We start from the raw sequence: 57,671 nt of genomic DNA, 5'->3' as shown, positions 1-57,671 counted from the left end.
CTCCGGCGAAAAGCTCGACATCCTGCGCGAAGCCGACGCCATCGTCATCGAAGAAATACGCAAGGCTGGGTTATATCGCGACATCTGGCAGTCATTTGCCGTCCTCTTGCCGGTGAAAACCGTCGGCGTAATGGGCGATGCCCGCACCTACGAGTACACCGTCGCCCTGCGCGCGGTGAACTCACTCGACGGCATGACCGCCGACTGGGTGAAGCTCCCGTACGAGCTTCTGGGGAGCATATCCTCCCGAATCATCAACGAAGTGAAGGGTGTCAACCGCGTGGTTTACGACATCAGCCAGAAGCCCCCCGCAACCATCGAGTGGGAATAAACCGGGCCGGCCTCTTCCCTTGAGGTCCGCTTTTTGCACAAATACACCGCGGTGACCGCCGGCAAGGCCGGTCGCCGCGGTTCTTTCGTATCTGGAGAGTGAAAAATGGGTCCAATCCGGCTGCTCATCTTCGACCTGGACGGCACGCTCATCGACTCGCTGCCCGACCTGACCGACGCCACCAACCTGATCCGCGAGAAATACGGGCTCCCAAGGATCGGCATCAGCGACGTCCGCAAGATGGTCGGGCGCGGGGTGCGCAACCTCGTGGAGCGGGCCCTCCCCGGGGTGGGCGTGGAGGAACTGGACCGCGCCACCGAAGTCTTCATCGAATTCAACCTGGCGCACATAGCCGACAAGACCAGGCCGTATCCCGGTGTTCCCGAGACGCTCTCCGATCTCTCCGGTCTCGGCATCCCGATGGTGGTCCTCTCCAACAAGAACGTGGCCCTTTGCCGCGAGGTGCTCGGGAAGCTTGGCCTTGAGCGGCACTTCACCGACATCTTCGGCGCCGACTCCTTTCCGTACCGAAAACCTTCCCCCGAGCCCGTCCTGGCCGTCCTTAAGGGATTCGGGATCCCCGCCGCCGAGTGCGTCATGGTGGGGGACAGCATCAACGACATAGCCGCGGGAGGCGGAGCCGGTGTCTGGACCGTCGGGTGCAGCTACGGCTACGGCGAGATGAGCGAACTGGAAGGCGCGAGCTACCGGGTCGGTGACTTCCCCTCGCTGTTGCAGCTTCCCTTCATCGAAAAGAAAAAGTGATGCCGATTGAAAATTAGCTAAAGTTATTCGTCCGGGTGTCGAAACGAAAGTAGATCTACAACCAACCTACTGGGGGCGTAATCAGATGAAACTTGAAGAGCTCAATACCAACCCGGCCGCAACCCATCTTGCCGTCGTGCGCAACGACAAGCCCGAGACGGGCGACGCACACGCCGAGACCGCGGCCAGGAAGCAAACAGCCGCCGACAAAGTCGAGCTGTCGAGCTACATGCCCGTAGTCCCTACCTCCAAGCAGAGGAGGGAAGACATCCGGGTGGAGAAGGTAGAAGAGTTGCGTTCGCAGATCAAGAGCGGCACCTACGAGGTATCCAGCCAGGATCTCGCCCAGAAGATGCTTTCCAAGCTCGTCATGAAGTAAATCCATTCCCGGCGTCTTCCGCTGCCGGTGTCGTGCACCCTCTCCCTCCGGGAGAGGGCAGGGTGAGGGCTTCGGCCCCGAAAACGCACCCGCCTCTCGAGCACCTGGAAGAACAGCTGCCCTGTCGGAAGAACATCATCGCTTCGGGAAAATCATTGACAACGAGTTGCGGATAAGGTAAAAAGTTCATCTCACTTAGGCGGGAATAACTCAGTGGTAGAGTGTCAGCTTCCCAAGCTGAAGGTCGCGGGTTCGAATCCCGTTTCCCGCTCCATTAAAAACTGCCTACGCTTAAGTAGTTATCAGCCATCAGCCCGTGTGTCTCACTGTAAGTCTCACTGTGAAATGCACGGGCTGCCGCTTTTTCAGGAGCAAGGTAGTCCCACCCCAGATACTCGATGATGTCCCGGCGCTCTTCCACCAGACCATGACGATACCGGCCATACACCCCGAATATGATCTGCTTGTCCCTGTGCCCCATAATCTCTACCAACCGTACCGGCGTCATGCCCGCCACCAGTGACCACTGAACCAAACTGTGACGGGTGCTGTACGGCGTCTTGTTGGTCAGTCCCGCCGCTTTAAGCGCACGGTCCCATACGTTGCGATAGGTACTGAAGCTAACCCGCTTCCCGCTTGGCAAGGAGAACACATACTCATTTGGTGAAGCTGCCATTGCCGCATCAAGGCACCGTTTCATGGCGGCGGTCATGGGGATTTCCCGCTTGCGGTATTGGGTTTTGCCGCCCTTTTTCTCCACCCCGCGCGAAATGCTGCTGCGGACATAGAGGAACTTCTCGGTAACATCCGCTTTCCGCAACCCCAACAACTCTGAGGCAATCAGACCGGTGTGAATCTGAATCTCGGTCAAGGGAAGGTAGAACGGTTCCATGCAGCCAAGAAACGACTGCCACTCTCCGAACAGGAAAATCTCACGCTCCGCCTTCTCTTCCTGTTCCGCCTGCATCGAGATGGCTTCCTGGGCCATGGTGAACGGCTCAAGCAACTGAACCCACTGGTGCTCGCCGCGTGCATCCCGCCAAATCTTTTTCAGCGGGGAAAGGATATTCCGCTTCCGGTGCGCCGAAAGAGATTTGCCCTTGTTCTTCCCCTCCTTCTGCTTGAGGGAATTCACCACGTCCCGCAGATACGGCCCGGTAATCGTTGAGAACGGTACCCGGCTGAGCTTAGGAATCAGCCAGTAGGTCAGAATCTGCCGGTAGTCAATCTGCTTGCTGTTGGAATACTGGGGCAACACGGTTTTCATCCACTTCTGGGCATAATCGCCAAACAGGACATGCTGCGGGTCGGGGTGGAATTGCCGCTGTTCCTTTTCCGTAAAAAAGCGCCTTGTCTCAAAATCGGCATCAGGAAACGTGGTGGCAAAGCAAAAGGTGCGGTTGGCGATCTTTTCCCCGATTCTGTTCAGGAGCGTGGTCAACTGGTCCCGACTCTCAGGAGTATCGAGAAGGCCGGACGACATGCGTATCCGCCGCTCATGGTAATACATATCGATATACAAAAACTCCGACCGCTTCATTCGGACAATGGAGCCAAAGGTCGGCTTGGCCGCCACTGCCTGTAGGTTGAACTCTTTCTTTCTCATTTATGTTTTCCCCATAGGCGACCCCTCCTTTCTATCCGGCTACGGACAGGGGGGCAGTATATCATAAAATCGCTAACTGCAGGTGGATAAAGGCATTGCGGCGGGTGCAATGCCTTTATCCGGCTTAGCTATAGGTCGTAATTGATTCGTTTGCCGTACCTGTTCTTGCGCTTCTCCTTCGATACTTCGACAACTGTGCCTTGCTCTGCACAATCGTCGCTGTCATTCGGGCTGCAATCCTCATGGAGCCTTTCAATGAGCCGACGGCACCAGTGAAACCGAATAACCCGCTCGATCTGGATATAATGCCTGCCGGGCTGCAACCTGCCGGACCTGATCCATTTCCAGACCGTCGTTTCCCCTACCTGCATCCGCGCCGCGAACTGTTCCAACGTGATGACCTCAAGTGGCGCCGATTCAAGATGCACGGTGGAGCGGGTGAGAATCAGCCGTTCGTCACCGAGACCTTTAACAATCTCTTCAAGGGAGTGAGAGTTCATAGGCATCCCCTACCTGAGCCCGCCGACCGTAGCCCGGCGCTTCTCGAACAGGTAGCCGTGCCGGACAAGCTCGGGCGGCTCAATACCGCAACTGTCGATGGTTTCCCCCCGGAAGTTCTGGCGGAACTCCGGTGAGTGGTTCGGGTGGCAACCGGCGGCAACACTGATAACCGATAACTTAAACAAGACCCTTATCAGCTCCGATTTCTTGACCTGCAAATACCGGCTGACCAACCTTAGGCCGTTCTTGGTAATGCCAAGGGCGGGCACCAGACGGGTCTTGTACTTGTCGAGTTGCCACGAGCCGTCTTCCGCCAGCTTCCAGACCGGCAGCCACAACGTCACTACCCCAACCTCGTAAACCGGCGTTCGGCCAAAAATGGCAACTACCGTCAGGGCATGGGCAAAACGGGCTAGCAGGGTCAAGTCCTCCTTGGTTATGTCTTTCCTGTGCAAGGTTCCCATGACTAGCCCTCCTCGCGGTACGGCGAGAAGAACGCCTTGAACTGGGAAAGGTCGTATTTGCCGGGATCGTAGAAGAAGTTAAACTTGTGGCGAAATGCCATGCGGTACTGCTGCTTCTGGGCGAACTGATAGAGCACGTTCGTCTTCAACAGCTCTACACCCTCGACCTGGGGCAGTTTTTCGCCGGCCAGTTCCTGAAGATAGCGGCCAAACTCAACAGCCTGCTCGTAGCCAGTGCGGGCGTACTTCGTGCTTTCGGCAAACTTGCCCACCAACCGCCGCAAGGCGTTGAACTTTTCATCCGACCTGCGGAAGCTGTTAAGGACACGGCGGACCCGGAACCGCATTGTGGTAAGGTGCGGCTCGTCAATCATGATTTGCAAATGCCGGGGCTCCGGCCCCTCGTAGCAGTGCACAAGGTAGTTCCCGACCGGAATCCAGTTCTTGCGAATATCCTTGTAGCCCTTCCGGGGTGTACGGGAGAGCCGGTATACCCGGTTGCTGACCCGCAAATCCTCCTTCCGGTACTCACCAAAGAGCATGACCGGATCGAACAGGCAGGCGGAAAGCTTGCCTGTTACGGAGACGCGCGTGTAGTAGCTTCTCAGGTACAATTCCAGCTTGTCCATGAATGCTTCGTCACTGGCCCCCATGAGGCGCAGATTCTCCCTCATGCGGGTCTCGTCCGGTTCACGAGGGTACTCGTCCACCCTGACAAAGTAATTGCGGATATGCCCGGCGATATTCGCCCTAAACCAGGAAAGGGCGTGGCTGATGTCCTCGCAGATATGCAGGGAGCCGTGTTGCCGCTCCAAGACCGGGGCAAGTGCCAAACGGCACTGGTTCATTATCAGTGCGTCGCCGTAAATCTCCATATCCCGGCTCTTGTGAAAAAACGGGTCGGTGCATTCGGTGGCGACAACCTTTGTCTGCGGTCGGTCGGCAAACCAGATCAATTCACCGGTGCGGAAGGTACTGATTCGGGCCAGTTCCGCCTGCTTGTGCCGCACCTGCATATAGGCGGCATTAGCGGCAATACCGGCGCACTCAAGGGGTATCAGCGTTGCCATTAGTTCCCCCCCCTCTCGCCGGTCTTCTTCTCCAGCGCCTTTAACTCAGCATCAAGACCCTTCAGGTGCTGGCGGATGCTGTTCACAAGGTCGGCACTCAAGGAAACGGCAAACCCGAGTCGGGCGGCCCTTGTCTTGAGGCTGTCCAGTTTTGCGGCAACGTCGGACGGGATATCAACGGTGATGCGAATGCGCTTCTTCTCGCGCGGTTTCAGTTTCGACATGGGGTAGTCCTCCCAAGGGAATTAGTTCCCTGCAAGGGGCTTAGGTACTGCAATACAACCGATACCCTTGCGCCGCTTGATGCGGCTATCGGTGGACTAATAATCTGATGACAGGAAAACCAGCGGAAAGATGAATGGTGGGAATTGATCGCTACATGAACAAGATGGGATGGCGATAACGGGTATGAATGGCAAACTGATAGATACGGGCGGCTATAAAAACCAGCCCAAGGCAGGAGTTAATGTAATTGCTGGATTTGAAGGGTAATGGAATGGAAATGAAAAAGGTCAAGTCGGGCGACATGACCATGTTAGGAGTGTTCTGGGCGCACTTCGGCCCTTGATGCTTCACGATGTGTCCGCCGGAAGGAGCAGGTATCCTCCGATTGCGGACAGACGAATCTCTTAGAAAAACTGCAAAAGAATAACCGATTTGGTTCAGACTCGTCGAAAACGACGAGATGGAAATAAAGCCCCTTGCAGGGGTGTCGGGGAAAATCCGACGATAAATTATGTACAACAAAACAATGCCCAAGTCAAACAGAATAATCTTGTAAGTAGCTGTTTTTTCTATTTATACCACAAAGTGCACCGGATGGGGCTGTTTCTATGGAGAATCGGAACGAAGGGGTGTTACCTGCTTATGTGCTGGCGACTCCCAAAAAGTAACTTTGTACCTTGCTCCCTCATTCTACCAACTTCAAAAGTCCGTAATCGGCTAAAACCTAGTCGTGTCTCCCTGCCGGTGTCACGGCTGCAACGAAAGCGGCACCTTCCCGGTCGCCGAAAGGTCGCCGAAAGGTCGCCGATTAGGCGACGTTTCGGCATGAGCAATGGTGCCTAAACGGCGAAATTCATTTTAACAGAATACGGTGCTTCGGATTGCACGGGCACCTTAATGGTGCCCGTGCGGGCAACAATACGTCACCACGTTGGCACCGGTCACGGCACAGGTAGGGTGACAAACGGATACATCGTGGGTGCCCGGCTGGTTGCCCGATAAAGGATTTTTTCTTTGCGATGTTCGCATCATGCGTAAGCATGACCGGAGTGGGGTATAAGGCGAACATTGCGCTTCCGCATTCGCCAGAATGCGGATACCATCATCCGCATGAACACGCGATAGAATTTGGCCCCAGAGCCTACCCGCACAGAATTTGGGCACAGACCCAGAAAGGAGAAGGAAGACCAGAGTAGTTGCCGGGACGTTGACACCCTCCCTTATTGTCCGCCAGGACAATATGTATATGTCAATCGTCGGCATGCGGACACCAGCCGCGCAGCAGCAATCCGAAGCGTTCGTTTACCATGATTAGCCACCATGGGAACAGTGTTGCCAGCACTGTGTTAGTAAGCGAGCGATAAGGAGTGGGGGAAAGCCGGAGAAGCTATCGAAAGAGGCACGTCCGGTTTGGAGACCAGCACTTAAGAGCTACCCTATGCACCAAAGGAGGCCGCCAACCTCTGCATGGGATGTGATTATGTGTTGAGTCTACGACGGACTGGAGTGGTGCGCCTGGATAGGACCTGAACGTAACCCCATGACGGGGATAGGGGCTATGCCCAAACGCAAAATACCTATGCCGGTATATGCGGTGCTGAGAGGATTAGCAGTTGCAAGGGTGGCACCTTGCGAATCGGCTATCTGTGAAGCCTCACAGCATTAGAGCAGCACGAAAAAGCGGATAACCGCGACCGGCAGGCATGGTAGAGCAGTTAAACGGTGAGCGAAAGCGAAGCTTCATTTTAAAACTACGAAAAGATGATGAGTAAGGAGAGCCGTGACACTCCGTATCCCAAATTTGATGACCCCGGAATATTGGTTTCATCAGTGGCGCAAGCCACCATCTTCAGTAGCACAGAAGCCACCGTCACCATGCTATATTTAAGCGTTCGTTAAGGTAGAACTTATGCTCGGCGGGCTGGTCAGTACGACGGTGCCGGGAGGGTCCGAATCGGGGAAGTAACCTTTCGACTAAGGTCGGGAGGGCTCGGAGCCGTGGTAGTAACCCAATATATGCGATGTTTGCAGTATGCGACTCTTTCGACCTGAGTACACATGTGAAGAGCATGGGGCACTCGATCCGTACCCGCAAGGGATGGCATACGGAGAGGGGTAAGCGAAGTTTAGAGCGCGTGCACTGAAAAGGTGCCTGGGCGAAGCACGGTAGCCACACGCTGCTGTTCTGGTGATGTTGTTGTAGGGTGTTGTGCAGTCAGTATCGGCAGGTTTGAATTCTCCAACGGTTGGAGCAATCCACCGGCAGTAAATGTTGAAACGTGGGACCGGTCGCTTTAACGCTATAATGCAGGGCGAGAAACCGTTTTCCCACAAGGCAAAAAGGCGGCGGAGATGTGGGTTTTAGCATCTCCGCCGCTGCTTTCATTGTTTACATTTCTCATTAACCCAATGATTCGATATCCCGTCTTCTTTAAATGATGTCTCCAGGGCAGACATTGGATTTAGCCAGAAGACGGGAAGAGAGTTCAAGCAACAGCTAAAGTTATCGTTCCCGGGCGGAGCCCCCATTGGCTCCACAGCACCGACCGAACGATGGCGAATAGATTTTTCTTGATCCAGTGCGAGGTTTGAATTATAGGTGGCATTAATGCAGGGTTTCTCCCGGCCTTGAGAGACGGGCACTTCAGAAGTGGTTTTTGCCGCCACTGGTGTCTCATTACGTTAGCCCAAAGGAATAAATGAAATGAAATTGTCCCGAACCTGGGTTGCAGTTCTGCTGAATATAATTTTTGGCAATACGATACTTCTGGTAACGGTTACTTCAAACTGGTTCCTTTCGTCCCTCTTATTAAACGTTAGGCTCATCTTCCTTACCCTATTTACGATTGGTTCCCTCGCTTCAATTCCAGCTCTTGGCTACATGATGGGACGCATAAATAAGCAGATGTCCAAAATTATATGGGCACTGTTTTTTACCGCCCTTCCAGTTCAACTCACCTGTTGGATTGTTATCGGTTACGCCTTTCGAGGGGCTGATGATTTCTTACAAAAAATTCAGTTTGTATTTAAATTTGGTAGCCTCATAGCTTTAACAGCAGGTGCAATTTATTGGTTGCCGTTAGGTATTATAAATTTCTTCATACTTCGACGAGTTGCTGACAATACACCGAAACAAACACTAAGACCTTATGTGGAAATGTTTCCAATTTTTATAATTGCAATTGTGGCTTGCTTTGCTGTTGGTTCACTGACAAAAAACAAGGGAGTATCAACCCCAGAACCAGCTCCCCAGTTGCAGAAAAGCGCACTAGATAAAGCGAAAGCAGCCTTTTGTAAAAATGTTGTTGACTGCCATGGAGAAATTGAGCCAGGTATCAATGATACGTTATATGAAGAAGATAGATTTGCTGCGCTATTTCCACGATTAAATTTGTTTGGAAAGTCTCATAAGTTTAGCGGCGACTTAGCAGTCTACTTCACATCGAAGGACGATTTATTCAGAAATTATATTGAAATAACATATGGCGGTAAGACATCAGTTATTGATACCCATATTCATGCCGTAGAATCTTCTGGTGTCGTAATAGATAATATTCTTTATCTTGCATGGCTTCTAGGCCCTGAAAAGGGACATTTGCAACCAGAGCAAAACGGAAAAATTTACCTGATGGCTTTTGATTTGGCTGAGCGAAAAGAAATCTATAGAAGGGTTATTTATTCTGGCAGTAATGAACTTCGCTATTCAAGTCTCGGGTATTTCACTAAGACAAAAGAATTGGTTTTGGCTTTTGAACTGCTTAACAGTACACAGTTTGTTTGCATCGGGAAAATTCCAGTTTCCTCAATTAAGTCTGGATTAGATGTTGACTTCAATCCAAGTAAAATTGAACTATCAGGTTTTAACGTTCAACATGAGCTTCCAAGGTTTTTTATTTCAGCTAATCAGCTATATTACTTCTCAGGTATTGAAAATAAGGCTTTTATCTTACTTAAAATAGACGAAGAGCTAAAAGCCAAAGAAAAATACCTGTTAAATATTGATCGTGATTCAAGACTTGGACATAATCCAATTGTCATTTCTTGCGAAAAAGATGGGCATCTAAAAATCTACGAACATAAATTCAACGAACCACCTAGTCGATGTAGGAAGATAGCCATTGACAAAATTTTCAAACTTTGACTTCAGGAGGGCTAGGAAAAACAGTCGACGTTGACTGCCCTCGTCGACGCCGATAGCGGAACAAGAAAGAGTGTCTCACTAATGTTTCACCCAAAGTAAGAAGTTGAGCGACCTTAAACGACATTGGATAAACTTGGTAGCCGGATAGAAAATTGAGATAACCTGTTGTTTTGGTGGTAAAAAACCAGTCTTGACAAGCCGTTACGGATCTGCTAAAAACATTAGCGAGAAAAGGGTGATATGGCTTCGAATCCCGTTTCCCGCTCCAAAAAGAACTCAAGGGCTTAGCCGGTTACGGTTAAGTCCTTTTTGTTTCTGCGTCAACCCATTGCACGGGCGGGTTCCTTGGAACCCGCCTTTGCTTTTTTTCGGGAGTCTGCATGAAGGTAGTTTTCGGCATCGATTTCGGGACCACGAATTCCGCACTTTCCGTTTACCGGGACGGCAAGGTCGAAGTAGTAGACATCGACGAAACAAGCGCCAACCGCTCTCTGATGCGCTCGGTCCTCTACTTCAACGAGGACGACGAGATCTTCACCGGCCAGGACGCCATCGGCCAGTACGTGGGCGAGGGGGCGGCGGGGCGCTTCATGCAGTCGATAAAGACCTTCCTGCCCAACAGGAGCTTCGAGGGGACGGAGGTGTTCGGCAAGAAGTACGGCATCGAGGATCTGGTCGCCATCATCCTGAGGCGGATCAAGGCGAAGGGGGAAGCGTACGTCGGTGCTCCTGTGGACAGCGTCGTTCTCGGGCGCCCCGTTGTCTTCTCGGAAGACGCGGAAAAGGACGCCCTGGCGCAGCTCAGGCTCGAGAAGGCGGCCCGCAAGGCGGGGTTCCGCCATATCCATTTCCAGTTTGAACCCGTGGCCGCCGCACTCTCGTTTGAAGAGACGCTCCCCGCCGGGGCTGAAAAACTCGTCTTCATCGGCGACTTCGGCGGCGGCACCTCCGACTTCACCGTCATCAGGGTGAAAGGGGGAGCCTTCGCCAGGGCCGACCGGCGCTCCGACGTCCTCTCCATCGGCGGGGTCTATACCGCCGGCGACAAGTTCGACTCGCAGATCATGTGGGAAAAGGTCGCCAAGTATTTCGGCCGCGGCGTCAAGTACAAGGGGATGGGGAAGGACGAGCTTTTCGACATCCCGCACAGCATCATTTACACACTCTGCCAGTGGCACAGGATCCCGCTCTTGAGGACGAGAAAGATTCGGGAGCAGATCCGGCTCATCAAAAATGCCGCGACGGACAGGCAAGCCCTGGAAAACCTCGAGCACCTCATCAGCGACAACTACGGCTTCTTTCTGTTTCAGCGCATAGAGAAGGCGAAATGCGAGCTGTCGCAGCAGGACCATGCAGAGATCAGCTTCCGGGAGCGCAACCTGGTCATCAATGAAGGGATCAGCAGAGAGGAGTTCGAGGCGATCAACCAGGAGAACCTGAACCGGATCTCCGGTACCATAGACGAAGTGATCAGCAGGTCGGGAGTCGGTTGCGATGCGATCGACACCGTGTTCCTCACCGGGGGGACCTCGCGCATACCTATGATCCGGCGCCTTTTCGAAGAGCGCTTCGGCCCCGAGAAGCTCGAGAACCGTAACGCCTTCACCAGTGTCGTCCATGGCCTTGGCGCGAGCGTTCCGCTCTTTAGCGACGGCCGTTAGCATGATTGCAACGCAAGCCGGGCAGCGATTTTGCCCTGAACGCTCCGCTGACGGAGCGGACCAGTCCATAGCTTGAAAAAGAAGAAGCCGGGCAGAGATACTGCCCGGCTTCTTGCGTTCTGTGCAGCAAGCCGGTTTGAAAGATGCAAAACTTTAGCAGGTCATTTCAACACTCTTTCCGCCTCGATCTGCTTGAAGATGTCGTGCAGGCATTCTGAGTAGATCTCCTCACGTTTGCCTTCCAACGGATAGAAGGGGTAGGCGAAGATGAGGGCGGCTTGGACCCAGTTGCTCAGCGTCGCCTTGCGCTGGTACGAAGCCACCTGGGCTCCCCCCTTTTTCATGACATTTGCCGTCATCGTGTAATCCCACGAGTAAGGCATCGGGATCAGGGTAAGGGAAAGGAGCGATACCGTTCCGCTCAAGAAATCCTTTCTGAAAGAAGATTCCTCCAGCAATGAGACCTCCACTGTGTAGTCGTGGTTCGCCCTGTGCTCTTCCAACTCCTTGCGGCGTTTCGGATTGTTCACGTCGTTCGGCGACTCCAGAAAGGTTGTGTACTGCGATACGTTGCCCAGTTCCTGGAGACTATCCCTGAACAGGTTGTCGAAGTCCTTCACGTTGTGGACCTGAAGCTTCGGCACCGTGTCCATGCCGTGCTGCTGTCGCAGGTTCTTGAACTGGAAGAACACGCTTACTTTGTCAGCCGTTGTGTTCTTTGTGACGGGACTTGTGAACTTGCCCTGCACCTCGCTTCTTGACGCTACGCATCCCGTGAGAACCATAGCCAGGGTGATGGCCAGCAGAAAGCGCTTTAAGAAGTACCTTTGACAGTAGTGCAACATCTCGTACCTCCTCTCCAACCTGATGTTGACTCAATCGGCAGCACTTTGATTATATCCGAGGTTTAAGTTTTTTCTTTTATGACAGATGAATATAAGGATGGGCGAGCCCAATAACACCTCCCGGTACTGATGGTCGGTCCTTGACTGCGTATGATCGGTCCGTGACGCGAAGCGAAAGGCACCCTTGGGTACTCCGCGTAAAACAAAAACGGGAAGCGGGCTGACATTAAATAATCCTTTTCTTGCAAGACGATATAAGTTATATAGCGATATGACTATATGTTCCGAATCCGATGTTTGCCGCGTGCCTCAAGAAAAGCGTTGATATGAGCGATCGAACCATACATGCCGGAACGCCGGAAACGGCATCCTCACCGTTGCTTGTGAAGCTGATACGCGACCTCAACGTCGCGCGGCGCAACATGAGGACTTATCCGCAGGGACATCAGGTGATCGATGTTTCCCTCGCCACCGCTTTGAAGAGCTACGCCTCCCTTCTGGGCGAGCTGGACGAGGTGGTCCTGCTGGTGGCGGGTTCGACCCTCATGCTCGGTGATCAGCCTGTTGAAAGGTTCAACCCGGTCATGAGGGATTTCGCGCGTGTACTGCACGAACGGGAGATCGGGACGCTGGTTTTCAACCGGGGGCTCACCAGGGAGGAACTCCGGCGTTTCATCATCATCCTCGGCAGCACGCGCGAGAAGATCTATCGCGCCGGAGGGATCCGGGCCGTCTGGGAAAAGTCGGGCATCACCTCTCTCGGCATCAGGGAGATTCGTTATGACCTCCTGGGCATGACCGAAGAGCCGCTTTCAAAGTCAGGGGAGACGGGGAACGGCGCCGGGGACCTGTGGGAGCGCTTTGCCCTTGCCCTCAAGAACGGGCCGGCGGGCGGCGGGGCGCTCACCGAGGGGGCGCTCGACCCGGAACTCGTTGCCGAGGCACTCAACCTGTCCGGGCAGGACGGTCTCCTTACGTCGGGGGGATTCGCCCCCCTGCTGCTGGATGCGTTGGCCCGGGGGGAAGCGGCGTCCCCGCAGGCCATGGACCTTGCCAACCGCAGATTCGCCGGTTTCGTCAGCAAACTGACCCCTGCCATGCGTCAGCAGTTCCTTGGTGCCGCCTGGGCGTCCAGGGCGCTCGCCGCAGCCGATCTGGAGTCGATTGTCCGTCAGTTGCCGGCCGAGGTGGTGCTGGAGACGCTGGAGGAAATCGGTCCGAACCAGGAGGGCATTCCCCAGTTTGTCCTGCAGCTGCTGCGCCAGTTCAGCGGTGTTCCCTCTTCCGACGAGTCGCAACCGGAGGGGGCGGACCTGCCGACGCGGGTAAGGACCATCCTCAGGGAACACGCAAGCGAGGAGTTCATCCCAAAGAGTTACCAGCAGAAACTGCACAGGATGATGGAGCCGGGTCAGGTTCCCCTCCTGGGAAGTGAAGGAGTGCAGGAGTTGCTGGAAACCATCGACCAGTCCTGCATCGAGAAGAAGACCGGCGACATGCTGCTCCTGTTCCTGAAATCCGTCGAGGGGGAGGGGGAGGAGCTTGCCGGGTATGCCCGGAGCCTCTACGACATCGGGATCTACTTCCTGCGAACCGGTGCTTATCCGGAGTTCCTGAATATACTGCGCGAGGTAACCGGGGGGGGAGTGCCTCTCCAGGTGAAAGAGCAGGTCCTGGAGCTTTTCGGCTGCGAGGAGTTCGTCAACGAGGTGCTGGACGGTCTGGAAACCTGGGGCAAGCCGCGATTCAACGAGATTGCCGAGGTGATCGTGACGGTCGGCGCCCCTTTCACCGACGGGCTTTTGGACCGGCTGGCCGGAAGCGAAAGCATGTCGCTGCGGCGTTTCATGATGGACCGGCTGGCGGAGATCGGCACTGCGGCCGCCCCGGCCATCATAAAGCGGCTCTCCGACCGTCGCTGGTATTTTCTGCGCAACCTGATCATGCTCATCCGGCAACTGGAACTCTCCGAGACCGTGGAGAAACTGCGCATGCTCGCCCATCACGGTGAGCGCAGGGTCTCGAGCGAGGCCTTCAGGGCGCTGCTTGAGTTCGGGGAGACGGGGGCCGAGGAGGAGCTCGTGCGGGATCTGGAAAGCCATGACCGGCAGACCCGGCTTGCCGCTCTCGAGGTCGCGGGGATGGCGAGATCCCCCAGGGTCCTCGGGGTGCTGCACGCCATGCTGGCCACATCCGGCTTCTCCGGAAAGGAGCTGCAGGTGAAGGGGCTGGCCGTGCAGGCCCTTGGGGAAATCGGGGATCCGGCCTCGCTCCCCGTGCTTGAGAAACTGCTCTCCAGCGTGAGCCTTCTGCACCTGACCGGGCTCACCAGGCTGAAGCTCGATACGGTCTCGACGCTCAGGCGCTACCCTGGCGAAGCCTCCCTTCCGCTTCTGCGGAAAGTCGCCTCAAAAAGGGGGGCGTTGGGGCGGCAGGCGGCGCTATTGTTGCGTGGCAGACAGGAAGACGCATCATGAACAGGGCAGAACATGCGACCCGCATCATCAGGCTCCTTCAGTCGGCAAGCGCCAACGCAGCGCTTTACGAAGGCGGACACCTCCAGGTCGTCCGGCTTGGAAACCAGCTGTTCGAGGAACTGGGCGCCCTGCTTGACACAAGCGGCGAACTCTCCCTGATCGTGGTGGGGGACGAGCTCATCATAGATGGCAGGCCGCAGGAGTACAGCCTGTTCCTGAACCGCTTCATTGCCCTGCTCAAAGGGCGGGGGATCGAGTATGTAAAGTTCCTGCGGGGGATCACCCGTCAGGAGGTGGAAAGCCTCATCGGCCTGCTGAGCGCCGTCGGGCAGACCGGGGAGTTCGCCTCGACCGACCATCTGCGCTTTGGCTGGCTGAAGCTCCCTTCCGAGGCGTCTCCTTCCGGAAGCGGGGACGAAGAGCGGTGTGCCGCGGAAGTGCTCAAGGATCTCGGCCGGAAGGAGATGGAGCGGTTCTCCGAAATCTACCAGGCGGTGCAGCGCCGCCGGAAGCTGAAGGTAACCGGCATTGCGGAGATCGTCACCGGGTTCGTCGAGCTGTTTCGCCGGGAAGGGATGCCCTTTCTCGTCCTGGCGGCGCTGAGGGAGAGCGACGAGTACACGTTCACCCATTGCGGCAACGTCTGTATCGTTAACCTTGCGCAGGCGATGGCGCTCGGCATCGAAGGGCAGCAACTGAAGGACATCGGGGTGGCCGCCATGCTGCACGATATCGGCAAGCTCTTCGTCCCAGAGGAGATCCTCAACAAGAAGGGGAAGCTCACCGACGAGGAGTTTGAAATAATCAAGCAGCACCCGGTCAGGGGGGCGCGCTACCTCATGGATACCCCCGGGGTGCCTCGCCTGGCTGCGATTGCCGCCTATGAGCACCACGCGAAGTATAACCTGAGCGGCTACCCGAAACTCCCGCCATCCTGGCGGCTCAACCTCTGCAGCCACTTGACCATGATTTCCGATTTTTTCGATGCGACCCGGACCCGGAGGTCCTACCATGAACCGCTCACCCTTGACCACATCACGAGCATGATGCTTGACATGTCGGGGAGCGAATTGCATCCGGGCCTCACGCGCAACTTTTTCCGGATACTCTCCGACATGAAGGCCCCTGACATCTGAAGATCTGCCCTGAGGGAACCTGTAGACGGAGTGGCTGCCAGGGGGATTGTGCGGGCGCCCTGATCGAAAAAACCGCCTCGATCCTACATACATGTAGGTAAATGAATCATCATATGTAGGAAGTTCTTGCACCCGGGATGCGCGCATGTTATAAGTCTGTCGGTTTCAAAAAAGACAAAAAAGGTCCTATTGAATTGGAAAACGCATCCCGTATCACCGTCGGCAGATCGCACTCCGCAGTCAACGGAAAAAACGCATCCCCTGCAGAAGCCACGCAACGCCTGCGTCTGTCGCTACGCAGCTTCACCCTGCTCTCCTGCCTCGTCGTCTCCTTCATCAGCTTCGCCTTCGTGCTCGGCATCTGCTCGCTCGTCTACCTCGATACCGTGAAGAGGAGCGCGACGAGGCTTGCCTACGACCAGGCGCAGCAGTTCCAGCGGGCCATCCCGTACCTCATGGGCAAGGGGGCGACGCGTGGGGAAGTCCTAAGCCTCTACAACACCCGGCGCGCCCCCGGCGACTCGGCCGGCCACTTTGTCGAGCTGTACCGCACTCCGGTGGTGGAGGCCCTCTACGGCAGGTCCGGGGTCCCCGCTGACGCCGAGGTCTCCCGGGTCCTTGCCACCGGCTCCATGCTCGAGCGCAGAAAGGGTAGGGTGGTCGAGGCGATCTTCCCCCTGGTTGCCGACCGGCAGTGCCTGTCGTGCCACGCCAACGCCCGCTTGGGCACCATCCTCGGTGCGCTCAAGGTGCGCCAGGACATCGAGCCCATGATGCGGGACGCGAAAAGGAAGCTCTTCTTCCTGTTCCTCCTCCTCTCCCCGATCCCGGTTCTCATGGCGCTTTTCATCGCGCGCCTTGTGAACGCCCGCGTGGTCCCCTCCATTCATGACCTGGCTGACAAGGTGGCCCGGGTGAACAGCATCCGGGACCTGACACGCCTGGAGTTCTCCAAGGTCGCCCCGGGCTTCACCGAGCTGGACCGGATCTTCGGCGAGGTCTCCACCCTGGTGGACAGGATCCGGGGCGTTTCGGTGGACAAGGAGATTCTGGAGCTCGAGATCCAGATGCTGGAGAAGTTCATCATCACCTCGGAGGTGATAAGGGACTGGAAGGAGCACGTCTCTTCGCTGCTTGTCGAGATCAACCAGGTGGTCGATGCCTACATGCTCTTCTGCATCTTCCAGGTGGACGAGGAACTCTACGACATCGAGATCTTCTGGCGCAGCGCGCCGGGGGAGCAGACCAGGCAGAAGGTCGAGGAGGCGGTCCTCGGGAGGATCCGCAGCGAGAACAGCAGGCTCGCCATGATCCCCACCATGCAGGTGATCCACAACGTGGCCTCGACGGAGAGCTCCCCCATGTGGCTCGGGCAGGAGGAGATTGAACTGCAGACCAAGTCGCTCATCCTCGATTCGCCCCAGATAGGCGGGGTGGTGGGGATCGGGGTGCAGTCGGAATCCCCCTGGAACTCGACCCGCTCCCTCGTGATCGACAGCGTCCTCACCACGCTCCTCAACGTGGTCGGGTCGATCAAGGCGATCCACAAGTACACGAAGGACCTTGAGTACTACGCGACCCGCGACCCCCTGACCAACCTCTTCAACCGCAGGGTCTTCTGGGAGCTCATCTCCTACGAGATCGGCCGCGCCGAACGCCACGACTACAGCTTCGCCCTCCTGGTCATCGACCTGGACAACTTCAAGAACATCAACGATTCCTGGGGGCACGCCACGGGGGATCGCTACCTGACCGCCTTCGCCGCCAAGGTTCAGGAGGCCCTCCGCAAGGGAGACATCTTCGCCCGCTACGGCGGAGACGAGTTCGTCATCCTCCTGCCGGAGTCCGACGAGGAGCAGGCCGTCACGGTGGCGGGGAGGATCAGGGCCATCACCGAGGCGCTCCACGTCCCGACCCCTGACGGGGGGAAGGCGATGGCCACCTCGTCCATCGGTCTCGCGGTTTTCCCGCTCCATGCGACCAACGAGAAGGACCTCTTCCTGTTCGCCGACAACATGACCTACAAGGCCAAGGGGGAGGGGAAGAACCGGGTCAGCACGCCGAGCGAGGAGGACGTGGTCGAGGTGTTTCGCAAGGTGGGGGAGAAGGCGAGGCTGGTACGCGAGGCGGTGGAAGAGCGCCGCATCTTCCCCTACTTCCAGCCCATCGTCCCCCTTGCCCCGGGGAAGGGGGAGTGCTGCGAGGTGCTATGCCGCATGACGCTGGACGGGGAGGTGATCGCCGCCAACGAGTTCATCGAGGTGGCCGAAAGCCTCGGCATCGTCGGCAAGCTCGACTCGGTCCTGCTCGACAAGGCCTTCGCCAAGGCCAGGGATGAGGGGTACCAGGGGAGCCTGTTCGTGAACCTCTCCCCCAGGTCCATGATCCTGAAGGAGTTCCTCCCGGGGATCGTAGGGCTTGCCGACAGGTACGGCATCGATCACTCAAGGGTGGTCTTCGAGCTCACCGAGCGCGAGACGGTGCAAAACCTCGCCCTGCTCGAGAAATTCGTCTACGACCTGAAGTCACAGGGGTTCAAGTTCGCCATCGACGACTTCGGCTCCGGCTTCTCCTCGTTCCAGTACATCCGGCAGTTCCCCATCGACTTCGTGAAGATCGAGGGGGTCTTCGTGAGGAACATGCTGAACGACTACCGGGACATGGCCTTCGTGAAGACGCTGGCCATCCTTGCCAGGGAGTTCAACATATGCACCATCGCGGAGTACGTCGAGTCGGAGGAGATCCTGCAGGCGGTGAAGGGGGTGGGGGTGGACTACGCCCAGGGGTACCACTTGGGGCGCCCGGGAGCCGTGCTGAGCGGCAGGGGGGGCAGGCGTCTCACCTTCGCGCAGGCGGTACAGGGTGAGGAACTGATGCCGCAGTTGGAGGAAAGCCGCGCGCTTTTGTGGGGGGCTGACGCAGCGGGTTACTAGATTTTCCATGAGCGCTTGCAGGTCGTACGGCTTCCTGATGAAGCCGGCGACCCCGGTGCCGGAGGGCTTGGGCAGGGATGGCTGTGAGTCGTGCTCTCACCGGATTGAGATGGATGTTGAGCAATGGAAAAAGCCGGACAGCGAAGCTGTCCGGCTTTATTCATATTCGACAGTATTTTACCCTGGCACAAGGTCCGTTACTTTTTGACCAGAGTAGGATCGATGAGGCAGGTTCCCTTCACCCGGTATTTTACATAGCCGAACACAAACGCGAAGAACTCATGCTCCAGCACCCCGTCCACAAGTCCGACACACCCAGGTACGGTTTGAATGGCATTATCCAAAGCCTCTTTGGCATTGGGGATGCCCAGTGGGAAGATTATTACCGCTTTGGTGTCGTCGCCTTCTACCCTTTTGTCATCGCGCACGAATGTTGCGGCGTTGGACAAGTTCATATTCTTGGAAGAGATCACTGTAAAGTCAGTGATTCTCTGTACACAACCTGTCAAAGACAATAACAAAGCTGCAGATGCTGTCACTTTTACCAAATTTTTCATTCATCCTCCTGGTAGATAGAATGTGCCCATCGCATGGCTATCATGTAGGTGCGAAACTGTCAATGTTTATGTAGAACATTGCATGATCCGCGGTAGAGGGATGTCGCGAAACTTGATCTCGAAGTGGATGTGATTAAAACAGAAGGCATGGAGCTTGAACGGAAATGATTGGAAGGAGTGCTCCAGGATGGAGTACGCCATGTTTAAGACCAGAAGCCTGTATGAAGTGGCTGGGCAAAAGCGGATGCCTTGCGGTGAGGAACAGCGGAAAGTTGGATGGGGGAAAACCGCACGTCCGGTTTAATGAGGGAGGGCAGGGTAACCTCTGCTCTCTACTCTACCCAAAGTCTCCCTCTTCGACATGAAGTCCCCTGACGTCTGAAGATCTGCACACGGTTCGCTGCCTCACCGTGCTGCCTGTCCCTGCCCGGGGCCCTCTGAGGGCCAGTGCAACTGCACTCCGGCTGGGGAAAGTTGCGACGGAAGGCTCGGGTTATTCGCCTTTTCCCCAAAAGTCTAAAGTACAAAGTCGTGGGGGCTCCATTGGGAAAATATAACCATACGGCATGACTATCGTTTCAGTCGCTCAACGCCTTCAAAAAGCCTCAGAGTAAAGGATTCTCCATCATTGCCGAAATGACACCTCCTGTGACAGTTCGGACATAGAGCTACTGCGTTTTCTACGGTGTCTGGACCACCTTCAGCTAGCTTGATGAGGTGATGGACTTCAAGGTAAGGCGCCTCGTCTTTATTCAGGAACGGGGCAGGAGAGCAACATCCTTCACACCGCCCTTCCGATTTCTGAAGGACCCATGCCTTCACCAGTGGATCGCGTGCATAGGAAACGGTTGTTTTTGTGGTTTGCGATGGTGTCGTTTGCCCTTTAGGGATTCCTGCAAAAGGTTTTGTGAGGAGCCGCTTAACCCTTGCGTCTACAACCTGCTGATCGAAATTTGGCTCGTAATCCTCCTGCGAGCAAACGCCCAAACGGTCTAATGTGGAAAGCAGCTTTATTTTGGTTTGAGAACCCACATTTTTGGCAGGGAGGTATCCTTTGATGGTTGGCGCACACATTTCACTGAGGACCGCCGAGATGTTCTGCATTCGATATTCGATAGATGCCTTTGATCTCCTCGATAGCTCGCCGTCACGTAGTGATCTGTTAACCTCTGCCTTGCTATAGGGTAACCCCGCCATCTCCTGTTCACGCATCTTAAGATACGCCATTACAGCTGCTTCTAACTCGCTATCTGTCCAGTCTGTATCAGTGTTTTCCGTTTCTTGTAAAGTAACAACGTAAGCTTTGAAAGAGTTTATTCTGGTTAGCCGCATAAGCGGTACCAGCAGGCCAGAAAAGTCCTTATTCGCGCTAGCCCGCTCGTAATGTACTGGAAAGCGTGCAGAAAGCTCCTTTATGAAGTCCTGGTGCCAAAATAGGCGACTTCTGTGAGATGGGCTGCTTTCAACTGCTAAATATGATTCAAATTTTTTACCATTTAAGATTAGATCGACCGGATAGTGAACACCTGGGGGCGGAGCCTCGTCAAAGAAAAAAGGACGGATTTCAAAGGGGATGCCGGTTCCTTGTGAGAATGCAGACTTGTCAAGAATTTTTACCGCATCATTTTCTGATTGTATTGTCCAAGATGATTCCTTTAGTGAGAGTAATCTAAGGCCATATTTACTGACAAGTGTGTTTGCTTGTGATCCACCAGAAAAAGCGGATTTCGGAAGGCCCGTCGCCATCGACACGATCTGTTTGACTGGGTATATTTTCCCATTTTTAAAAATAGCAAACTTGTAACTGCTGTTCTCTGTCCAGGCAGACCACTCTTTAGTGCCCCGCATATTTCGATCGAATTCTTCCATTGCACTTTCAAGTTGAGCTACAGAGGCATTCACTGAGAAGCCCTCCTGACAGCAAAGATCAACGATATGCGTGTAGTAAAAATTAATGACTTGGTTTTGTCAAATTAAAAATAATGATATGGATTGGTAAACTCTTGAAACTCCCTCCTGGGCCATAGAGGTGGAAGGTTACGAATCCATTGGTAATTGAGGGGATTAGCAAAGGGAGACAGAGCGGGGGGCGAGGGGGATGGTGTTGATCTGTTAAGTAGCACCTCCACTATTCTAGAGGTACATTCTATAATCCTTCTGCCAACTGAATTAGCTGCTCAAAATTGAGGGAAAAGAGGGGACGCTACTGAGATTTTGAGCCTTCAAACGGTCACGAGCTTACATGATAAAGTGGTCACCTTTCGGAGAACCAGCTCTACTTCCTATGGGCTTTGTCGTGACAGATGTTGCACAAAGTGATGAGGTTTTCTTCGGTATTTGCTCCGCCTTTGGCGTGTTGCTGCACATGGTGTGCTTCTAGATGTCTAGCATCGGATGCATTCCACTTTTCGCGGTGCCAACCGCAATCACGACACTTGTAGTCGTCGCGTTGCAGCACTGCTCTCCGTACGGCATCCGGGATCACCCGGTCATGCTCGGGAGCCTGGCGGTCTTCCACCAGCAAATACACGCCGACCGGCAGATCCGGCATGCCGGTGGTCCTGGTCGCTACCGGCCATCCCTGTTCCGTTCGCAACTCGCGTACGCGCCTTGCCCATTCACTTTTGTTGTTGGCGACATAGCGGAGTTCCTCGCCTGTGATCGGCTTGCCTACGTTGACTATCATATACTCCAGGATTTTACTCTGAACGCTCGCTTTCTTACGGCGGATTTCGTTCGCCGTGTTCCACCTGAAGGCGGCCTCTCGATCCTGGGTTTCGTCCAGGAGCAGATAATCGTCCGGACCCATCTTTGAGACATCGACGGACTCCAGGGGAAGGTCGCCTTCCTTGCTCATCTCTTTGGCCGTCACACCGTTGACTACGGACCATCCGAATTGAACTCGCAACTCTCGAACTCTTCTCGCCCATTCGCCGATGCCGGCAACAACCATCAGCTCATTTCCGCTGATTACCGTGCGCGGATATCTTTGCAGATAATGAATAAGTCTTTCTCGTGCTGAGGGCGCATACTCCTTCGGAATGAGCGAACTGCCGAGATCGCGTAGAAGGTTGTGCGCGGGGACGAGAGACAGTACCTTTGAACGTAAATCTCCTTTCTCCAGTTCGTGCTCGAAGTCGGCCAAAAGCTCGACCAATCGCTTTCGAAGAGACTCGGGTTCCTGTTGTTTCGATCTACGCGCCATTCAAGCCCCTCCGGTAAAACCATCACTCAATAAAAAACACTTCAGCCTTTCCGAGAGCCTCTCCGTATCCTTCAACTCGCAGGTCCAAAGTTCGAGCACCTGCCAACCTGCGTCTTCAAGAGCCGATTTGTTGCGCCGGTCGCGCTCCATGTTTGCCGTTATTTTGTCATTCCAGAACTCGGCGTTGGTAGCGGGCCTCTTCGACCTTGGGCAGTCTTGATGGCCGTGCCAAAAACAACCGTGCACGAGTATCACCTTCCGATACCGCGGCAAGACGATGTCCGGCTTACCTGGAAGAGTTTTGACGTGAAGCCTGAAACGAAAGCCCATGCCGTGAAGGAGCTTTCGGACCGTTATCTCGGGTTTTGTGTTGCCTCCCCGGATTCGGGACATTATCCAGCTTCGTTTTTCCTTGTTGAAGACGTCGGACATTCGCTCGCGCCTTTCGAGATGATCAGGGTGTAGACCGAATCCGCGATCCTTGCTGCCAAGCGGGGGGGGACGGCATTGCCGATCTGCCTTGCTATCTCCGTCTTGGTCCCAAGGAACCGGAAGTCATCGGGGAAGGACTGCAGCCTCGCGGCCTCCCGGTGAGTGATTGGACGGTGCTGCACGGGATGCAGGTAGCGTCCCTTTTCGGGCTTGAAAAACTCGGTCCGGATCGTGACGGAGGGACGGTCCCACCACAGCCGCCCGAACAGGTCGGTCCCTCCCGAGGTCTTGCGCACCCAGCAGGCAGGAGTCAGGTGCGGCGCCCTCTTCTGCAGGTCGAATCTGTTCATTCCCTCTTCGGGGATCGCTTTGTACCTCTCGATGCTCAGTGCCGTGGGGGTGCGGCCGAAGTGGATGTCGAGCGGAGCGGGGACGTCACGCACCTCGACTCCTTCAGGCGCGGGGAGATCGCCTATCGCATCGCGGACCGTGCGCCAGGGAGCTGCATCGCTTATATAGGCGTCGAACTCTTCGGAGAACGCTTTGCGGTGCCCGTTGTTCGGATTGAAATGAGTCTTCTTGGGAGGAAATACGGCAGCGGGGTCGGCAAACTTGCAGCCGACGATGAAGGCGCGCCATCTGACCTGCGGCGCGCCGTAGTCGGCAGCGCACAGCTTCGCCCACCGCACTTGGAATCCCATAGCCCGGGCGATTTCGACTATCTCGCCGTGTTCGAAGGAATCGAGAAGCTGGGGCACGTTCTCCATGACGAAGACGGATGCACCCGACCTCTCGACCACTTCCATGTACGGCCGCCACAATTGCTTTCTCACGTCACCGTCGCGGAATTTGTTGAGCAGGCTGAACCCCTGGCAGGGGGGGCCGCCGATGACTACGTCGGCTTGCGGGACGACGGTCTTCGGATCGCTCAGAATGTCCACAATATCACCGACGACACAGTGACCGCCGAAGTTGGCGTTGTACGTTTTGGCGGCGTAATCGTTGAAGTCGTTGGCCCAAACGGGCTCGAAACTGTGGCCTGCCAGCTTCGTGAACCCCAGAGTCATTCCACCTGCACCGGCAAACAGGTCGATCAACTTAGGCTTACAAGGCGGTTCAGGGAGCAGGCCCCCGATCCTTTGGCGGTAAACCGTTTCTTCCTCCGCGACGATAGGGATGTCTTTTGCAACTTTCTTATATTTTCTGGATGCCAACTTTCAGCCTCTGCTTCCTGGGATTAAAACGCTACCTTTTGTACCCTTTATGGTGGGATGAGTCAAGCTGAAGGACTGAAGCCGGCTGCCGGTCATTTCCTTCTGCCGGCATGAAACGCAAGGGGGACTGGGGGGGGCGGAGTCTCGTCATGCTCCATCGTAGGTGCCTGCATCGGTCGATCCCATGGCCCTGTTAAGGAAGTGGATTGACATGGCATTATTGGTGTGGCCTAATTGTGGCGCGGTCGCATGGTGATCCACTCGCAGCTTGGCTCCCCTCAAACTATGGAGGTAACACATGTCGATCCTTCACCCGCTACTCGATATCGTCGATGTCAACGTCCGGGACATGTCGCACGTCGAACTGGGCAACTTCACCATCAACCTCGTGGACGCCTTTGCCCGCCATAAGGACTTTCAAGGCGAGGACGCGCTCCCGAAACAGTTGTGCCAACTCGATGTACTCAGGGGGCTCGCGGTAAGCCATCTCGCTGTCACCAAGGAGGCCGAGAGCGGCAACCGTTTCAAGAAGGTGGAGCGGGACGCCTCACGCCCGCTCGTCGAAATGCACGCGGTCATGCTGATCAACTGGGCGGCCTATAGGTCCGTGACGGAAAACAAGCCATCTCTCATCATCGAATTGGACCTGCCTCCGAAGGTGAAGGCATCCAAGAGTGCGCTCCATGTCGAGGTGACTGCCCCGCAAAACCCGAAGGCGAAGCACGGCAAGTCGGGCGTAGCCCTCATCAGCGTTAACAGGGTGCGAGGGGCAGCGGTCTACTACGTCGGGATCTGCAAGGGCGATCCTTCACTGCCGGAGTCCTGGTCGACCGTCGGGCCGTTCCACAAGTCGCGGAACATGGAGCTGACCGGGCTGGAGCCCGGGCAGCTGTATTATTTCAAGGTATACTGCTCAGGGCCCAGCGGCCAGAGCGAATGGTCCTCCATCATCAGCCTCAGGATACTTTGATCCCGGTCCTAAAACCGAAGGCCCTCATCCTCAGGATCAGGGCCTTCGGTCGCAACAATCTATCCTTCCTTAGCCTCCTTCTTCTCCAGACCCTTCGAATATCGCCGCGGAAGCCAACTTTGCCAATGCCGGTCCCGGGATTTTAGGATCGGGCTCGAAGTTGTTAACTTCGGCCTTCGGATTTTAAGATCGGGCCCGAAGTTGTTAACTTCGACCTCCGGATTTTAGGATCGGGCTCGAAGTTGTTAACTTCGGCCCCCGGATTTTAGGATCGGGCCCGAAGTTCTTAACTTCGGCCTTCGGATTTTAGGATCGGGCCCGAAGTTCTTAACTTCGGCCTCCGGATTTTAAGATCGAGCCCGAAGTTCTTAACTTCGCCCTTAGGATTTTAAGATCGGACCCGAAGTTGTTAACTTCGTCCTCCGGATTTTAAGATCTGGCTCGAAGTTTTTAACTTCGGCCTCCGGATTTTAGGATCGAGCCCGAAGTTGTTAACTTCGGGCTCGGGATTTTAAGATCGAGTCCGGTCTTCTCAACTTCGGTCTGGAGTTTAAGATCGGGCAATCGGGGATATATAAACTGGGCGGGGCAGGCGTGGGAGCGCCGGTTTCCAGGCTCGGAAACCGGCACTCATCCTCGTGTTGCATCTTGTGTTGGGCGGGACTGTGGAAACCTTCCCCTACTGCGTCCGGAAATAGTAGAGCCCGGAGGTGATGGTGCTGCCGCCGGCACTGGACGATACGTTGAAATAGTAGGTGGTCCTCCGGGAAAGGGAGGAGAGCTTCAGCACGTGCGAGGTGACGAGCGTGCTGCTCGAGACCGACTTCGTGAGACTCCCGGAAGAGGTGCCGTAGCGGATGACGGAGGTGGACGGCAGGTTGGTGTACCACTGGATCTGCGCGGTGGTCGTGCCTATCGAGCCGGACAGACCGCTGGTGAAGGCTAGCGGCGCGGTCGGGGTCGCGTACGCCTCGTTGGAAAGGGGCGAACTGCCGGCACTGTTCACGGCGGACACCTTGTAATAATAGGTGGTCCCGTTCGTCACGCTGTCGGTGTAAGAGGTCGTGGTGAGGCCGGTCTTCACCGGGGTGCCTCCCTCCTGGCCGGGTGCGGTGCCGCGGTACACACTGTAGCTCGTCGCACCGCCGGCGGCACTCCAACTGAGGGCGACGTAGCCGTTGCCGGCGGTGGCCTTGAGCGCGGTCGGGGCGGGCGGGACGCTCACCGTGGTGGTCGTCGTGGAGGAGCCCGCGGGTGCCAGCGCCGCGAAAAGGTTCGCGCCGTTGAAGGAACCCCAGCCGGTGGCGTTGTCGTAGCCGGTGATGGCCGGGTAGTAGAGGTTCGTGGTGCTGTCGGCGACGTCGTGGAAACTCGTGCCGTAGCCGGAGCCGGTGCCGAGCTGGTACAGTGGCGGGTTGGCAAAACCAAGGGGGGCGAGCCCGCCGGTGGCACGCTGCTGGTTCACCCTGGCGGTGAAGGCCGCCCAAAGAGGCGCAGCGCAGCTCGTGCCTCCGTAGATCCACCACTGTCCCTGGAAGTAGATCGAGTAGCCTGTACCGGGATCGGAGTTTAGCGCTACGTCGGGGACGTTTCTCATTACGGAGGAGGCGACGTTGGAAAGTTTCTGCTGCCATGACGGGATGGGCCAGAAGTAGCTGACCCCGCCGCCGCCCGCACCGGCGGCCACCGTGCCGCCGTTCCAGGTGGACTCGCGGCTGTACGCGCCGCTGCCGTCGAGGTAGAGCCTGGTCCCTCCCACGCCGACGACGTACGGCTGCGATGCCGGATCGTCGACGCTCAGGGTGGAGCCGTTGTCGTAGGCCCCGCTGTCCCCGGCTGCGGCGTAGACGGTCTGTCCCTGGGCTGCCATCTGCTGGAAAATGGCGTTTTCGCTGTTCAGAAAGGCCGAGCCGCTATCCCCCTCGCTGAGCCCCCATGAGGTACTGACCTGTTTTGCGAGGTTGTCGGTGGCGATCCGGTTGTAGGTGTCGAGTACCCCTTTGGTGCTGTTGGGCCCCTGGTAGACGATGATCCGGCTTGCACCGGGTGCCATCGCCATCTGCAGTTCGATGTCCAGGGTCACCTCTCCCGCACCGGAGCCCGGCGCGCCGGAGAAGCCGTCTACCAGCACGTTCTGCAGAGGTACCGCGGGAATTCCGAAGTATTTCGCATAGGCGGCGATGTCGGAAGGGGTGTAGCCGTCCAACTGGAAGAGCGCGAGGGTCTGCCCGGTGCCGGTCGCGGTTACCGGTGCGAGGTTGTAGGCGGCCGCGATGTCCTTGGGAGTCATGCCGCCTCCGGGGCCTGTCCCGATCTGGTAAGGGGTGGCCATGGGGAGGCCGGCGGCCCGGGTGAAGAGGCTGTGCGTGTGCCACTTGGCGGCGCTGTCCAGGCCGATGACGCCGTTTATGCACGCGGCGATGGGACCCGGAACGCCCGGGTCGTGGTCCGGGGCGATGAAGTTGCGGCCGCTTTGCGCCTGGTACTGGTGCATCTGCAAATCGAAGGCCGCCTCAACTGCCGCGGCAGGACCTGCTACGTCGAGGACGGTACGGTTGGCGTGGGTGCCGGTTATGGTGAGTCCCGTCTCCCTGGCGTATTTCTTTACCGCCTCGTAATCCTCGGCACTCGGTGCGAAACGATCGGTGAACTGGCGTCCGGTGAGATAATGACCGTACTGCGGGTCGCTCGGGTCGTACATGCGCTTCAGCAGATCGTTCAGCTCCGCCTGGTTGCGCAGGGGAAGGGTGAAAGAGAATCTCATCTGCGTTGCTGCAGGTAATCGGTTGAGCCTCTTGGCATTGGCGATGCTGCGAGCCGGCATGTGACCGGCGAGTCTTACCTTGGCCGTGGCGTCGGCCCAGGAAGAGGACGGGGCCCCCGCTGCCATGACGAGCAGGAGCATGACGGAAATGGGAAACAGCTTTAACGCGACTTTCAAAACGTGCCTCCGGGTAAAGGTGAACGGAACCGGTGCTGCCGGACTTCTCCAATCGGCATCTTCCGGCCAAACTTTAGCGGTGTGGCTGAAAAAAGCGTTGTCGCGAGCGAAGTTATCGGAATGACTGCGGTGCGGTCAGGCGCTCGCGACGGCTCCGGCACATGCCGTGTTTTTGCATTTATGCGAAAATGACTGTCCGGATTGCGCGAATGGGTGCAAGTTGCGGGATTGCCGTTTTTTTTTGCGTGTGTTTGTCGACCGGGCGGGAGGAGCGTTTTGCAGATCTGCAAAAATAACGGTTCGGCCTAAATAGGGATGCCTGACGATAATCCGTTGTTTTTGCGGGATAATTTACAGGGGTTGCATCGCAGCGACACTGGTACGGTAATTGCGTATACACAATCCATAGCGAAGTGACATCGCAATGATAACCAGGAGGAAAAAATGAGTGATGTGAAACTGGGAAATCCCGCGGTAGTCGGCCTTGCCGGCTTCGGAATGACGACTTTCGTGCTGCAATGCCACAACCTCGGCTGGTGCGGTATCGCCCCCGTGCTCTGGCTCGGGCTCTGTTTCGGCGGGACGGCGCAGCTGATCGCAGGCCTGATGGAGTTCAGGACCAACAACAACTTCGGTTTCTGTGCCTTCACCGGCTACGGTGCCTTCTGGATTTCGCTCTGCCTGATGATCATCTTCGGGAAGAACCCCGAACTGGTGAAGTCCTACCCGACGCTCGCTTTCAACGCGAATGATCTCGGTTTCTACCTCGTGGCCTGGACCATCTTCACCTTCATCCTCTTCATCGGCTCCATGAAGCATCACGCGACGCTGGCGTTCATCTTCCTCACCCTGCTTCTGGGCTTCATCGGCCTTGACGTGAAGGAGTTCACCGGCAGCGCTCTCGCCGGGACCTTCGCAGCTTACGACCTGCTCATCTGCGCAGCCTCCGCACTCTACCTGATGGCGGTTGGCGTCTACGCCGAGTCCGGCATCAAGCTGCCGGTGGGCGAGGCATGGCTTAAGGACGCCGAGCCTGCTGAGGTGCTCGCGGCTGAGAAGGTGAAGGCGTAACGCCTACTCTTCTTTAAAAATTGAATAAAAGAGAAGGGCCATGCCGTGAGGCATGGCCCTTTTTTGTTGTGGTTCTCGGCATCGCTCATCCGCCGACGAAGGGAAAATCCCCCAGGCTCCCCCTTGGGGGACGTTGTGCCGGCCTTACTGCTTATAGCCCCCCCCTCTCTATCAAAGCAAAAAAAAACCATTTAACAGGGATGAAGGGGATAAAAGGGATAAAACCAAGTCAAAATTCAATGTAACGCAAAGACGCAAAGTCGCAAAGGAAAACCTGACAGATAAAAGACTTTAGGGTTAAACCAAAATCTTTTTGTTTCTGCTTGTCTTTGCGCCTTTGCGGCTTTGCGTGACACGGGTTTTAGGCCTTCATCCCCTTTAACTTCAATTTCACCAAAGATAGATGGATCGGTTGTCGAAGCGGTTACGGTTGAAGTAGAGAAAGACGTTAAGGAAAAGGAAGAGGACGAAGACACAGAAGGCGTTGACGCGGTAGTGGTAGTCGGGAACCATGGTCCCGGTGGCGGTCATCACGTGCTGCACCGGCAGGAGCAGTAGGTTGGAGATGCCGTTGCAACTCGCAAGAAAGTTGTAGCCGATGAGCAGCCAAAGCGTAAGCCGCTGCCGCTTCAGTATCCCCAGGATGAGATACAGGGAAACGATGCTGTCGGCGAAGATCAGGTGCTCGGCGGCATCGCCCTCGTACAGCTGTCCCATGAAGGGGAAGGGATCGCCCAGGTGGGAAAGGGTGACGAGCATGGAAAGGAGGTAGACACCGGTCAGCGGGACCAGCGCGAGTGGCTTCTTGTTTTCGTTCGGCGCTTCCACGACCCTGTCCGTTTCTTTCACGCTGCGCCTCGTGTATGTCCCGCCCCGATGGAGGGCGCCTGTCCTGCACATGGTTATCCGGCCGTTTTCCCGCGCGGTGCGAAAATAGATCGGTGTTATATTAACAGGAGACTGAGGTTCGTGCAATATGAGTTTTCTCTTTCGCAAAGGAAGCGCGTAAGCACCCGGGATGGAAGGAGGGCGCTCCGGGGGGGGCGAGAGAGCCGCTGCAAGAAAAGACTTCAAAAAAATACCCGGCAGGACGAAAAGAGAGTGGTACGAGACGAATTCGGGAAAGAGAGGTATCGATGTCGAGTTTTCCACCGGGTGAAGAACCGGAGCATGATGCGCCCGCAGTGTTGGCCGTCGCCTACGATGACCAGTCGAGAGCGGCGCTGGCGGCGAACCCGGCCGCCTACGGGTCATGTGCCGTTTCCTGCGCTTCTTTCAGGGAGGCCCAGGAGCATGCCCTGGTCCGTAGTTTCAGCGGGATACTCGTCGACCTGGTGACCATGGTTAAGGCAAAGGACGAAGAGAAAGTGATCGCCCACACCCTGACCGAGCTCTACCCGACCCTCCGTGTGAAGTCGATGGGGAACATGCTGATCCCGATGATCATGCCGGGAAACGCGAAGCAGGACAGCAACCTAAAGGACTTCTTTTTGAAGACCTGCGCGGCGTTCACCGCGAGGCCCCTCAGGCGGCACCGGCGCCGGGACATCTCGGTTCCGGTCATGGTCGGGGATGAGCGCGGCGCGACGCTGAACCTTTCCTGGGGGGGCGCCTTCATCCTCTCCATGCATCCGGAGCGCTACCAGGCGGGGGAGGAGATCAGCGTCACCCTGATGCCGGGACATGATGTCATGGTCGCAGCGCAGGCGGTTGTCGTGCGCATTCAGCCTTGGGGGGAGCGGCGTCTGCCGGGGATAGGAATTGCTTTTGGTGAGTTGACCGAGGAACTTCACGAGGCGTTGCTTGCCTTGCTGAGGGTTCCAAAAGACGAAGACCGGGACAAACTGGTCACATAGGAAACGATATGATAAGCGCAGCCATTCTGGAACTGTTGAACACGACGCAAGAGAAGTTGGTCGAGTATCTCGACGGGGACGTAAGGGAGATTTTTTCGACCATGGTGGGGGTGGAGCTGCCGTCCTCGACTCCGGTGGAGGCCGTGACGAAGTTCACCGATTGCGTGACGGCCATGGTAGGTCTCGCCGGGAGCTACAACGGCATGATCGCCATCCATGCGGAGCAGGCGACGGCGCTGTCTTTCGCCTCGCAGATGCTGGGCATGGAGATCACCGAGTGCGACGATGACGTGCGCGACGCGCTAGGCGAAGTCGCCAACATGATAGGGGGCTCCTTCAAGCACCACTTCGTGGATAACGGTCACGAGGTGCGCCTGTCGACCCCTTCGGTCATGTCGGGCAACGAATACGTCCTCAGCATGGGGGCGGCACCGGACACCCTGACCCTCGCCTTCGGGGAGGGGCCGGGACACTTCCTCGTCTGCGTCTACCTCGAAAGAGGGAATTAGGCGCGGCGTATAAAGAAAAGCCGGCCCCGTGACGGGTGCCGGCTTCGTCGCGCCGTGAGCGGGGAACTCAGGCGCTGCGACCTTTGCGGCCGCTCTGCACGTGGCCGTGGGGGGTGATGACATGGACGTTGTGGTTCGGCTCGCGCCGGATCATCATCTCATGCTTGGCAAGCATCGCCGGGTTCTTTTTCCCACGTTCCATAGCAACGTTGCGCTTCGGAGTCGTCGGCATCTTCGTTTCTCTCATAGCTGACACCTCCTCTCTCTCTGCCTAGCATTATACCACCTTTCATCCAGTCACGGCACACTCCCTCATTGCAACATCCGCTTTACGCGCCATACTTAATGCTCTGGTACCGTACATCCATACTTCCAAGGAGGATAACATGAAGCGCAAACTGTTCGTCTGTCTCTCAGCCCTCATCTGTCTCGCCCTTTCCGGGTGCGTCACGAGCGGCACCTATAAGCAGAAACAGGCGGAGGCGGAAAACCTGGAGAAGAGCCTTAAGGAACAGCGGGGACAGTACAACATCCTGATGGGGGAGAACGACCAGCTGAAGAACGATGTGAAGCGGCTGGGCGGCGAGGTGGCGGCGTTGACCGGCGAACGGAGCGCGCTGACGGCGGACAAGAAGGGGCTCGAGGAGTCGCTGCGTTCCACCGCGGACGCGAAAAACCAGAAGATCAGCGAGCTGAGCCGGAAGCTTGGCGACGTGGAGGGGGAGAACAAGAGGCTGAAGGACGACATCGCCGGCCTGCAGAAGCAAAAGGAGGAGGTGCAGAAGACGAGCAAGACCTACGGCGACCTCCTGGAGCAGATGAAGGGGGAGATCGCTAAGGGGCAGGTGACCATCTCGGAGCTTAAGGGGAAGCTGACCGTGAACATGGTCGATTCCGTGCTCTTCGATTCGGGCAAGGCGGAAGTGAAGCCCGAGGGGCTCGTCGTCTTGCAGAAGGTGGTGGACATTCTGAAGAACGTGAAGGACAAGGCGGTGCGCATCGAGGGGCATACCGACAACGTCCAGATCGTAGGGCAGCTCGCCAAGCGTTATCCGACCAACTGGGAGCTTTCCGCGGCACGCGCCCTGAACGTGACCCGTTACCTGCAGCAGCAGGGGCTTGACCCCGCGCTCCTCGCCGCGGTGGCCTACGGCGAGTACAAGCCGGTGGCCCCGAACGACACCGACGAGGGACGGGCGAAGAACCGCAGGATCGAGATCGTGCTGGTCGCCAAGGAGTAAAGCGGTCAGGGGGGCGGCAGAGCGGGGAGGAGAGGATGAAGGGTGTTGCACTGCTTGTCGTTCTTTTTCTTTTCCGCGACGCGCCCGACGCCTTTGCCGTACAGGGTGCTTGCAACGGGGCGGTGGCCGTCGTGGCCGCCGCCACCGCTGAAGAATACGAGAGCGTCTGCGCCGCTGTCCGCTCCTGCACTCCCTTTCTGAAGTCGCTGGGGCTCGTGCTGCCGGATGGGCTGACCCTGACGCTGGACGACACGCCGCAGGGAAAAAGCTTGGACCATGCCTTTGGTTACTATGATCCCCGCAGCAACTCCATTCATCTGTTGAACTACCGGGCAGCCCTTGAGGCCTCCAGGGCTGCCCCTTCTTTCGGTGTCCCCCTTGATCCGGCCATCTGGCGCAGCTATATCATCCACGAACTTGCCCATGCCGCAGCCGAAGGCAAGTTCCGCCGCGGAGTGCATAGGCACACGGCCAGCGAGTACATCGCATCGGTGAGCCAGTTGGCCACGCTCGCGCCGGACGAGCGGGCGAGGATCTTGGAGAACTACGGAGAATTGGGCGGGTTCGACGGGGAGGAGGACATAACCCTGAACTATTACCTGCTTGATCCGGCCAGGTTCGCCGTAAATTCTTTCCTGCACTACCTGAAGCCCGGCAACGGCGACGCTTTTGTCCGGCGGCTCCTCTTGAACGGTCTTCCCGACGAGTGATTTGGGACTTTTCAGCCGGGACCGGGGCAGCCGGTGTAGACTGCGTAGTGCTCCTTGGCGCATTCCGGGCAGAGCCCGTGGCTGAAAACCGCTTCAGAGTGACTGGTGATGTACTGTTCCAGCTGGTTCCAGCTGTTCTGGTCGTCCCTTATCTTCTTGCAGTGCATGCAGATGGGGATGATGCCCTCGAGCCTCTTGATACGTGCGAGGGCCGCCTCCCTTTCGAGCTTGGCCTGCCTGCGCTCGGTGATGTCTCGGGTGACCGCCAGAAGGGAGATGATGTCGCCGTGGGAGTTTCTTAGCGGCACGGCATGGGTTTCCAGCCAGTGTATCCCACCCCTGAGTCCCTTCAGCCGGAACACAAGCGTGTCCGAAAAGCCTGAGAAGACACGACGCACGAGCGAGCCGAACGCCGCGCGGTCCTCCGGGACGACCAGGTCCCACGCCTTTATCCCATCGAGGTCTTTGAGGAGGTCGCACTCCATCATCTCGAGGCCCGCGCGGTTCATCTGGAGTATGGAGCCGTCGGCGCCGAGCTGGTTTACGCACTCCGGCTCGGCCTCGATGATGGCGCGCAGCTGGGATTCCCGGTCCTGCAGCTTTTCGCTCTGGGAAAGGACCAGCTTCTTTTCTGCCTTAAGCCTTCTATGGGCCAGGTACAGGCGCGCGCCGAGAAGGGCGATGACCGCCAGGGAGAGCAGGACGAAGACGATCTGCAGGCGGAACTTGAGCCAGATGTCCAGGACCGTGAAGCGTGGTGTGCTGTCGAAAGGGGGGAAGCGGAGCTCGCGCAGAACCTCCTCGACCGGGGTGTAGTCGGCCGGGGTGTAGAAGCCGTGGATGCCGATCCTGTTGGTGACCGAGTGGCTTGCTTCCAGGGTGAAGAGGGCCGCCGCCACCAGGCGCGCAAGGTCCCGGTCCACGGGGCGGCACGCGGCGAAAGGCCATTCCGGGTAGAGCCTGGTGGAGAGAAGCTGTGGGAACCCGGGATCCTGCCTCGGGTTCAGGACCTTGAGCCGCGCCGGGTCGAACTTCCCTTCCGCGCGCCCCGCTTCAAGGACCCCGCTTCGCACGAAGCCGACGTCGGCCCGCCCTTCCAGCACGGCCTTCACCACATTGTCGTGCGGCATCCCGGTGATGAGGAGCTTCGCGTCACCCGGCAGTCTAACTCCGGCCCGGTACAGCTCGTAGGCCTGCATCTGGTACCCCCCGAGCGACTCGTTATCCGGGACGGCGATGGTCTTGTTCCTCACGTCGGAAAGCGACTCGATCCCTTTGTTGCCGGCACGGGTGAAGATCACGCCGCCGAACTGGCTCACGCGTTTACCCTCAACCAGCACCGCCAGGGTGGCAAGCGGCGCGGAGAGCTGCCCGGCCGTCTTCAGCTGGACGAAGTGCCCCGGGTTGGTCAGGACGAAGTCGAGTTGCCGGCCTGAAACGGCACGGTTCAGCTCCGGGTAGGTGAAGGCCTCGACACGGAAGTCGCGGGAGGGGATGGCCTTTCTGAGCGCCGCGGCGAGCGGCTGCCACTGCTCGAGCGTCTGTGGCTTGGGGCGGAAGGCGAGTACGCCGATCCTTACCGGTTCCGCTCCAAGGGCCCTGGGGGGCGCAAGAAGGGAAATCAGCAGGGGAAGAACGGGAAGGAGTCTTCTAAGCGTTGGCACTGCCGGGAAAAATCTTGCAGATGGGCGCAGCATACGGTTCCTTGTCGCGGGGATGCTCTGCTCGCGGGCACTTTAATGAATTGCAAGGGTACCAGAAACGGTCGGTTTGAACAGGCCGGAGCGCCATTTTCAGCCCTGTTCCGTTTTTCCCGAGGCGAGCCGCGAGACACCCGTCGGTGAAAGGGCGCGGCGGGACTACAGATTCTGGCGGGAGATGGTACAACTATGTAAGCCGTTCAGCACGAAGAAAGAGGAGATAGATATGACAACTCCTGAGGAGACCTCGTACTTTCATACATTGTCGCTTGCGACCGATCCCGAGCTGCGCCGCCGTTTCATGGTGGTGGACGAGGACCTGAGGGGGAACCTGCGCTTCGGGCTCCTCCTGGAGATACTGGACAAGGTGGCCGAGGAGACCGCGCTCGCCTACGTGAACCGCTTCCATCCAGGGGCCCGCGTGGTGACCGCGGCGATCGACAACATCATCGTGCGGCACGTGGCGGACGTGACGCGCGACCTCGTCTGCGAGGCCCGCATCAACCACGTGGGGCGCTCCTCGCTGGAGATCGGCATCCGGGTGGAGCAGCCGGGCGAGCCGGCGAACCACGTCGCCTCCTGCTACTTCACGATGGTCGCGCGCTCGGGGATGGGGGAGGGGGCGGTAAGCATGACGCTTCCCCCGCTTGACTACGGCAGCGAGACGGAGCGGCGGCGCGCGCTGAAGGCTACGGCACGTCGGGAGGAGTACCGCCAGCAGCAGGCGCTTTTGTCGGAGCCGCCAAGCGCGGAGGAATACCGGATGCTCGCTTCCCTGCACCACGCCCAGGACGAACCGGGATTCCAGGGGCTTTTGACCGGTCGCCTGACGGCGGACGCCTGGGAGCGGATGTACCCGGAGTTCGAAAACGTGCCGCAGAAGATCTTCGGGGGATACCTCGTGCGGCGGGCCTACGAGCTCTCCTCGATCTGCTCCGAGCTCGTGGCGCCGGACCGCTCCGTAATGGCGGCGGTGAACCGGATCAACTTCATCCACCCGGTGCGCATGGGGGACAAGCTGCACTACACAAGCCGCGTGGTCTACTCGAACGGAAGCTACGTCTGCGTCGAGGCGAACATCGAGCGCATCAGCCGTGACCGCACCAGCAAGGCGCTCTCCAACTCCTGCCTCTTCACCTTCGTCAACGTGGACAGGGAACTGGTGCATCGCCCGGTGCCGACGGTGTACCCGACCACCTACGCCGAGGATGCCAGGTACCTTGCGGCGGCGAGGAGCTTTGAGACGCTCGCGGAGCACGTCTATATCATCTGATCGGGCAGGTGAGGCATGGGCCACCGGGGGCGCGGGGAGAGGAACTCCCCGCGCCCTCTTTTTTTAGGGAATCCCGGGGAAGCAGGTGTGTCTTCTCTTTAAGCAGTAACCGTTGGCACCCCGTTCCCCCCTTCGCAAAGGGGGGAGCGTAAGGTCGTCTGCGTCGCTTCGTGACCACACTTGCCCGCCGTCCCCGGGAATTCCCCCCGATTAACCTTGAGATCGTTCCTACGGTCTTCCGTGGGAACGCATGTTAGGGACGCTCCAGCGTCCCTAAGCAGACGCCGGAGCGTCCGAAGCTTTGCGTTCCCACACTGGAGCGTAGGAACGATGTGAAAGGGGGAGCGCTAGGGCCGCTTCGGTGTTTCGTGGACACACTCTTATTGCCATCCACGAAAATCCTCTTTTTGCGCCGGCGCCAAATTTTTGCAGCGGCGCCTTTCGTTTTGCATAAACGCCAAATGACCGCTGGGGGAAGTCGGCTGAAGGCGACCGTTAGCCCCTCCTATTTGGGAAAGATTAAGAGGATTTGGAGCACGGAAATGTGTTAAAGTTGCGCATGTTGCGACGTTTTTGAGCAGTGCCGACGGGAGCGTGGCACGGCCTCGGTCAGTGATACCGGGGATTTGCCGCCAAAGCGCTTCGTTGGTATACATCATGCTTTTTGACGTAGCATCACACTTTATCACTGCTTTTACGATGAAGCAGAACGAGGGCTGAGAGATGGATACGTACACGATCGATGTCGAACTGGAACACTACTACGGCGACCGCATGGCAACGAGCAGCAGGGAAGCCTGCCGCCGCTTCTACCTGAGAGCGGTGTCGCGCTGCAACGCGACCGAGCTCGAGCGCTACCTGCGCGTGGTGAAGGCGCACGCCTCGGTATATTCGTCGGTGCACCACATGTTTCGCTCCCCCTTCAAGCACGTCGAGCTGCCGCTTTTCCTGACCAGCCTCGTCCTCTTCATCTCCAGCCTGGTCATGGTCTGCACCGGTGCGACCAGCGTCCTCATCGCAGGCGGCACCTCGGCAGGCTTTCTCGGCATGGTGCAGTGCGCCAGGCAGTTGATCCGCAATTGGCAGCAGCACTCGGTACGCGAGGCGGTGTTCAGCGAGTTCGCCGAGTTTTTGCAGCAGGAAACAACGCGCTAGTAAATCCCGAAATCAGGTAAAGAGGCTGCCACGGAAGGTCCGTGCGCAGCCTTTTTTTCGGTCTCTTCTCCCACCCCTCCTTTGACGGCGCGCTTTTTTTCTATATAGTATTGGAGCCTTGCGGGGCACTCATCTCATGAAACGGAGGTAGCAACATGAAACGCCTGATCCTTCTTTGCGTCACCCTGCTTCTGCTCTCGCCCATCGCGGCCCACGCGAGCCTCGAGGGGTTCCTATCCAGCCTGAACGTGCAGGCGCGTGCCGACATGGCCGGGTTTTCCGCCAAGGTGAGTGCGCAGTTCGGCGTGCCGCAGGCCAAGGTGCAGATGGTGCTGCAAAGCGTGCCGGAGCCGGCCGACGCCTTCATGCTCTTCCAGCTCGGTCAGTACTCGGGGAAACCAGTGGACCAGGTCTACCAGGTCTATCAGCCGAACAAGAAGAAGGGGTGGGGGGCGATCGCCAAGGAGCTCGGTATCAAGCCCGGTTCGCCGGAGTTCCATGCCCTGAAGCGCGGTGACCTGCATTTTACCGGAGAGCCAGCGGGGCAGGGGGGCGGCCCCGGCAAGGGCAAGGGGCAAGGCAAGGGACACGGCAAGGGGCACAACAAGTAGTTGTATCCAGCATTCCAACGGCTCAAAAGAGGCCAGGCAGATCGCCTGGCCTCTTTTGTTTGTGCAGGCAAAATCCCCCCTGTCCCCCCTTCGCAAAGGGGGGAACGTGCCGCCTACTGCTATGCTGAAGGGAAAAACTTCGCTCTTCCCCGGGATTTCCGAAGAAGGCTCCGGCTCATGCAGCGCTTGCGGGAGCTTTTTTGCGCCTTTGACAGAAAACGCCGGGCCCTTTATGACATCTGTTGACTCTATGACTGAAACAGTATACTGTTTATGACAGTATTGTCGTGGCCTGTGAGAGAGTGGGAGGCGGTTATGATGTCGGCGGTGTTGTACGGAGGGGCGGCGGTGGCGGTACTGGTATCCTGGCGGGTGGACCCGGAGCGGACCCGCAGGGCGCTGCGCATCGGCGGGAAATCCCTGCAGGGGCTGGCACCGAGGATCCTCGGCATGGTGGTGCTGGTCGGCCTGGTGCTGGCCCTCGTCCCTCCCGAGCTGATCAGGAAGCTCTTCAGCTACGGCGGCATCGCCGGCTTCACCCTCGTTTCGGCGCTGGGTGCCGTTGTCACCATGCCGGCTCCCATCGCCTTCGCACTGGTCGGCTCCCTCTATAAATTGGGGGCCCAGCCGGCAAGCCTTGCCGCCTTCGTCACCACGCTCACCATGGTGGGGATCATGACGGCCCCCATGGAGGTCTCCTGCTTCGGGAGCCGCTTCACCTTCATGCGGCAATCACTGAGCTTCGTCACCGCCATCGCCATCGGGCTCATGATGGGGGTGCTCCTGTGAAGGCGACACTCGCAGACTACCGGCTCTTCCTCATCGTTCTGGGCGCGAACCTCGTCCTCTCCTTCTTCAAACCCGAGGCGGCCGGACTTTCGGCTGCCAACTCGGGACACTTCCTCCTCGAGGTGCTCTCCATCGTGCCGCCGGTCATGGTGCTCATGGGGCTCATGGACGTGTGGCTGCCGCGCCGCGTGGTGGAGTCGCATCTCGGACCGGATTCCGGAATGCTCGGTGCCGCGGTCGCCATGCTGCTCGGGACCGCCGCGGCCGGACCGCTCTACGCGGCCTTTCCCGTCGCCGTCTCCCTCAGGCAAAAGGGGGCGCGTACGGCGAACCTGGTCATCTTCCTGGGGACCTGGGGTAGCATCAAGATCCCGATGCTCCTCATGGAAAGCAGCTTCATAAGCCTCCGCTTCGCCCTCTTGCGCCTCGTCCTCACCATCCCCTGCATCCTCCTTTCCGGCTACCTCATGGAGCGCCTGCTGCCGCAGGAGGCACCGCTGCCGCAGCCGGAAGGCGCGGACGCCTGAGGGAAAGGAGAAAACATGCCACCGAAAACCAAACAGCAACGGCACCTCCCCGCCTTCGTTCTCCTCCTTTTAGCCGAAGGGGAGAAGCACGGGGGCGCCATCCTCACCGAACTGTCGCAGCGGATGCCCGGGTGCCGGCCCGACAGCGCCGCCCTCTACCGCACCCTGCAGCAACTGGAGGAGGCGGGTGAGGCGGTTTCCACCTGGGATACCAGCGGCAGCGGCCCGGCGCGCAGGGTCTACCGCATCACGGATGTCGGATGGGAGAGGCTCGGCTTCTGGCGGCATGATATCGAGATGCGCCTGTCCAACCTGCAATACTTCCTTGAGACCTACCATGCCCTGGAGAAAAGGGACACGGCCTGAGCCGTGCGCGGGACCTCGCCTCGGGCGCGGGGAACTTTCGCGCGACGACCTTCGCAATACCCTATGCGAGGCTAAAAGCCAGTAAAACCGGCAACTTCCCTCCAGTTTCGCCTGTCGATGCCCCAACAATCGATCTTGCCAACGCCTGCGATTAAAGTCACTATGCGTCCCCGACGATAATCATCATGAGGGAAAACCCCACAACTTCATCGGGAATGCCATGACACGAAGGACCCGACATACTCTCGTTTATCTCTTCTTCGCCCTGCTCGGGGTCTCCCTCGTCTTCATCCTGCTTACCTACCGCAACCTGGAGCAGTGCGCGCAGCGCGGCGGCGCCTATCTGCTCGGCGGGGTGCACCATCTTCTGCTGCTGACCAGCCTTCTGGTCGCCATCGGTGCGGTCGGGATCTACGCGGTCTTCTTCTGGTTCATAAAGCTCGCGGACCGGGAGCAGGAGAGGGAAGAGACCGACAAGAAGGCCGTGCTCGATGCCGCGATCCGCGAGAAGAACCGGGCGCAGCTCTACCTGGACATAGCCGGCGTCATGTTCGCCGCCATAGACCGCTCGGGCACCATCATCCTGATCAACAAGAAGGGGTGCCAGATCCTCGGTTGGGCGGAGGACGAGCTTTTGGGGCGCAACTGGTTCGACGTCTGCCTTCCGCCTGCCGTGGTCGGCATCGTGAAGGAGGTCTTCGCCAAGCAGATGGCGGGGGAGATCGAGGCGGTCGAGTTCTTCGAGAACGCCATCCTCACCAGAAGCGGCGAAGAGCGCATGATCGCGTTTCACAACACCCTTTTGCATGACGACGCCGGGGCGATCAGCGGCGTGCTCTTCTCCGGAGAGGACATCACCGAGCGCAAAAAGGCGGAGGCATCCCTTGAGAAGGCGGCCAACGAATGGCGCGCGGCGATGGACGCCTCGACGGACGCCATCTACCTGCTCGACCCGCAACGCAGGCTGATGCGCGCCAACCGGGAGTTTTACCGCATGGTCGGCAGCACTCCCGAGGCGTGCGCGGGGAGGCACATCGCCGACATCCTGCATCCCGGGTTCGACGGCCATTGCGCCCAGTGCGATGCGGAAGAGGCGCAGCAGGACACGGTGACCGTGCTCGAGGCGGGGGACCCGGAGAATTACTACCGGCATCCGGTGCAGGTGAGCCTCGGGGTGGTGCGCGACGCCGACGGCGCCCCGGTCAGCATGCTGGTGACCCGGCACGACCTGACCGCCGACCGCAAGACCCAGCAGACCCTGCGCGAGAGCGAGGAGCGCTACCGGCAACTCGTAGAACTCTCGCAGGACATCATCTTCATCAAGGTGGACGGCAGGATCGCCTTCATCAACGACGCGGGGGTACGCATGCTCGGGGCGGAGTCGGTCGATGAGATCCTCACAAGGGATATGCTCGACTTCATCCATCCCGCCTCGAGAGAGCTCTTCCTTGCCGAACTGGAGCGGGCGTCCCGGCAGGTCGGGCAGCTTCCGGTCATCGAACTCGACTTCCAGAGGCTCGACGGGGAAACCTTCTGCGGTGAGGCGACGGCGACCTCGATCATGCATCACGGCAAACCCGCGGTGCACTTCTTCGTGCGCGACATCACCAACCGGAAGAACCTGGAGGCGCAACTGCGCCACTCCCAGAAGCTCGAGGCGGTGGGGCACCTGGCCGGCGGCATCGCACACGACTTCAACAACATCCTCACCGTGATCGGAGGCTACGGAGCCCTTCTGGAGATGCGGATGACGGAGGGGGACCCGGGCCGGGAGATGCTGGACCAGGTCCTCGCCGCCTCCGACCGTGCCGCGAACCTCACCCGCAGCCTGCTCGCCTTCAGCCGGAAGCAGGACATGCACCCGGCGCACTGCGACCTGAACGAGGTCGTCCTGAGCGTCTCCAAGTTCCTGAAGAGGATCATCGGCGAGGACATCGCTTTCGAGACCAACCTCGCTTCCGGGGTGCTCGCCATCTACGCCGATTGCGGACAGATCGAGCAGGTGATCATCAACCTCGCCACCAACGCGCGCGACGCCATGAGAAAGGGGGGAACCCTGAGCGTCACCACCGGCAGCGTCGTCCTGGACCGCTCCTTCCAGGAGTCGCGCGGCTTCGGCGCACCGGGAGAATACGCCCTCATCTCGGTTGCCGATACCGGCTCGGGGATGGACGACGCCACGAGGAGCAAGATCTTCGAGCCCTTCTTCACCACGAAGGACGTGGGGAAGGGGACCGGGCTCGGGCTCTCCATCGTCTACGGGATCGTGCAGCAGCACAAGGGGTTCGTCGACGTGGAGAGCGAGGCCGGGGTGGGGACGACTTTCCACGTCTATCTGCCGGTATCGCAGGAACAGGCCCCGGTACAAACGCATGGCACGACGCTGAAAGAGCTCCCCTGCGGCTCCGAGACCATCCTGGTGGTGGAGGACGAGGAGCACGTGCGGGACCTGGTGAACGAAGCCCTGAAACAGTTCGGCTACCGCACCATCCTTGCCGTGGACGGGGCGGACGCACTGGAGAAGTACCGCGAGCACCGCGGCAGCATCGGGCTCGTCTTCACCGACCTCATCATGCCGAGGATGAGCGGCCGCGAGCTGTACGACGAGCTGAAGCGCGAAGATCCCGCCGTCAGGATCCTCTTCACGAGCGGCTACACCGCGGACATGTTGACCGACCTCGAGACCGTGGTGCCCCACGTGGAAATCCTGATGAAGCCGATCTCCCCCCCGGAGCTCGCCAGGAAGGTGCGGGAGCTTCTGGATGCTTGAGGGAGGCTTCCCGGGCGTCGCCTGACCTGGGAGGGGGGCACGTTGACTTGCCCCTAAGCGATGGTACCGTTCCCGGGTCGCCCCCCGCAGGCATTGGGGGCACCAGGGGGTGGCGCATGCCAGAGCCCGATTCCGACCAGCAGATGGCCTCCGTGGTGCACCGAAACATCGACTCCCTCCTGGAGCGGCGCCAGTCCGAGGAGCGCAACAAGGGGGTGCAGGAGCGGGTCGCCGACGCCATCACCGCCTTCACCGGCAGCATGCCCTTCGTCTACATCCACCTCGCCCTCTTCACCGGCTGGATCCTCGTCAACGTCGGCTGGCTTCCCGTAATGAAGCGGTTCGACCCCACCCTGGTGATCCTCGCCATGTTTGCCTCGGTCGAGGCCATCTTCCTCTCCACCTTCGTACTCATCAGCCAAAACCGCATGCAGGCCTCCGCCGACCGGCGCGCCGAACTGAACCTGCACATCGATCTCCTCGCGGAGCACGAAGTGACCAGGATGATCGAGCTTTTGACCGCCATCGGCACCAAGCTGGGCGTCGCCGAGTCGATGAACCCGGAGCTCGACGAGCTGAGGCAGGACGTCCGGCCGGAGAAGGTGCTGGAAACCATGGACCGGGCCGAAAAGGATCTGAAAGAGGAGTGACACGCGGCAGCACAAGGGGCAAGTGCTGTTGTGACATAGGGCACCCTGATACAGAGGACCGTCGTTCCCTTGACAGAGAAGTGACCGCTGCTAATCTGGACACCGTAGTGCATCTGTTGGATTGGAATGGCCGAGCAGGTATCCTTTGCCTGTCAGGAGGTGCGCTGTGAGTGAGAGTTCTCTGGTAGAAAGCACCGATTGCCGTGTGGTGATTGTGGGGCCTAACTACTTTCAGAACACGCTCCTCGCCACCTACATCGAGAGCTACAGTACCTGCAGTTGCTGTGTCATGGCCAGCCTCGACAGCTTCATCTGCTGCCACCAGCGTTCCTTCCCATGCCGCATCGCGCTTCTCTACGATTGTTTCGGGCTGCAGCAGAAGGTGCTCGGGGAGTGCCTGCAGCTCAAGCTGCGCCAGCTCCCCTGCGAGATCCTGCTGGTCCTCTTCAACCTCGATCGCAGCGGCGGCGTCGAGCATCAGGCGATCGAGGTCGGCGTGCAGGGGTTCTTCTACAGCGACGATTCGGTACAGACCGTACTGAAGGGGCTGGCCGCCATCTTCGAGGGGGGGCTTTGGATGTCGCGCCGGACGATGACCGAGGTGATCCTTGAGCACGGCTTTGCCCACCGCCGCAGAAGGCTTGCAGCGCACGATGAGGTGCAGCACAGCCTGACCCACCGCGAGGTGGAGATCCTCGGGCTGCTTTCCTCCGGCGCCACCAACAAGTGCATCTCCGACACCCTCTTCATAAGCCAGCACACCGTGCGCACCCACCTGAACAACATCTTCAAAAAGATCAACGTTTCCAGCCGCCTCGAGGCCGCAGTCTGGGCTGCCGATTCCCTGTTCCTGCCCCAATACCGGAACTGACGGCGATTTCACCTACGCTTCGTGCCGGCATCCGGTGCGACTATGTCATCTTGCGTAGGAGTCCCGCTGATTCGAAATACCGCAGCAAATACTCCAATCCTCGTATTTATTCCTCACCCTGCCGCGGCGTACAATCGGCCCATCAGTGAGCATGCGTCTGTCGAGCCCCTGTGGAGGGAGTCCCCGAAAGAAATCAACAGTTAAAAACTCGGTGCCAGCAGCACTTGATATGCCTCTATCTTGGGGTGGCAGTACGCATCGTCGCCCGGAGTATTCAGAAGATACTGGAGGATGCCATGTGCGGTCACAAGGTCCTTGCCTGGGTCGTAGTCCTCTCCATCCTATCCATCATCGCCCCACCAGGAGACAAATGCTGGGCCAAGGGGGCGGTAAGACACGAGGTCAGCGTGAACGGCCTGATTGTGGGGGGCACCGGCGACGCTGCGGTTGCCGGGGCGTTGCAGGCCGGCTTGGAACGGGGCATCGGGTTGTGGCTGGTGCAGTTCAACGGGCCGATCAAGGAGCGGGAAAGGGAGGCCGTGGAACGGCTGGGGGTGCGACTGCACGATTACCTGCCGGAGTTCGCCTTTCTCGCCGGCATGGATGGCGGGATGCGGCCGCGGGTGCTGGCACTTCCGTTTATCGAGGGAGTGAGCCGATTTCACCCCGGCTACAAGATGAACGGAAAGCTGCGCAAGATGGCGCTGGAGCCGGTGTCGGGCGAGGCGGTGACGCTGCAGCTCAAGCTGGCTGACCCTGCCTCGCTCGCGCAGGTCCTGGGGGCGCTGCGGCAACTGGGGGCGCAGCCCCTGACCGTGGGGCGCGACCTGGTCCGGGTGCGGGTGGAAACCGGTGCGCTGGCCGGCATCGCCGCGCTGGAAGAGGTGACCTGGATTGGCGAGTATGTCGAGATGGAACTCTTCAACGACACCACCAGTTGGGTGATCCAGAGCAACACCCCAGGCAACACGGGGATCTGGGACAAGGGTCTCCATGGAGAAGGGGAGATCGTCGGGGTGGGGGACACGGGACTTGATCACGACATCCCCTGGATACGCGACCCCGCCGGGACGGCGATCGGGGCGAGCCACCGCAAGCTCTTGGGGTACGACACCACCTATGGCGACGACTACGACAGCGACTACCCGGGGCACGGCACCCATGTCTGCGGGACGCTGGCCGGCGACCGCACCCCGGTCGACGGGTTGACCACCGCCAACGGCATGGCGCCCAAGGCGCGGCTCTTTCTCCAGGACCTCGCCGCCGGCGCCACCAACGGCGTCTATCCCCCCGACGACATGGGGCTGCTTTTCGGTCGCGCCTACGAGGCCGGGGCCCGGCTGCACAGCAACAGCTGGGGCAGCAGTGACAGAAGCTACAGCGCGTTCACCCAGAGCGTGGACCGCTTCCTCTGGGAACACCCGGACTTCCTGGCGCTGTATGCCAACGGCAACACCGGACCTGCCAGCTCCACGGTAGGGAGTCCCGCCAACGCGAAAAACGTGGTCAGCGTCGGCGCGAGCTACAACGGCAGCGAGGCCCAGAACCTCGCCTCCTTCAGCAGTAACGGCCCCACCGCGGACGGGCGCATCAAACCGACGCTGGTAGCTCCCGGCGTCGGCATCGTGTCCGCCGACTCCGATGGCATCAAAAACAGCTTCAACAGCGGCACCACGACCATGAGCGGCACTTCAATGGCAACCCCGGCCGTGGCCGGGGCTGCGGCGCTGGTGCGTCAGTACTTCGCGCAGGGGTACTATCCCCTGCGTACTGCGACCCCGGTCAACGCCTTCCTGCCGCCGGGTGCCCTGGTGAAGGCCGTGCTCATCAACAGCGCGCGGGACATGACCGGCACGGGGACCGACGGCCCGATTCCGGCGACCGGGCAGGGGTGGGGGAGGGTGCAGTTGGACCGGGGACTTCCCTTTGCCGACGCCGCCGGGACGCTCGCCGTGGTGAACCAGACCGCGGGGCTTGGCACCGAAGGGGCCTGGAACGGACAGTTTCGGGTACCGGGAGGTGAGCCGTTCAAGGTCACCCTGGTCTGGGCGGACTACCCGGGGGCTGTCGGCGCGGCCAAGGCCCTGGTGAACGACCTCGACCTCAGCGTGACCGCACCGGACGGCAGCCTCTTCCTGGGGAACGTCTTCGCCGCGGGCGCATCGGTGACCGGCGGGGTACCGGACCGGCTGAACGTGGAGGAACAGGTGCTGATCAAGGCACCGGCGTCGGGGCTCTACACGGTAAGCGTCTCCGGGTACAACGTTCCGATGGGGCCGCAGCCGTTCGCCTTGGCCGTAACCGGTGCGTCCGGGGCAAGCCAGCGCGGCACCATCATCCTGGACCGCGGCCACTACACCTCGTCCGGAACGCTGCAGATCCAGGTGACCGACACCGGCCTGGACCGCAACCACGAGGCGGCCGAACAGGTGTCGGTCCGTGTGGTGAGCTCCGCCGAGCCGGCCGGTGAAGAGGCGCTGCTACGGGAAACAGCGCTGGCAAGCGGCGTCTTCTCCGGGACCCTCCGCCTGGCGGCGGCACCCGTCCTGCCCGCTGACGGGGTGCTCCAAGTCTCGGGTACCGATACCATAGTGGCCAGCTACTTCGATGCAGACGACGGCACCGGGAGGGGGACGACGGTGACGGCGACGGCCGTCGTGGACAACGTCGCGCCGGTCTGCTCCGGGCTCGCGGTCAGCCCTCCCTCGGATACGGCGGCCACGGTGCTCTGGTCCACCGACGAGCCGGCAGCGGCCCTGCTCCGCTACGGCAGCACTCCGGAACTTGGGGGCGAGGTGGCGGACCTGAGGCTTTTGACCCGGCACGAAATATTGCTCTCCGCCCTGCGCGAAAACAGCAGCTACTACCTGAGCGCGGTCTCCACCGACGAGGCGGGCAACGCCGCTACCTGCAGCACCAGCTTCGTTACGGCAAGCCTGCCGCCCGTGCTGCTGGTGACCTCTTCGACCGGCAGTACCACCTACCGCGGCAGCACGATCATCTCCGGCACCGGCACCGATGCCTCGGGGGTCGCCTCGGTGACCGTGAACGGTACTGCTGTCGGCTTCCGGCCCACGGACGGCTATTTCGAGATCGAGCTGCCGCTCACCATGGGTGACAACCTTTTCAGCGTGCTCGCAAGCGACACCCTCGGCAACACGAGTCGCCGGGATGTCACGGTGACCCGGCTCCCCGTGGGTGACCTCCTCGTGCAGTCGGTTTCAGGGCCCGCTTCGGCGCTGCAGGGAGGGAACATCACCGTTGCCGACATCGTCTGCAACAACGGTTCGGGCGAAGCGCCCCCCTCTGCGGTTGGCTTCTATCTCTCCGCGGATGTCGGGTATTCCGCCGACGATCTCTTCATAGGCAGTCGCAGCATCACGGCCCAACTGGCCGCCGGAAGCTGTGCCAATGGCGCTTCCACCCTCGCCATCCCGCTCTCTGCACCGGGTGGGACCTGGTACCTGGTCGCCTGCGCCGACTACCGCAATGCGGTCCAAGAGAGCGATGAAAGCAACAACTGCCGTGCCGGGACCCGGCTTACGCTCCCTCTGCTCCCCGTTGCCTCTCCCGGCGCCATGAGCGTGCCACTTTCCAACAGCACTGATAGGTTCCCGGTTTCCTGGGGCAGCTGCGGGTTGAGCGGGGCCGTTTACGTCCTGGAATACAGCCGGGAGGGCGCCGAGTGGACCCAGGTCTACAGCGGCACTGCGACATACAGCTACGTGATGGTCACGCAAAACGGCAGCTACAGCTTCCGCGTCAAGGCCGTGAAGAGCGGCTACCTCGACAGCGCCTACAGGGTGTCCGACAACAGCTGCTTCGTTACCCTCGCCTGCGGCGCGCCGGCATCCATCACCGTCCCGTCCTCGGACAGCACCGGCAGGTTTCTGATCAGCTGGGGTACCAGCAACGTAAGCGGGGTGAACTACCTGATGGAATACAGCTACAACGGCGGCGCCTGGACCCAGGTCTTCAGCGGGGCCGGCAACTACGCCTATTTCAGTGCCAGCGCAAGCGGCAGCTACGCCTTTAGGGTCAAGGCGGTGAAAACCGGCTATGCCGACAGTTCCTACACCACGGGCGCCACCCCCTGTGTGGTAGCCCTTGCCTGTGGCGCGCCGGCCTCCATCACCTTCCCGTCCTCCAACAACACCGGGACCGTGCTGGTCAGCTGGGGGAGCAGCAACGTGACCGGCGTGAGCTATGTCGCGGAATACAGCCGCAACGGCGGCACCTGGAGCCTGATCTACAGCGGGTCCGGCAACTATGTCTACTTCAGCACCAGCGTGAACGGCAGCTACACCTTTAGGGTCAAGGCGGTGAAAACCGGCTATGCCGACAGTTCCTACACCACGGGCGCCACCCCCTGTGTGGTAGCCCTTGCCTGCGGCGCGCCGGCCTCCATCACCGTACCGTCCTCCAGCAGCACCGGGACCGTGCTGGTCAGCTGGGGGAGCAGCAACGTGACCGGCGTGAGCTATGTCGCGGAGTACAGTCTCAACGGCGGCACCTGGAGCCTGATCTACAGCGGGTCCGGCAACTATGTCTACTTCAGCACCAGCGTGAACGGCAGCTACACCTTTAGGGTCAAGGCGGTGAAAACCGGCTATGCCGACAGTTCCTACACCACGGGCGCCACCCCCTGTGTGGTAGCCCTTGCCTGTGGCGCGCCGGCCTCCATCACCTTCCCGTCCTCCAACAGCACCGGGACCGTGCTGGTCAGCTGGGGGAGCAGCAACGTGACCGGCGTGAGCTATGTCGCGGAATACAGCCGCAACGGCGGCACCTGGAGCCTGATCTACAGCGGCACCGCGAGCTACGTCTACTTCAGCGCCGCCGCAAGCGGCAGCTACGTCTTCCGGGTCAAGGCGGTGAAAACGGGCTATACCGACAGCCCGTACAGGCTCTCCAGCGCCTGCCGGGTGGATCTCGTCTGCGGTGCGCCCGCTTCCATCAGCGTCCCTGCCACCAACAACACCGGGAAATTTCCGGTCAGTTGGGGAAGCAGCAACGTAAGCGGAGTGACCTACGTGCTGGAATACAGCCGCGACGGTAGCGCCTGGGCCCCCATCTACACCGGGACGGCGACCTACGCCTACTTCAGCACCAGCACGAGCGGGAGCTACAGCTTCAGGGTCAAGGCGGTGCGCACCGGTTACGGCGACAGCGGGTACACCGCCGCCCCAGCGCCCTGCATCGTGACGCTGAACTGAAAAGGGAAAGAGCTGGAACAGTGGGGGCCGCGGCTGGCCGGCAGTCGCGGCGCCTTTGTTGACTCGGCTTCGGGCCTGGTACTGTTTCATCCGGCCGGAGAAGGTGCCGGAAACCATGGCCCGGGCCGAGCAGGAGCTGAAAGAGGAGTAACCTCCCGAACCTTGGTCGTCTCACATCATATTTATCTGGCGTATACGTTTTACCTGTGTTAAAGACGTTGCCCAAATTCGTCTGTGCCTCTCCGAGCTTCGCCGCCTAAAAGGTCCTCCTCACGGCTGCGGGCCAACGGGTACTGCTGGAAACGGCGGTGCCTCCCTTTTGGAAAGGAGAGCCTTGTCTGCGGCCGGAGTGTATCCGACCGTACAGGGCCCCTTTCCATCCGGAATGGGGCTTTTTTGCGTTTATCGTTATGTAGCGTGTAATACAACGAAGGGGTTCAGAGACCATGCGCATCGTGATTTCCATCGACGACACCGACAACTTAGAGAGCCGGGGCACCGGCGAAATCGCCTCCCTGGTGGCGGACGAGCTGCAGCAGAAAGGGTGGGGGAGCTGCGGCTTCATCACCCGGCACCAGCTCTTCGTGCACCCGGACATCCCGTACACCTCGCACAACAGCGCCATGTGCTTTTACGCCGACATCGACGAGGTATGGCTCGAGCCGGTGATCGGGCACGTAGCCGAGTTCCTCGAGCGGGAGAGCGCTCCCGGTTCCGACCCCGGCCTTTGCGTTGCGGTTCCCGGCCGGATGACCGCGCGCAACGAGCTGCTCGCCTTCGGACGGCGCGCGAAGCGCGAGGTGGTGCGGATGGACGAGGCGTACGAGCTGGCCGAAAGGCTCGGGGTGCACCTCTCCCAGCACGGCGGCACCGGGCAGGGGGTGATCGGGGCCCTTGCCGGCGCCGGGCTCAGGATGTCCGGCAACGACGGGCGCCTGAAGGGTTTCCTCGACTTCGGCCAGCCGTACCGGATGCTGCGGGTGGACGAGCTCATGCAGCACCCTCTCGTAGACGTGGTGCGAAGCGTCACCGGCGAGGCGCTGCGCGACGACGACCTGGTGACCATCGGCGAGAAGCCGAAGACGGTGCTTTTGGAAGGTGAATCGGTGCTGCTCGTCGGGGCGCCGCAGACCGCGGGGACCGGGGCGCGCTGGCAGACCCTGCACAGAAAGCAGTTGAAGGCGTACTAGCATGTGGCGCGCAAACGAGAAAGGGGTCATGGAGTTCGCCCACGGCAAGGAGGCCTGGTCGCTGGCGGAGCAGGCGGCGCTTGCCTGCACCTGCTTCGTTCCGGATGTAGAGGAGGAGCAGGTGGCCGGCGAGGAGCGTTCCTGCTACGACTGCCGCTACCGGCGCTGGAGCGTCGAGTCGTTCACCTGTCTCGGTGTTCCGGCGCTGCAGGCTGCCGGCTAGCTGCCGGCGCAGCGGATCGGGGTCTGTGGTAATACGGCTCACGCGACGCAGACGGCGTTGATCCCCTCGACAAAACCGGCCTTCCGCGAGGTCTGCCGCACTACGTCGCGCGCGCCGCGTGCCCCCACCGTCATGAGAAGCTTCGTCCCGGTACGGGTAAGTTCGCTCGTGGCGATGACCGGCGCGCCGTGCAGGGGGCGCCCGATCTTTCTGGGGTCGACGTCGACCCAGTAAGCCACCTCTATCCCCGCCTCCTTGAGGAGCCGCTGCCAGGCCCTCCCCTCGAGCCCCGCCCCGGCCAGGATCACCTCCCGCTCGTCCTTCAGAAAACGCTCCAGCAGGTGGTGCAGCTTGCAGCGGCGGAAAGCGTCCTGCGTGTAGGCGGGGTTCGTGCGCGTGGTCCGCTCCGGCCGTTCGCGCCAGTAAAAGAGCGTCTCCGGGAGCCGGGCGAAACGGGTCCCCGCCGCGGCCATGCGCAACCACAGATCGTAATCCTCGGGCCATCCCATGTCCCGGTAGCCTCCGGTCCGCTCGATCTCGCCCTTTCTGAACATGACGCTCGGGTGCACGAAGGGTGACTCGACGAAGAGGTCGGCGGCGATCTCCTCGTGTCCCAAAAGCGCGTTCTGCCACCGCTCGTAGCCGTTCATCCCCATGCCGACCCGGTGGCGGGGGAAGTGTTGGAAGGAGCAGGCGAGAAGTCCCGTCTCTTCGTGGTCGGAGAGGTAGGCTACCTGCGCCGCGAGCCGCGCGGGGTGGCAGACGTCGTCGCCGTCCATGCGTGCGATCAGATCGGCCCGGCAGGCGGCAAGCCCCAGGTTCAGTGCCGGGACGAGGCCAAGCCCTCCGGTTTGCAGCACCCGGATGCGCGCATCCGCAGCGGCCGCCCGGGCCAGGATTTCCGGGGTGGCGTCCTTCGAGCCGTCATCCACCGCCACCAGTTCCCAATCCTTGAAGCTCTGGGCCGACAGCGAAGCGAGCGCCGCGGGGAGGTGCTTCTCCTCGTTTCGCACCGGCATGAGGATCGATACGGCAGGCGTGTTCATGGCAGCGTTCATGGTCGCTTCACCCTCCATGGTTTGGTCTTCACGCGCCCAACATTAACAGTTGTCAGGAGCGGGACCAAGAGGAAACTGGCGTCACGGAGGGGACTGGCTCCGACAGGTGCCTGTCCCCTTAAGGATTTGGCAAGGTGACTTGCCGTTGCGTCCCCGCCCCCGAAGGGGGAGGGACAGGGAGGGGGGCGCAGCGGCTCACAACAACTTCCCCCCTCCCGGCCTCCCCCCTCCGGGGGGAGGTGTGATTGTTGGCATGCGCAGCTAATCAGGAAAAAAAGAGGGCACCGGTGTGACACCGGTGCCCCGTGCGTTGCCATCTTCAGGCATCGCTCTATTTGATCGTCTTGATGGTCTTCTGCACCATCTTAACCACGCTGTCCGGCAGCGGTGCGTAGAGCATCGGAGCGGCCATCTTCTGTCCCTTGGTCATGGCCCAGTTCAGGAACTCGACCAGGTGTTTACCTTTGGCCGCGTCCTTCTGATTTTCGTAGACGAGAAGCCATGTGAAACCGACCACCGGGTAGGCGTCCCTGCCCGGCTGGTTCACGAGCGAGATGCGGTAGTCGGCCGGCATGTGCTTAACGGCCGCTGCGGCAGCAGCGCTGGTGGATTTGATCGACGGCTCCACGAAGACGCCCGCCTTGTTCTTCAAGGATGCGTACGGGAGCTTGTTTTCGAAGGCGTAGGCAAGCTCGACGTAGCCGATGGAGTACGGCGTGGTCTTAACCTGTCCCGCCACCCCCTCGTTACCCTTGCCGCCAAGACCCACCGGCCACTTGACCGCGGCCCCCTTGCCGACCTTCTGGGCCCACTCTCCGTTCACGCCGGTGAGGTAGTCGGTGAAGATGCTGGTGGTGCCGGACCCGTCGGAGCGGTGCACGACGATGATCGGCTTCGCCGGGAGGTGCACTCCCTTGTTGTCGTCGGCGATTTTGGGGTCGTTCCACATGGTGATCTTGCCGAGGTAGATGTTGGCGAGATCCTCGGAATTCAACTTAAGACCGGTGCCGACGCCCGGCACGTTGTAGGTGACGACGACGGCGCCCATGACGGTCGGGATATGGATCAGCTTGCCCGGGGCCGCCTTGAGCTCGTCGTCGGAGAGGAACTTGTCGCTCGCACCGAAGTCTACGGTCTGCGCGGTGATCTGCTTGATGCCGCCGCCGGACCCGATGGACTGGTAGTTGAACTTGACCCCCTTGTCCACCTTGGCGTACTCGGTGAACCACTTGGAGTAGAGGGGGTAGGGGAAGGTCGCTCCGGCGCCGTTGATGAGGGTTTCGGCGTTTGCCTGACCGGCGCAGGCGACTGCGGCGATGAGTGCCAGCGTCATGACGGCTTTTTTGATTCGGTGTAGCATCGATGTTCCTCCTGTTTGTGTGTTTCTCAATGGTCGCAATGATAATGAAGCGTTGTGGCGTTTCTGTTACAGGGTCGGTACGTTCCCGTTAACTTTCACAGCTCGATCTTGTAGCCGAAACCCCGCACCGTCCTGATCAGTTCGCCGGCCGCCCCCATCTTGCCGCGCAGCCTCGTTATGTGCGTGTCGACGGTGCGCGAGTCTTCGACGAAGGCGTATCCCCAAACGTCGCGCAAGAGGACCTCGCGGCTTTGCAGCCTTCCCTGGCGCTGTACCAGAATATGCAAAAGCTTGAACTCCGTGCTGGTGAAGGAGATCTCTACGCCGTCGATCGACACCGAGTGACGTTCCACGTCTAGGGTGAGCGGCCCCACCTTCACGACGCTGCCCGGGGAGGGAGGCGCCGCGGCGCGCCTTAGCAGGGCCCTGACCCGCAGTATGAGCTCCCGCGTCGAGAACGGCTTCACCACGTAATCCTCGGCCCCCACCTCGAAACCGACCACCTTGTCGATCTCCTCACCCTTCGCGGTCAGCATGAGCACCGGGATGGCGGCGGTCTTCTCGTTTCTCTTCATGGTCTTGCAGACCTCGGTACCCAAAAGCCCGGGAAGCATCAGGTCGAGGATGACCAGGTCCGGTTTGATCCGTGATGCCTGGTCCAGCCCGGTAAGCCCGTCGTGGACGGTCACCGCACGGAACCCTTCCCGCTCCAGGTTGAAGGCGATCAGTTCGGCCAAGTCCTTTTCATCTTCTATGATCAGTATCTTCTGCATCGTTGCTACTCCGGCATCCGGATTATTCGGCTGGGTGCGGCGGGGCGTCTTGTAACCATTTGCAACATGACGTCGTTTCTCCTTTTCTTCCCGGTTAGGTGTTCGATGGCCGGGAGGATAGCAACGCAATGTTTCAATCAGGTTACCGATCCGACCTCGTTTTGTGACATTGAGCGAGGGGAAAGGACGGCTTTCGCGGACTATGAGTGGGTTCTTTGGAACTGATGCGATAATTCACGATTGTAATGGTGACAGTTGTTGCCTATGATGACTGTACCCATCCGAAATGAGTGTAACTGTGACTGTGGGTGAGGACGGTATTGCGGTAGAGTTTGCCGTGAGACTTCAACTGGTTGGCAACTACCCGCGTCATTATTAGGCGCGGATCGGAGGCGGTATGGCCCTGGAGATGGCGTCGGACTGCAGGCCGTTGTACGAGCGGGTGGGAAGCGAGATCGTGTCGCTCATCGATGGCGGGACCTATCGGGTCGGAGAAAGGCTCCCCTCGATCAGGCAGTTGAGCTCGAAGCTCAACGTGAGCATCAACACGGTGATGCAGGCGTATGCGGTGCTCGAGGATCGCAGGGTGATCCAGGCGCGCCCGCAGTCGGGCTACTACGTCTGTCCGAAGGTGCCGGAGATCACCGGGGAACCGGTTGCCAGCAACCAGCGCTTCCGCGCCACCGCGGTCACCTTCAGCGACCTCTGTCAGTTGGTGATCCGCAACATGATGAACCCGGAGCTCCTCCCCCTGGCGAGCGCCATCCCGAACCCGCAGCATCTCCCGGTGGACAAGTTAAGCCGCATCATGGCTGCCGAGCTCAGGCGCTTCGGAGCCCAGAGCATCTCCTATTTCATGCCCCCGGGAAGTGAACGGCTGCGCACCCAGATCGCCAAGCGTTCCCTCATCTACGGCGTCGGGGTACGCCCGGACGAGGTGCTCGTCACCTCCGGGTGCGTCGAGGCGGTGCAGCTCGCCCTGCACGCCACCTGCAAGCCCGGCGACACCATCGCCGTCGAGTCCCCTTTCTATTTCAACTTCCTGCAACTCATCGCCGAGATGGGGTTGAAGGCCCTGGAGATCCCGTCGACGCCGAAGGAGGGGATCAGCATCGAGGCGCTAAGTTACGCCATCGAGCACAACAAGGTGAGCGCCTGTCTCGTCATCCCCAACTTCAGCAATCCGCTGGGGACCCTGATGCCCGACGAGCGCAAGCGCGAGCTGGTGCAGCTGCTGGCCCGGCACGAGATCCCGCTCATCGAGGACGATATCTACGGTGACCTCTGCTTCACCGACCAGCGCCCGGTCGCGGCGAAGGCCTTCGATCACAAGGGGCTCGTCATCTACTGCTCTTCCTTCTCGAAGACCCTCGCCCCGGGATACCGCGTCGGGTGGGCCATCGGCGGCAGGTATCAGGCCGAGATGGAGCGGCTCAAGATGATGAGCAACCTCGCCACCGCGTCGCCGACCCAGTTGGCCATCGCCGAGTTTCTCGCCAACGGGGGATACGACCATCACCTGCGCGCGATCCGCCGGGTCTACGCGAAAAATCTCTCGCAGATGACCGATGCCATCGTGCGACACTTTCCCGAGGGAACCCGCATGACGCGTCCCGGCGGCAGCTTCATGCTTTGGGTCGAGATGCCCGAGGAGATCGACTCGGTGCAGCTCTTCCATCGCGCGCTGGAGCGCGGCATCAGCATCACCCCGGGCTCGATCTTCTCGCTCTCCGGGAAGTACCGGAACTACATGCGGGTTTCCACGGCGTTTTGGGACGACAAGGCGGAGCGCGGCATCGAGACGCTTGGCGCGCTGGTCAAGGAGATGTTGCAGCCTTTATGATTGTTGGGCGTGGCGGCGCTGCTTTAGAAAGGGAATCAGGAGGAGGGGAGATGGAGCAGTGAGCAGCAGCGGCATTTGCCGTAGCGTGCGGGGAGGAGCAGGACGTTGACGGTAAGGCAGTTCTTGCATTCCCAGAAGGTGTACCCGGTCACTTCCTGGCCCGCCTGTTCACTGAAGAACCACTTGTAATACGAGTCCCAGTCGTACTCGGGTTCCTCTTTCGCCTTTTCAACCAGTCGTTCCAGTAGCATGGCGACTCTCCTTGTTCAAGACATGTCGTAAACATACAGCTAACAGGCGCAATATCAACCTGGTATTTTTACTTAGCACCAAAGGTATTTGCTGTCCATGCTGAATACAACAATCGGTAGATGTATTCGCTATAGTCGAGTCTTCTTGTTGTTCTGTAGACGATTTCCCGGTGGACTTCCTTTTTTGATCGGCGGTAAAATGAGACATCAGTAGATATCGTCTAAAAGGAGGCGCTATCATGAACGAAAGGATGAAAAGACCGATCAATGGCCTCATGATGCTTTTGGGCGGCGGGATGCTTGGTGCAGGTCTTGGTCTGCTGTTCGCTCCCTGCTCCGGTGCCAAAAGCAGGAAGAAAATGATCAAGATGGGGAGGACGGTCGGCGACAGGAGCGACAGGTTGATGCGCGACCTCTCCGGTCGTATGGAAGATCTGGCCGATACCATGGCCAGCATGAGCGGCAAGGCAAGCAAGATGATGCACCTGCGGTAAAGGAGTGCGTCTCGTCGGTTGAGGGGCCCGCGGTCGTATAGGCTGCGGGCCTTTTTATGTCTTACCCCTACGCTTTAGCCGAAGCGTATGAGAGCTGCGCCGGCTACTATGAGTGCGGCCGACACAAGGCGCATCCTGCCGAAAGATTCCTTCAGGAAGAAGATCCCGATAAGAACACCCACCATGATACTCACCTGCCGCACCGGAACGGCGTACCCGACGCGCGCCATGTTGAGCCCGTAGCGGAACGTAAGGAAGGATAGCATGACCGTCGGGCCGCTCCAGAGGATTAGGCGCCAGTTGGCCCGCCACTCTTCGGCTACCAGGTCGCGGTACTTGGGACGGCAAAGGTTCATCGACATAAGTGTGAGCATGGCGATGACGAGGAAGTAGGTGAAGAAAACGGGCGGGTAGTCGCGGACGCCGGTTTTTTCCGCGATGGAGCCTATGGAATAGATGAAGCCGGCAAGCAGTGCGGCCCGTACCGAGGTGCTCCGGAGGTCTCGAAAGGGGCGCGCTATCTCGGAGAACGATACTTCGCGCATCTGGACGCAGAAGGTGCCGAAGATGACAAGCAGTATGCCGGAGACCCCGGTAAGGGAAAGACGCTCGCCTAATAGTAGCACCCCCCAGATAGGAACGTAGACCATCGAGGTCTGTGAGAGAGGGTAGATGATCGAGAGGTCGCCGTCCCGGTAGGCTCGTCCGTTAAGGAGATGGTAAAGGACGAAGCTCACCGAGCCGATGGCGATCATGGTGAGGGTGTGGAGGCCCGGCCAGTGGAAGGGTTCGTCTATCACAGTTATGAGCGCGGTGAAGGGGAACATGGAACAGATGAACATCCACCAGATGAAGACGGTCTTGTGGCGGCTCTTTTTTACCAGGGTGTTCCAGGTGGCGTGCATCACGGCGGAGAAGATGATAAGGGCAAAGGCTAGATTCGACATGGGGGGAGTATAGCTGAGGTCTGTTAGTAAAAGAAACGCTTTCTGGTTATTCTGTTCTGTTAGAGAAAATTATTCATTAAGTCGTTGACGGGTCGGGTGCGCTTTGTTATAAAGCTGGACTCCGCAGCAACGACGTTCTCTTCAACCGAATATTTGAGCCGGCAGTCACCGCAGGAAAGTTGCGGCGGCGGCGAATCTGAGAAAGATTTAAGAAAAGAAAGTCTTGACAGGTTGGAGCGGTTCAGGTAGGGTGCTGAGTCTGTCGCAAACGGCGGCTTGGTCTTTGAAAACTAAATAGTAGACGAAACAGTAATGTAGGTTTTTAAGTAAGTCAGTTGTTTCAAACTAGAATCGGATTTTCCGG

49 protein-coding genes, 1 tRNA gene and 1 riboswitch (1 of these 51 running past the window's edge) are annotated in these 57,671 nt (G+C 59.1%); of the genes, 29 read left to right on the top strand and 21 right to left on the bottom strand.

Going from position 1 to position 57,671, the window contains the following annotated elements:
- From guaA to D6Z24_RS13330, 4 genes are all read left to right on the top strand, one after another.
- Positions 1-331, top strand: the end of a protein-coding gene (guaA, locus tag D6Z24_RS13345; RefSeq protein ID WP_129127096.1) for a glutamine-hydrolyzing GMP synthase. Its footprint begins 1,220 nt before the window's first position; only the last 331 of its 1,551 coding nucleotides appear in the window; the start codon falls outside the window, past its left edge; the stop codon is at positions 329-331.
- Between the two features lie 105 nt (positions 332-436).
- Entirely contained in the window at positions 437-1,096 is a 660-nt protein-coding gene (locus tag D6Z24_RS13340) for an HAD family hydrolase (RefSeq protein ID WP_129127095.1), read from the top strand.
- Positions 1,097-1,181: 85 nt separating this feature from the next.
- Positions 1,182-1,475, top strand: a complete 294-nt coding sequence (gene flgM / locus D6Z24_RS13335) for a flagellar biosynthesis anti-sigma factor FlgM (RefSeq protein ID WP_129127094.1) — start codon at positions 1,182-1,184, stop codon at positions 1,473-1,475.
- Positions 1,476-1,674: 199 nt separating this feature from the next.
- Positions 1,675-1,749: transfer RNA gene (locus D6Z24_RS13330), tRNA-Gly, on the top strand.
- On the opposite strand, the gene D6Z24_RS13325 is transcribed toward D6Z24_RS13330, so the two are convergent.
- The 6 genes from D6Z24_RS13325 to D6Z24_RS21520 all read right to left on the bottom strand — a co-directional run bounded on the left by D6Z24_RS13325 (position 1,750) and on the right by D6Z24_RS21520 (position 8,008).
- Complete coding sequence (locus D6Z24_RS13325) at positions 1,750-3,081, bottom strand: tyrosine-type recombinase/integrase (RefSeq protein WP_129127093.1); 1,332 nt, start codon at positions 3,079-3,081, stop codon at positions 1,750-1,752.
- A gap of 128 nt (positions 3,082-3,209) precedes the next feature.
- Entirely contained in the window at positions 3,210-3,581 is a 372-nt protein-coding gene (locus D6Z24_RS13320) for a MerR family transcriptional regulator (protein WP_129127092.1), read from the bottom strand.
- Between the two features lie 9 nt (positions 3,582-3,590).
- The gene (locus tag D6Z24_RS13315; protein WP_129127091.1) at positions 3,591-4,046 is read right to left on the bottom strand and encodes a hypothetical protein; all 456 of its coding nucleotides are present in this window, start codon (positions 4,044-4,046) and stop codon (positions 3,591-3,593) included.
- A gap of 2 nt (positions 4,047-4,048) precedes the next feature.
- Positions 4,049-5,116 (bottom strand): hypothetical protein, encoded by a 1,068-nt coding sequence (locus D6Z24_RS13310; protein ID WP_129127090.1) that lies wholly within the window; start codon positions 5,114-5,116, stop codon positions 4,049-4,051.
- Entirely contained in the window at positions 5,116-5,340 is a 225-nt protein-coding gene (locus tag D6Z24_RS13305) for a hypothetical protein (RefSeq protein ID WP_129127089.1), read from the bottom strand. Before D6Z24_RS13305 ends, D6Z24_RS13310 begins: the two co-directional genes overlap by 1 nt.
- Before the next feature lie 2,383 nt (positions 5,341-7,723).
- Positions 7,724-8,008 (bottom strand): hypothetical protein, encoded by a 285-nt coding sequence (locus tag D6Z24_RS21520; RefSeq protein ID WP_162605141.1) that lies wholly within the window; start codon positions 8,006-8,008, stop codon positions 7,724-7,726.
- A 37-nt stretch (positions 8,009-8,045) separates the two neighbouring features.
- On the opposite strand from D6Z24_RS21520, the gene D6Z24_RS13300 reads away from it, so the two are divergent.
- Both D6Z24_RS13300 and D6Z24_RS13295 read left to right on the top strand, forming a co-directional pair.
- Positions 8,046-9,482 carry a hypothetical protein gene (locus D6Z24_RS13300; RefSeq protein WP_129127088.1) on the top strand — a complete coding sequence of 479 codons (1,437 nt, stop codon included), beginning with the start codon at positions 8,046-8,048 and terminating at the stop codon, positions 9,480-9,482.
- 380 nt (positions 9,483-9,862) lie between these two features.
- Complete coding sequence (locus D6Z24_RS13295; protein WP_129127087.1) at positions 9,863-11,143, top strand: Hsp70 family protein; 1,281 nt, start codon at positions 9,863-9,865, stop codon at positions 11,141-11,143.
- 161 nt (positions 11,144-11,304) lie between these two features.
- Here D6Z24_RS13295 and D6Z24_RS13290 read toward each other — a convergent pair whose 3' ends face one another.
- Entirely contained in the window at positions 11,305-11,988 is a 684-nt protein-coding gene (locus tag D6Z24_RS13290; protein WP_129127086.1) for a hypothetical protein, read from the bottom strand.
- 326 nt (positions 11,989-12,314) lie between these two features.
- Between D6Z24_RS13290 and D6Z24_RS13285 the strand changes: the two genes are divergently transcribed.
- From D6Z24_RS13285 to D6Z24_RS13275, 3 genes are all read left to right on the top strand, one after another.
- Positions 12,315-14,465, top strand: a complete 2,151-nt coding sequence (locus tag D6Z24_RS13285; RefSeq protein WP_162605140.1) for a HEAT repeat domain-containing protein — start codon at positions 12,315-12,317, stop codon at positions 14,463-14,465.
- Positions 14,462-15,601 carry an HD-GYP domain-containing protein gene (locus tag D6Z24_RS13280; protein ID WP_129127084.1) on the top strand — a complete coding sequence of 380 codons (1,140 nt, stop codon included), beginning with the start codon at positions 14,462-14,464 and terminating at the stop codon, positions 15,599-15,601. The genes D6Z24_RS13285 and D6Z24_RS13280 overlap by 4 nt, the downstream gene beginning before the upstream one ends.
- A 194-nt stretch (positions 15,602-15,795) precedes the next feature.
- Entirely contained in the window at positions 15,796-18,534 is a 2,739-nt protein-coding gene (locus D6Z24_RS13275; RefSeq protein ID WP_162605139.1) for a putative bifunctional diguanylate cyclase/phosphodiesterase, read from the top strand.
- Positions 18,535-18,731: 197 nt separating this feature from the next.
- Here the strand turns inward: D6Z24_RS13275 and D6Z24_RS13270 are convergent, their stop codons facing one another.
- The 5 genes from D6Z24_RS13270 to D6Z24_RS13250 form a co-directional block, all read right to left on the bottom strand.
- Entirely contained in the window at positions 18,732-19,091 is a 360-nt protein-coding gene (locus D6Z24_RS13270) for a hypothetical protein (protein ID WP_129127082.1), read from the bottom strand.
- A gap of 570 nt (positions 19,092-19,661) precedes the next feature.
- Complete coding sequence (locus tag D6Z24_RS13265; RefSeq protein WP_129127081.1) at positions 19,662-20,993, bottom strand: HNH endonuclease; 1,332 nt, start codon at positions 20,991-20,993, stop codon at positions 19,662-19,664.
- A gap of 373 nt (positions 20,994-21,366) precedes the next feature.
- Complete coding sequence (locus tag D6Z24_RS13260) at positions 21,367-22,296, bottom strand: HNH endonuclease (protein WP_129127080.1); 930 nt, start codon at positions 22,294-22,296, stop codon at positions 21,367-21,369.
- Complete coding sequence (locus D6Z24_RS13255) at positions 22,297-22,728, bottom strand: very short patch repair endonuclease (protein WP_129127079.1); 432 nt, start codon at positions 22,726-22,728, stop codon at positions 22,297-22,299. It abuts the gene before it with no gap.
- Positions 22,689-23,942 carry a DNA cytosine methyltransferase gene (locus D6Z24_RS13250; RefSeq protein WP_129127078.1) on the bottom strand — a complete coding sequence of 418 codons (1,254 nt, stop codon included), beginning with the start codon at positions 23,940-23,942 and terminating at the stop codon, positions 22,689-22,691. Before D6Z24_RS13250 ends, D6Z24_RS13255 begins: the two co-directional genes overlap by 40 nt.
- Positions 23,943-24,240: 298 nt before the next feature.
- On the opposite strand from D6Z24_RS13250, the gene D6Z24_RS13245 reads away from it, so the two are divergent.
- Complete coding sequence (locus D6Z24_RS13245; protein ID WP_129127077.1) at positions 24,241-24,912, top strand: fibronectin type III domain-containing protein; 672 nt, start codon at positions 24,241-24,243, stop codon at positions 24,910-24,912.
- Between the two features lie 679 nt (positions 24,913-25,591).
- On the opposite strand, the gene D6Z24_RS13240 is transcribed toward D6Z24_RS13245, so the two are convergent.
- A complete protein-coding gene (locus D6Z24_RS13240) occupies positions 25,592-27,853 on the bottom strand; it encodes a S53 family peptidase (RefSeq protein WP_129127076.1) in 2,262 nt (753 codons plus the stop codon).
- Between the two features lie 444 nt (positions 27,854-28,297).
- On the opposite strand from D6Z24_RS13240, the gene D6Z24_RS13235 reads away from it, so the two are divergent.
- Positions 28,298-28,924 (top strand): acetate uptake transporter, encoded by a 627-nt coding sequence (locus D6Z24_RS13235; protein ID WP_129127075.1) that lies wholly within the window; start codon positions 28,298-28,300, stop codon positions 28,922-28,924.
- A gap of 390 nt (positions 28,925-29,314) precedes the next feature.
- Here the strand turns inward: D6Z24_RS13235 and D6Z24_RS13230 are convergent, their stop codons facing one another.
- Complete coding sequence (locus D6Z24_RS13230) at positions 29,315-29,773, bottom strand: hypothetical protein (RefSeq protein WP_129127074.1); 459 nt, start codon at positions 29,771-29,773, stop codon at positions 29,315-29,317.
- A 287-nt stretch (positions 29,774-30,060) separates the two neighbouring features.
- On the opposite strand from D6Z24_RS13230, the gene D6Z24_RS13225 reads away from it, so the two are divergent.
- Together D6Z24_RS13225 and D6Z24_RS13220 are read left to right on the top strand one after the other, a co-directional pair.
- Positions 30,061-30,780 carry a PilZ domain-containing protein gene (locus tag D6Z24_RS13225; protein ID WP_129127073.1) on the top strand — a complete coding sequence of 240 codons (720 nt, stop codon included), beginning with the start codon at positions 30,061-30,063 and terminating at the stop codon, positions 30,778-30,780.
- 8 nt (positions 30,781-30,788) lie between these two features.
- On the top strand, positions 30,789-31,289 hold the full coding sequence (locus D6Z24_RS13220; protein WP_129127072.1) for a chemotaxis protein CheX: 501 nt from the start codon (positions 30,789-30,791) through the stop codon (positions 31,287-31,289).
- 67 nt (positions 31,290-31,356) lie between these two features.
- On the opposite strand, the gene D6Z24_RS13215 is transcribed toward D6Z24_RS13220, so the two are convergent.
- Positions 31,357-31,536 (bottom strand): hypothetical protein, encoded by a 180-nt coding sequence (locus D6Z24_RS13215; protein ID WP_129127071.1) that lies wholly within the window; start codon positions 31,534-31,536, stop codon positions 31,357-31,359.
- A 139-nt stretch (positions 31,537-31,675) separates the two neighbouring features.
- Here D6Z24_RS13215 and D6Z24_RS13210 point away from each other — a divergent pair, with 139 nt between their 5' ends.
- On the top strand, positions 31,676-32,530 hold the full coding sequence (locus tag D6Z24_RS13210; protein ID WP_129127070.1) for an OmpA/MotB family protein: 855 nt from the start codon (positions 31,676-31,678) through the stop codon (positions 32,528-32,530).
- A gap of 35 nt (positions 32,531-32,565) precedes the next feature.
- A complete protein-coding gene (locus tag D6Z24_RS13205; RefSeq protein WP_129127069.1) occupies positions 32,566-33,240 on the top strand; it encodes a DUF6639 family protein in 675 nt (224 codons plus the stop codon).
- Positions 33,241-33,251: 11 nt separating this feature from the next.
- Here the strand turns inward: D6Z24_RS13205 and D6Z24_RS13200 are convergent, their stop codons facing one another.
- Positions 33,252-34,904, bottom strand: a complete 1,653-nt coding sequence (locus tag D6Z24_RS13200) for a PhnD/SsuA/transferrin family substrate-binding protein (RefSeq protein ID WP_162605138.1) — start codon at positions 34,902-34,904, stop codon at positions 33,252-33,254.
- A 262-nt stretch (positions 34,905-35,166) separates the two neighbouring features.
- Here D6Z24_RS13200 and D6Z24_RS13195 point away from each other — a divergent pair, with 262 nt between their 5' ends.
- The 12 genes from D6Z24_RS13195 to D6Z24_RS13140 all read left to right on the top strand — a co-directional run bounded on the left by D6Z24_RS13195 (position 35,167) and on the right by D6Z24_RS13140 (position 50,581).
- Positions 35,167-36,213 (top strand): acyl-CoA thioesterase, encoded by a 1,047-nt coding sequence (locus D6Z24_RS13195; RefSeq protein ID WP_129127067.1) that lies wholly within the window; start codon positions 35,167-35,169, stop codon positions 36,211-36,213.
- Positions 36,214-36,936: 723 nt separating this feature from the next.
- The gene (locus D6Z24_RS13190; RefSeq protein WP_129127066.1) at positions 36,937-37,368 is read left to right on the top strand and encodes a GSU0071 family protein; all 432 of its coding nucleotides are present in this window, start codon (positions 36,937-36,939) and stop codon (positions 37,366-37,368) included.
- Between the two features lie 155 nt (positions 37,369-37,523).
- Positions 37,524-37,979 carry a hypothetical protein gene (locus D6Z24_RS13185; RefSeq protein WP_129127065.1) on the top strand — a complete coding sequence of 152 codons (456 nt, stop codon included), beginning with the start codon at positions 37,524-37,526 and terminating at the stop codon, positions 37,977-37,979.
- A gap of 318 nt (positions 37,980-38,297) precedes the next feature.
- Positions 38,298-38,768, top strand: coding sequence for a permease (locus tag D6Z24_RS13180; RefSeq protein ID WP_246014667.1), 471 nt, complete (start codon positions 38,298-38,300; stop codon positions 38,766-38,768).
- Positions 38,765-39,295 carry a permease gene (locus tag D6Z24_RS13175; protein WP_129127063.1) on the top strand — a complete coding sequence of 177 codons (531 nt, stop codon included), beginning with the start codon at positions 38,765-38,767 and terminating at the stop codon, positions 39,293-39,295. The genes D6Z24_RS13180 and D6Z24_RS13175 overlap by 4 nt, the downstream gene beginning before the upstream one ends.
- Before the next feature lie 15 nt (positions 39,296-39,310).
- Positions 39,311-39,661 carry a PadR family transcriptional regulator gene (locus tag D6Z24_RS13170; RefSeq protein ID WP_129127062.1) on the top strand — a complete coding sequence of 117 codons (351 nt, stop codon included), beginning with the start codon at positions 39,311-39,313 and terminating at the stop codon, positions 39,659-39,661.
- A gap of 220 nt (positions 39,662-39,881) precedes the next feature.
- Positions 39,882-42,431, top strand: a complete 2,550-nt coding sequence (locus tag D6Z24_RS13165) for a hybrid sensor histidine kinase/response regulator (protein ID WP_129127061.1) — start codon at positions 39,882-39,884, stop codon at positions 42,429-42,431.
- 116 nt (positions 42,432-42,547) lie between these two features.
- Positions 42,548-43,081, top strand: coding sequence for a DUF1003 domain-containing protein (locus D6Z24_RS13160; protein ID WP_129127060.1), 534 nt, complete (start codon positions 42,548-42,550; stop codon positions 43,079-43,081).
- Positions 43,082-43,247: 166 nt separating this feature from the next.
- Entirely contained in the window at positions 43,248-43,952 is a 705-nt protein-coding gene (locus tag D6Z24_RS13155; protein ID WP_129127059.1) for a response regulator transcription factor, read from the top strand.
- Between the two features lie 296 nt (positions 43,953-44,248).
- Complete coding sequence (locus D6Z24_RS13150) at positions 44,249-49,168, top strand: S8 family serine peptidase (RefSeq protein ID WP_129127058.1); 4,920 nt, start codon at positions 44,249-44,251, stop codon at positions 49,166-49,168.
- 228 nt (positions 49,169-49,396) lie between these two features.
- Positions 49,397-49,514, top strand: a riboswitch (molybdenum cofactor riboswitch).
- 100 nt (positions 49,515-49,614) lie between these two features.
- Complete coding sequence (locus D6Z24_RS13145) at positions 49,615-50,358, top strand: hypothetical protein (protein ID WP_129127057.1); 744 nt, start codon at positions 49,615-49,617, stop codon at positions 50,356-50,358.
- A 1-nt stretch (position 50,359) separates the two neighbouring features.
- Positions 50,360-50,581, top strand: coding sequence for a hypothetical protein (locus tag D6Z24_RS13140; protein ID WP_129127056.1), 222 nt, complete (start codon positions 50,360-50,362; stop codon positions 50,579-50,581).
- Between the two features lie 38 nt (positions 50,582-50,619).
- On the opposite strand, the gene D6Z24_RS13135 is transcribed toward D6Z24_RS13140, so the two are convergent.
- The 3 genes from D6Z24_RS13135 to D6Z24_RS13125 form a co-directional block, all read right to left on the bottom strand.
- Positions 50,620-51,639 (bottom strand): glycosyltransferase, encoded by a 1,020-nt coding sequence (locus D6Z24_RS13135; protein WP_246014666.1) that lies wholly within the window; start codon positions 51,637-51,639, stop codon positions 50,620-50,622.
- A gap of 331 nt (positions 51,640-51,970) precedes the next feature.
- The gene (pstS, locus tag D6Z24_RS13130; protein ID WP_129127055.1) at positions 51,971-52,999 is read right to left on the bottom strand and encodes a phosphate ABC transporter substrate-binding protein PstS; all 1,029 of its coding nucleotides are present in this window, start codon (positions 52,997-52,999) and stop codon (positions 51,971-51,973) included.
- A 95-nt stretch (positions 53,000-53,094) separates the two neighbouring features.
- On the bottom strand, positions 53,095-53,772 hold the full coding sequence (locus D6Z24_RS13125; protein ID WP_129127054.1) for a response regulator: 678 nt from the start codon (positions 53,770-53,772) through the stop codon (positions 53,095-53,097).
- A 397-nt stretch (positions 53,773-54,169) separates the two neighbouring features.
- Between D6Z24_RS13125 and D6Z24_RS13120 the strand changes: the two genes are divergently transcribed.
- Entirely contained in the window at positions 54,170-55,615 is a 1,446-nt protein-coding gene (locus tag D6Z24_RS13120; protein WP_129127053.1) for an aminotransferase-like domain-containing protein, read from the top strand.
- A gap of 35 nt (positions 55,616-55,650) precedes the next feature.
- Here D6Z24_RS13120 and D6Z24_RS13115 read toward each other — a convergent pair whose 3' ends face one another.
- Complete coding sequence (locus tag D6Z24_RS13115; protein ID WP_129127052.1) at positions 55,651-55,866, bottom strand: hypothetical protein; 216 nt, start codon at positions 55,864-55,866, stop codon at positions 55,651-55,653.
- A 239-nt stretch (positions 55,867-56,105) separates the two neighbouring features.
- Between D6Z24_RS13115 and D6Z24_RS13110 the strand changes: the two genes are divergently transcribed.
- Positions 56,106-56,360 carry a YtxH domain-containing protein gene (locus tag D6Z24_RS13110; protein WP_129127051.1) on the top strand — a complete coding sequence of 85 codons (255 nt, stop codon included), beginning with the start codon at positions 56,106-56,108 and terminating at the stop codon, positions 56,358-56,360.
- A 74-nt stretch (positions 56,361-56,434) separates the two neighbouring features.
- Here D6Z24_RS13110 and D6Z24_RS13105 read toward each other — a convergent pair whose 3' ends face one another.
- Positions 56,435-57,307, bottom strand: coding sequence for an EamA family transporter (locus D6Z24_RS13105; RefSeq protein ID WP_129127050.1), 873 nt, complete (start codon positions 57,305-57,307; stop codon positions 56,435-56,437).
- Positions 57,308-57,671: the final 364 nt, after the last annotated feature.

The organism is Geomonas oryzae, from assembly GCF_004117875.1.
Taxonomy (GTDB): Bacteria; Desulfobacterota; Desulfuromonadia; order Geobacterales; family Geobacteraceae; genus Geomonas; species Geomonas oryzae.
This window is presented reverse-complemented; position numbering and strand designations above follow the sequence as displayed.

What these genes read in the sequence shown, in the direction of transcription:
- D6Z24_RS13340 (WP_129127095.1), top strand. Translation starts at nt 437, where the DNA reads ATGGGTCCAATCCGGCTGCTCATCTTCGACCTGGACGGCACGCTCATC.
- flgM (WP_129127094.1), top strand. Translation starts at nt 1,182, where the DNA reads ATGAAACTTGAAGAGCTCAATACCAACCCGGCCGCAACCCATCTTGCC.
- D6Z24_RS13325 (WP_129127093.1), bottom strand. Translation starts at nt 3,081, where the DNA reads ATGAGAAAGAAAGAGTTCAACCTACAGGCAGTGGCGGCCAAGCCGACC.
- D6Z24_RS13320 (WP_129127092.1), bottom strand. Translation starts at nt 3,581, where the DNA reads ATGAACTCTCACTCCCTTGAAGAGATTGTTAAAGGTCTCGGTGACGAA.
- D6Z24_RS13315 (WP_129127091.1), bottom strand. Translation starts at nt 4,046, where the DNA reads ATGGGAACCTTGCACAGGAAAGACATAACCAAGGAGGACTTGACCCTG.
- D6Z24_RS13310 (WP_129127090.1), bottom strand. Translation starts at nt 5,116, where the DNA reads ATGGCAACGCTGATACCCCTTGAGTGCGCCGGTATTGCCGCTAATGCC.
- D6Z24_RS13305 (WP_129127089.1), bottom strand. Translation starts at nt 5,340, where the DNA reads ATGTCGAAACTGAAACCGCGCGAGAAGAAGCGCATTCGCATCACCGTT.
- D6Z24_RS13300 (WP_129127088.1), top strand. Translation starts at nt 8,046, where the DNA reads ATGAAATTGTCCCGAACCTGGGTTGCAGTTCTGCTGAATATAATTTTT.
- D6Z24_RS13295 (WP_129127087.1), top strand. Translation starts at nt 9,863, where the DNA reads ATGAAGGTAGTTTTCGGCATCGATTTCGGGACCACGAATTCCGCACTT.
- D6Z24_RS13290 (WP_129127086.1), bottom strand. Translation starts at nt 11,988, where the DNA reads ATGTTGCACTACTGTCAAAGGTACTTCTTAAAGCGCTTTCTGCTGGCC.
- D6Z24_RS13285 (WP_162605140.1), top strand. Translation starts at nt 12,315, where the DNA reads ATGAGCGATCGAACCATACATGCCGGAACGCCGGAAACGGCATCCTCA.
- D6Z24_RS13280 (WP_129127084.1), top strand. Translation starts at nt 14,462, where the DNA reads ATGAACAGGGCAGAACATGCGACCCGCATCATCAGGCTCCTTCAGTCG.
- D6Z24_RS13270 (WP_129127082.1), bottom strand. Translation starts at nt 19,091, where the DNA reads ATGAAAAATTTGGTAAAAGTGACAGCATCTGCAGCTTTGTTATTGTCT.
- D6Z24_RS13260 (WP_129127080.1), bottom strand. Translation starts at nt 22,296, where the DNA reads ATGGCGCGTAGATCGAAACAACAGGAACCCGAGTCTCTTCGAAAGCGA.
- D6Z24_RS13255 (WP_129127079.1), bottom strand. Translation starts at nt 22,728, where the DNA reads ATGTCCGACGTCTTCAACAAGGAAAAACGAAGCTGGATAATGTCCCGA.
- D6Z24_RS13245 (WP_129127077.1), top strand. Translation starts at nt 24,241, where the DNA reads ATGTCGATCCTTCACCCGCTACTCGATATCGTCGATGTCAACGTCCGG.
- D6Z24_RS13235 (WP_129127075.1), top strand. Translation starts at nt 28,298, where the DNA reads ATGAGTGATGTGAAACTGGGAAATCCCGCGGTAGTCGGCCTTGCCGGC.
- D6Z24_RS13225 (WP_129127073.1), top strand. Translation starts at nt 30,061, where the DNA reads ATGTCGAGTTTTCCACCGGGTGAAGAACCGGAGCATGATGCGCCCGCA.
- D6Z24_RS13220 (WP_129127072.1), top strand. Translation starts at nt 30,789, where the DNA reads ATGATAAGCGCAGCCATTCTGGAACTGTTGAACACGACGCAAGAGAAG.
- D6Z24_RS13215 (WP_129127071.1), bottom strand. Translation starts at nt 31,536, where the DNA reads ATGAGAGAAACGAAGATGCCGACGACTCCGAAGCGCAACGTTGCTATG.
- D6Z24_RS13210 (WP_129127070.1), top strand. Translation starts at nt 31,676, where the DNA reads ATGAAGCGCAAACTGTTCGTCTGTCTCTCAGCCCTCATCTGTCTCGCC.
- D6Z24_RS13205 (WP_129127069.1), top strand. Translation starts at nt 32,566, where the DNA reads ATGAAGGGTGTTGCACTGCTTGTCGTTCTTTTTCTTTTCCGCGACGCG.
- D6Z24_RS13195 (WP_129127067.1), top strand. Translation starts at nt 35,167, where the DNA reads ATGACAACTCCTGAGGAGACCTCGTACTTTCATACATTGTCGCTTGCG.
- D6Z24_RS13190 (WP_129127066.1), top strand. Translation starts at nt 36,937, where the DNA reads ATGGATACGTACACGATCGATGTCGAACTGGAACACTACTACGGCGAC.
- D6Z24_RS13185 (WP_129127065.1), top strand. Translation starts at nt 37,524, where the DNA reads ATGAAACGCCTGATCCTTCTTTGCGTCACCCTGCTTCTGCTCTCGCCC.
- D6Z24_RS13180 (WP_246014667.1), top strand. Translation starts at nt 38,298, where the DNA reads ATGTCGGCGGTGTTGTACGGAGGGGCGGCGGTGGCGGTACTGGTATCC.
- D6Z24_RS13170 (WP_129127062.1), top strand. Translation starts at nt 39,311, where the DNA reads ATGCCACCGAAAACCAAACAGCAACGGCACCTCCCCGCCTTCGTTCTC.
- D6Z24_RS13165 (WP_129127061.1), top strand. Translation starts at nt 39,882, where the DNA reads ATGACACGAAGGACCCGACATACTCTCGTTTATCTCTTCTTCGCCCTG.
- D6Z24_RS13160 (WP_129127060.1), top strand. Translation starts at nt 42,548, where the DNA reads ATGCCAGAGCCCGATTCCGACCAGCAGATGGCCTCCGTGGTGCACCGA.
- D6Z24_RS13150 (WP_129127058.1), top strand. Translation starts at nt 44,249, where the DNA reads ATGTGCGGTCACAAGGTCCTTGCCTGGGTCGTAGTCCTCTCCATCCTA.
- D6Z24_RS13145 (WP_129127057.1), top strand. Translation starts at nt 49,615, where the DNA reads ATGCGCATCGTGATTTCCATCGACGACACCGACAACTTAGAGAGCCGG.
- D6Z24_RS13140 (WP_129127056.1), top strand. Translation starts at nt 50,360, where the DNA reads ATGTGGCGCGCAAACGAGAAAGGGGTCATGGAGTTCGCCCACGGCAAG.
- D6Z24_RS13135 (WP_246014666.1), bottom strand. Translation starts at nt 51,639, where the DNA reads ATGAACGCTGCCATGAACACGCCTGCCGTATCGATCCTCATGCCGGTG.
- pstS (WP_129127055.1), bottom strand. Translation starts at nt 52,999, where the DNA reads ATGCTACACCGAATCAAAAAAGCCGTCATGACGCTGGCACTCATCGCC.
- D6Z24_RS13125 (WP_129127054.1), bottom strand. Translation starts at nt 53,772, where the DNA reads ATGCAGAAGATACTGATCATAGAAGATGAAAAGGACTTGGCCGAACTG.
- D6Z24_RS13120 (WP_129127053.1), top strand. Translation starts at nt 54,170, where the DNA reads ATGGCCCTGGAGATGGCGTCGGACTGCAGGCCGTTGTACGAGCGGGTG.
- D6Z24_RS13115 (WP_129127052.1), bottom strand. Translation starts at nt 55,866, where the DNA reads ATGCTACTGGAACGACTGGTTGAAAAGGCGAAAGAGGAACCCGAGTAC.
- D6Z24_RS13110 (WP_129127051.1), top strand. Translation starts at nt 56,106, where the DNA reads ATGAACGAAAGGATGAAAAGACCGATCAATGGCCTCATGATGCTTTTG.
- D6Z24_RS13105 (WP_129127050.1), bottom strand. Translation starts at nt 57,307, where the DNA reads ATGTCGAATCTAGCCTTTGCCCTTATCATCTTCTCCGCCGTGATGCAC.